Origin of the sequence: Streptomyces sp. NPDC032161, from assembly GCF_040636995.1 — a bacterium.
Lineage (GTDB): Bacteria > Actinomycetota > Actinomycetes > Streptomycetales > Streptomycetaceae > Streptomyces.
In genome coordinates this window covers 400,557-451,454 of record NZ_JBEZVN010000003.1, presented here as the reverse complement: position 1 = coordinate 451,454, position 50,898 = coordinate 400,557, and the positions used below count along the sequence as shown (strand labels likewise).

The following is a 50,898-nucleotide window of genomic DNA, read 5'->3' as shown; positions in this document are numbered from 1 at the left end:
CGCGTGGTCACTATGGCGAAGAAGAAGTCAAGCACGAGCCCGTACCAGCCATTACCAACGCAGAGGACATCACGGAGTGTCGTTGCAGTACTAAGGGGTCCCGTAATCGCTGGCGGGCGCGCGACGACAGCTACGGCACCTCGCCGCATTGTCGGAACGTCCGCATCCGTCCAGTTTGCGGGCGCCCCTCCGCCTCGCGATGCACCGCCGCCGGGAAGCCGCACGCACCGGTCTGTGGCTCGTCTACCGCGAACTGGGCACCCGGCGCCGGGAGACGGCGGAGGTCGTCCTGGAACACATCGAGGACGACAAGCCGAGGCTCACGGCCTGTCTGGCCGCGATACGAGGCAAGTAGCGTTCTCCGATCAGGACCGCGACCGTGCCGGACGAGCGTCGTCGTAGCGGCGCCGGTTCTCCCCGATCTCCGTTCGGTGGGCGGTGGCCCAGTCGCCCAGGGTCGTGGCGGCGTCCAGCAGCGTCGAGCCGAGTCCGGTCAGGGTGTACTCCACGCGGGGAGGAACACTGGCGTAGACGGTGCGGGTCAGCAGACCGTCGCGTTCGAGCTGCCGCAGCGTCAGCGTGAGCATCCGTTGCGAGATGCCGGTGACGGCACGATGAAGCTCGCCGAAGCGCAGGGTGCGGTCGCGCAGCTGTCCGACGACCAGGATGCTCCACTTGTCGCCGATCACTCCGAGGATCTGCAGCACCTGCCGGCACACGTCCTCTTCGGACTCACCACGCCCGTGTTCGTCCGTCTCGGCTGGTGGCGAGCTGTCCGGGGTGCGGGGCAACGGTTACCTCCCTGTGCGTCACCGACAGCAATGTGCCGTCTTGTCCCTCTCATCGTAGTGAAGAAACATGGGGTTACGAACAAAACATAAGTATCGGTAATCGGGCGGAAGTCGGGTCCGGTTCCCTGATCGGGGAGGAATGTCGGTGGCGAAGACACTGGTAGTTGTCGGTGCGGGTCCGGGGCTGGGAATGGGGGTGGCCCGCGCGTTCGGCCGGCACGGATTCAGGGTCGGGCTGATCGCACGGAACGGGGCGAAGCTGGAGGTCCTGGTCGACGAGCTGGCCGCGCTGGGCATCACCGCGGCCGCCTTCCCCGCCGACATCCGCGACCGCGACGGCCTCGACGCCGCTCTCACCGCGGCGAAGAACGCGCTGGGGCCGATCGACGTCCTGGAGTTCAGCCCCGGCCCGACCGAGCCGATCACGCACGCCGCGCAGACCACGGTCGCCGCGGTCACAGCACAGTTCGAACTGCACGTACTGGGGGCCGTGGCAGCCGTACAGCATGTGCTGCCGGAGATGCGCGCCCGAGGAGACGGCACACTGCTGCTGACCACGGGCATCTCCTCGACGGTCCCGACCCCCTTTCTGGCCAATGTCGGCATGGCCATGGCCGGCCTGCGGAACTGGGCACACGCTCTGCACACCGAACTGGGGCCGGAGGGGGTGCACGTCGGCACGGTGACCATCGCGTCCGGCATCGTCCCCGGTGATGCCGAGACCGACCCCGACGTCATCGGGGCCCGGTACTACGCCGTGTATCAGCAGCGGGGACGACGGCGAGGCCATGCCGAGGAGATCATCGGCGACGTGGACGCCTTCCGGGCCCTTGTCGACGGGCGAGCCCGCGCGGCGGCGGACACCGCGGGCTCCATCGGCACGGCCCCGTAGCGGAATCGGCACGGGTCCGTAGCGGAATCGGCACGGGTCCGGAGAGCGATGTCCAGGGCTCTCGGACGCACGCGCGCCCCCGCCTTGCGATGTACCGCATCCGCCGCCGTGCACTGATCCGCCACGGATTGCGGGACAGCCCTTAGGGGCGCCTAGGGGTGGGCCACCCCCGGCCACGCTGCCTAGCGTGCGGGGGACGGCCGACCGCGCCGCACCGGCGCCGAGCCCGGAGCCCTTCCCGCGGTGTCGGCGCGCCCCGCTCCCTCCCGCGTGAAGAGGACATCATGACTGCACCTGCCGAAGCGGCCGACGAGGACGCCATCCCGGAGTTTCCGATGCGGCGGGGCTGCCCCTTCAGCCCTCCCCCCGCCTACGCCGAGCTGCGCGAGACCGAGCCGGTCTCCCGGGCGCGGCTGAAGGTCGACGGCAAGCGGACCTGGCTGGTCACCCGGCACGACCTGTACAAGAGCCTGCTCGGCGACTCGCGGGTGAGCGCCAACCTGAAACTGCCGGGCTATCCGCTCCAGGTGCCGGTGCCGGAGGAGACGCTCCAGTCGGTCCCGCTCACCTTCCTCTCCATGGACCCTCCGGATCACACGGTCCAACGCCGCATGCTGGCACCGGAGTTCAGCGTCCGTCGAATGCGCGAGCTGCGCGCCCGGGTGCAGCAGATCGTGGACCAGCAGATCGACGAGATGCTCGCCAAGGGCACCGGCGGTCCGGTGGACCTCGTCACCGCCCTCGCGCTGCCGGTTCCGTCCCTGGTGATCTGCGAACTGCTCGGCGTGCCGTACGAGGACCACGCCCGGTTCGAGAAGTGGGCCTGGGCCATCATGAACCACGAGGTCAGCGACGAGGACCGGGGCCTCGCCCACTACGAGCTGGACCATTACGTCGACGGTCTGGTCACCGCGAAGGAGAGCGAGCCCGGCGACGACATGATCAGCCGGCTGATCGCGTTCAACCGGCAGACCCCGGCGGTGGAGCACTCCGACATCGTCAGCATGTCCAAGCTGATGCTGGTGACCGGTCACGAGACCACCGCCAACATGATCGCGCTGGGCGTCCTGGCCCTCCTGGAGCACCCGGAACAGCTGGCCGCCGTGCGCGGGGATCCGGAGCTGATGCCACGCGCCGTGGAGGAGCTGCTGCGCTTCTTCTCCATCTCCGACGCGGGCACGGCACGCGTGGCCATGGAGGACATCGAGCTGGGCGGAGTCACCATCCGCACAGGCGACGGCATCCTGCCGCTGAACAACGCCGCCAACCACGACGAGCGGGTCTTCCCCGACCCGGACCGGCTGGACGTCCGCCGCGAGGCGCGCAGCCACGTGGCCTTCGGCTACGGCGTCCACCAGTGCGTCGGCCAGAACCTGGCCCGGATGGAACTCGACGTCGTCTACTCCACGCTGCTGCGACGGATACCGACACTGCGGCTGGCCGCGCCGGCCGAGGAGCTGCGGTTCAAGGACGACGCCATGGTCTACGGACTGTACGAGCTGCCCGTCACCTGGTGACGGCGGCGGACCGCACCGCCACACACACCTCTCCCCCATCAACCGAACCGTCGTCCGTCAGCCCCTCGGCCCGTCGACCCGTCGGCCCCTGCGCCCGTAAGCCCGGCCGCCCGGCCACCCGGCCACCCGGCCACCCAACCGTCCCTCAGCCCAGCAGTCCGTCAGCCCGCCCGTCCGAGAGGCAGCCATGACCCAGTCCGCCGACCCGGCGCCCGAGACCGCGTCGCCGTATCCCCGTTTCCCGATGCGGCGCACCTGTCCGTTCAGCGAGCCGCCCGAGTACGCCGGACTGCGCGCGGACGAGCCGGTGTCGCGCGCCGAGCTGAAGGTGAACGGCAAGCCGACCTGGCTGGTCACCCGACATGAACACGTCCGTCAGGTACTCGGTGACCCGCGGGTGAGTTCCAACTTGAAACGGCCCGGCTACCCGCACCAGTTCCACATCTCCGAGGAGATGCTGGCGCACGTCCGGCTGATGCTGTTGTCCATGGACCCGCCGGACCACACCGCGCAACGACGCATGCTGATACCGGAGTTCACCGCGCGCCGGGTGAAGGAGATGCGTCCGCGCATCCAGGAGATCGTCGATGAACGCATCGACGCCATGCTGGCCTCCGACGGCCCGGTGGACCTGGTCACGGCCCTGGCCCTGCCGGTTCCCTCCCTGACCATCTGCGAACTGCTGGGCGTCCCCTACGAGGACCATGCCCAGTTCGAGGCGTGGTCCGCGGCGATGATGAACCACGATCTCAGCCCGGAGGAGTACGGGGCCTCCGTGCAGGCCCTGGACGCGTACCTCGACAAGCTCGTCACCCTCAAGGAGACCGAGCCCGGCGACGACCTGATCAGCCGGTTCCTGGACAAGAACCGCACCGAGCAGGTCGCCGATCACGTCGATGTGGTGACCATGGCGCGCATGATGCTGGTGGGCGGTCACGAGACGACGGCCAACATGATCGCCCTCGGTGTGCTGGCGCTGCTGGAGCACCCGGACCGCCTGGCCGAACTGCGGTCGGACCCCGCGCTGCTGCCCAACGCGGTCGAGGAGCTGCTGCGGGTGTTCTCCATCTCCGACTCCGGCACCGCGCGGGTCGCAGTCGAGGACATCGAGGTGGGCGGGGTCACCATCCGCGCCGGTGAAGGCATCCTCGCGCTGAACAACGCCGCCGACCACGACGAGGCCGTCTTCCCCGACCCCGGCACCCTCGACCTCCGCCGCCAGGAGGCGCGCAGCCACCTCGCCTTCGGATACGGGATCCACCAGTGCATGGGCGCGAACCTGGCCCGCGCGGAGCTGGAGATCGTGTACGGCACCCTGCTGCGCCGTGTCCCCGGTCTCCGGCTGGCCGTGGCTCCGGAGGAACTGCGTTTCAAGGACGACGCCATGGTCTACGGCGTCTACGAGCTGCCCGTCACCTGGTGACGGCCGATCCGATCGGATTCCCTGCCATGCGTGTGACCACCGACTACGACCGGTGCGTCGGCTCCGGCCAGTGCGCGTTGCTCAGCCCCGAGGTCTTCGACCAGGACGACGACGGCCTCGTCCTCGTCCTCCAGGAGAAGCCGGTGGCAGCGCTGCACGGCAGCGTCCGGCGCGCGGCGGACCTGTGCCCGTCGCGCTCCATCCAGATCCACGACTGACCGAGCCGCGGCCGGGGCCGGCGCCTTTCTCCGCGTCGCCGACACACGAGCGGGGTCTACGGCTCTCCGACGATGGTCCCGGCTCTCCGACGATGGTTCCGGAAGCACGGACGCGGGGCGTACCGTTCGTCACGGCCGCGGACGGGCACCGGCTTCCGTTCCGGACGGGCGGTTCGACGGCGCATGGGCCGACCACGTCCTCCAGCGCGTCGCCCAACGCGCCGGGCTGTCGGCCGCCCGCGGCCTCGCCGACATCACCGTGGAGGCCAGGACGCCGGTCGCAAGGGACTCCTCGACCGTGGACGACGTCATGGGTCTGCGAACCCGGTCGCGCGCCGCGACGGACCAGGGCTTCCTCGATCCCTCGGATGCGGATGTTTCGTGGCCCGGTACGACGAGGCCGTACGTACCGGGCGCTTCACCTGCGCCGTGTCCTTCTTCCCGATCGCCCGGCACGCTTCCGCGAGAGGACAGCGGGCCCGGACGGATCCCGCCGTCATCCGCCCGGCCGAAGCCGACGGCCGGTCACCCGCCTGGCTGGTCCCGCTCGACAGGGCGCGGTCCGGCGAGGGACTCGGCCTGTTCGAGGAAGAGCGGCAGCCACTGTTCGTACGTGGTGTTCGCCAGGTACCGCAGGGCCGTCTCCGCGTCCTTGCCGACAGGGGTGTGCAGCGGTGTGTCGTGATCGTCGACGGCCGCGAGGATCGCCTCGGCCACCTCGCCGCAGTCCCCGGCGCCCTCCTGAACACGGGTGAGGAACCGCGCGATCCATGCCTGGTCCGCGGTGTACGGGCCGGCCTCGGACGGCTCCGGCAGGGCGGCCCGGCCCACGGTGTCGCGATGGATGCGGGAGGCGAAGCCGCCGGGTTCGAGGCACACCACGCGGATGCCGAAGGGGCGTACCTCCGCCGACAGGGCCTCGCTGAGGGCGCCGAGGGCGGCCTTGCCGGCGGCGTAGAACCCGCCGTGCGGCACGGCGAACGTCCGACCCGCGAGGGAGGAGACGTTGACGATGACGCCGCCGCGGCGGGCACGCATGGCGGGCAGCACCGCGCGCACGGTGCGCAGCGGGCCCCAGAGGTTGGTCTCCATCAGCGTGCGTGCCTCGTCGAGCGGCATGGTCTCGACGGGGCCGGTGCGGTCGACGCCCGCGTTGTTGACGAGCACGTCGACAGGACCGTGCCGTTCCTGCACCGCGGTGACGGCGGCGATGACGGAGGCGTCGTCGGTGACGTCCAGCCGGGGCACGTCGAGGACGAGGTCCTCGGCCCGGGCGCGCCGGAACAGTTCGTCGGCGGTGGCCGGATCGCGTACGCAGGCGTGGACGCGGTCTCCCCTGCGGGCGAACGCCAGCGCGGTCTCCAGGCCGATGCCGCTGCTGCAACCAGTGATGAGGACGGATGTCATGGCCGTACCGACCGCTTTCCGGGGTGTAGGAGATCCGGTTGTCCCCGTGCGAGTGAGGGGAGGAAGGCGGTGGGAAGCCTACGGACGCGCCCCGGCACCTTCAGCCCCTACGGCCCCCTACCCCTCCCCGTTCCCCCGCTCGTTCCCCTACCCCTCCCCGTCTCCCGCCCACGGTCCCGCACGGTGCCCGGCCGGGCTCGCGCTCAGCCGAAGGCGGCGCGGAAGCGGTCGCGCAGGTCGGTGAGACGTTCGACGGGTTCGTTGGCGAAGACCAGCCGCAGGTGGTTCGCGCCCTGTGGGCCCCACCCCGTCATCGGGGTCGTCGCGACCTTCGCGAGCCGGAAGAGGCGGTCGGACGCCTGCGCCGGGGATAGGCCGAGGGCGGCGGTGTCGACGAGGAGGGACCAGCCGCCGTCGGGGCGGACGCAGGGGTAATCGGCCAGTTGCTGGAGGACGAGATCGCTGCGCTGCTGCCAGATCCGGGTGGCCGCGGCGACATCGGCGTCCGCGTCCGGGGAGTTCAGGGCCGCGGCGACCGCCTGCTGGGCGATGCCGACCTGGCAGACGACGTTCGTCATTCCGACCAGCTTGACGTCCGCCATGATGCGTGGCGGACCGACCACCCAGCCGACCCGCCAGCCGATGAGGCGCAGTTCCTTGGACGCCGAGCCCACGGTGATGGTGCGATCGGTCAGACCGGGGTGGCTCGCCGGGTGCTCGGGAGCCCGCCCGTCGAACCGGATGCGTTCCATCGCGGCGTCGTGGACGATCCAGCAGTCGTGCTCGGCGGTCGCGGTGGCGAGCGAGTCCCAGTGGGCGCGGTCGAGCACGGCACCGGTGGGCATGGCCGGGGACATGACGAGGACCGCGGCGGTGTTCGGCCCGACGGCCGCGGCGAGTTCGTCGGGGTCGGTGCCCCATCCGTTCGGGCCGGGCGTGCAGCGCACGTGCCGGGGGACTCCCCCGACGAGGCGGATCCGGTTGATCAGACCGGCGTAGATGGGGTCGCAGACGACGACCTCCTGTCCGGGCTCGACAACGGCCAGCAGCACGTTGAGCACCCCGTTGAGGCCCCCGGCGACACTCACGCAGTCCGTCGCCGGATCGTAGGTGCGACCGGCGCTCCGGCCGACGTGCGCGACGGCCGCGTCCCGCAGCGCGGTGTGGCCCTGGAACGGCAGATAGCTGTTCGCCGCGTCGTCGTCGATCGCGGAGCGCGTGACGTCGAGGGCGACCCGGGGCGGCCGGATGTCCGTGTCGAGGTTCTCCAGGCGCAGCAGCTCGGGATCGTGCGCGGCGTCGGCGGCGTCGCCGATCTCGTCGACTCCGATACCGGGGATGTGCCGCAGGCGCGACACGCTCATAGGGACCACCTCACAGAACTCTTCGCGCGGGAAACGAAGGGGGAAAGAAGGGACGAAGAACGAAGAACGAAGAACGAAGAACGAAGGACGAGGAAAGACGAAGGATGACGGAAGAGGACAAGAAAGGAAGGCGAGGAGGACAGGGCGCGACGCCGAAAGGCGCGGCCGACCGCAGCCGGCCGAATCGCCGCGCTCCGCAAACAGCCCGCGTTCCATAAACAGAACGTTCCGTTCATGGAACAATAACTCCTGCGGGGAGGCACGGGCAACGGGGCCTCGATCGGAAAGCGTGAACGGGGAGGCGCCATGGATCTGGCCGGACAGGTGGGCCGCCGGTTGAAGGAACTGCGCGCCGAGCGGCGGGTGTCGCTCTCCGAACTGGCGCGACGGTCGCAGGTCGGCAAGGGGACGCTCTCGGAGCTGGAGAACGGGCGGCGCAATCCCACGCTGGAGACCTTGTACGCGCTGACGACCGCGCTGGACGCCCCCCTCAGCGCGGTCCTGCCCTCCTCCGCCGCCCCACCCTCCTCCGCGGACCGGGCCGAGATCTCGGGCAGCGCCGTGAGCGCCGTGCTCATCGAACGGTTCGAGGACACCGCCGCGGTCACGGAGGTGTACCGGGCGAGGATCCGCGCCGGAGCGGTTCAGACTTCGGCCGCCCACGCACCCGGCACCAGGGAACACCTCACCGTCCTGCACGGCACCGCGCGCGTCGGCGAGGTCTCCGGTCCGCTCGTCGCGGGCCCAGGGGATCACGTCGAGTGGGCCGCCGACGTACCCCATCTGTACTGCGCCCCGTCCGGAGACGTCGAGGCGATCCTGATAGTTCGCCACCCGGCACACGACGCCGATGGGAAGCGCGGATCCGTGGCGTGACACCGTCGTTCGGCGACCGGTCCACCGGCCGTCCGACGGCGGGCCCGCTCCCACGCCCTCAGCCGAATGGGTGCCAGATCTCGTGCGACGCGTCATCGGTCCGTGATCACGCGGACCCGCCCGCCCGAGCCCGTCCGCCCACGGGCAGACTGACAGGGGCAGGAGGAGAACGGAATGTCGCGAAACCCGAGAAACGAATTCTTCGACAGTCCCGGGGGGATGTGCTTGTACATCGTGTTCTTCGGGTGGACGGCAGCCGACAGCAGCACCGCGCCCTGGCTGAGAGTTGTCACCGCCGTCCTGCTGATGGCCTCGGTGGTATTGCTGGTGAAACAGCTCTTGGGACGTGCCCGCAGCCGCGCTGCTTCAAGGCGTCCGGACGACTCGGCACCCTGACCACCACCGCACGCCCCCCGACCGCACCGCCCGGTCGTTACGCCGGAGTCCCACGCCCCGGCGGTGGTCCGTCCCTCCAGCGTTTGATCGCGTCCGGTTCGCACCGTTTGAAACCGATCCGCCAGAACTGGTGCGCCCCGCTCATGGCCGGGCCATGCCATTCATCCATGGGTCACCCTTTTCCAGGGTTTTTCAAGTCCGGGTCGTTCACGCTGCGCATAATTCACCCGCAGCGCAAAACGACAGAACGTTCCCCCATCACGGATTAGCGTGATGCCATGGAACTCATCCAGATCACTCCCTCTATTTGGCAATTGCCGCTTCCCGTTGGGCATGTTCACATTGTGCGCCTGCCGGACGGATACGCTCTGGTCGATACCAGCGTCCCGGGATCCGCCCCGACGGTCCTCGCCGCCCTCGATCAGCTCGGCGGACGTCCCCAGGACGTCCAGCAGATCGTTCTGACGCACTACCACCTGGATCACATGGGCTCGGCCGCGGATCTCGTCGCCGCCACGAGTGCCCGCGTGCTGGCCGGTGCGCTGGACGTCCCGGTCATCAGTGGCACCGTCCCCGAGCCCATGCCCGTGCACACGGCCTCGGAACGCGCGCTCCACGAGCAGCTCATGGCGGGATTCTCCGACGCGGAAGTGCCGCCCCTGAAGCATGTGGCGGTGGATGTCGACCTGCGCGAGGGCGACATCCTCGACGACTGGCCCGAGCCCGTACGCGTACTGCACATCCCGGGCCACACTCCGGGAAGCATCGCGCTCCATTTCGAGGAAAGCAGCGTGCTGTTGTCGAGCGACACCATCGCAACCGAGGACGGACGGGCGATTCTCGGACCGTTCAATCTGGACCGGCAGCAGGCCATCGCCTCGTTCCGGCGGATGGCCGCACTGGACGTGGAGAAGGTGTGCGTCCCCCATGGCCTGCCGTTGCTGGAGAACGGCGGTGCGGTGCTTCGGGCGGCCACTCCGGAGAACGACTGGGTGTGAGACGCGCGCTCACCGGTGATCGCGGAACCTCCGGGGTACCGGCCCCGGAGGTTCCGCGATCCGCTCCAGGAATCCGGCTCGCCCCCCAGCCTCCACTTCCGGGAGAGTTCCCTCCTCCGTCAACCCGGCGCGCCGGAAAAGCACGCAACAACCATGATTGACCTTTTGTCATCAGGTGACCACTTCAAGGCCTTGCGGCGAAATGCGAAGCGCCTCAATTCTGGTGCGGCATCCATCTCACTACCGAAAGGACCCCCGCCATGGCGCACCGTAAGGTCTATCTGGCGGTTGGCAGGACGAACACACGGATCCACCGCTTCGACCCGATCGACGGGGACACCCGCGTCGTCGGGGAGGTGCCGGCGTACGAGGCCGGTTACAGCGCCATGGGCGCGCAGTACCGGGGCGACGGCAAGGAACCCCTGCTCTTCGCCGTCAGCGACAACCGACTGGTCGTCATCGACGTGGAGACCGGAAAGGTCTCGGACACGGTCGTCGAGGGCTTACCCAGCGGACTGACCTGGTACGACGGGGACATGGACGGCGACGGGAAGAAGCTGCTCGTCGCGAGCGGCGCCGACATGCCCAGCTACACGATCGACGTGGCGGCCCGGACGGCGGTCCCCGGCCCCCGCCCGGGTCCGGGGCGCTGGGACGACTTCGCCCACCACCCGAAGGACGGCCGACTCATCTCGGTCGAGGGTGACAACGGCGACCTCCTGCACGTGGATCCTCGGAACGACCCCATGAAGACCGTGCTCAGGCGGAAGGTCTTCCCGCCCGCCGAGGCCAGCGGCTCCAGCGGTTCCCGGAAGTCGTACTCGGCCACGTTCTTCGACTCGGCGGGTCACTTCTACGCCGTCGACTCGGCGGGCAACGTCAACCATCTCGACCTGACCGGTGACTCCATACCCGGCCGTGCCGAGCGGATCGGGAACGGGAGGATCCCCGTCGACGGCCTGGAGGTAGTGAACGGAGCCGGGCGCATCACACCGATGCCGGTCGCTCCCAGCTACGACGAGATCGTCGTGACGAAGAAGTCCAACGGCGGTTGGCCGAGCTACGACCCGCAGGGACGTGTGTACAGCTTCGAGCTGACCATCACGGCCGTCGACAAGAACGACGGCAAGGGCAAGGAGACGTCCAGGTTCCGGATCTCGTTCGACCTGCGGTCGGCGCGCGGAGCGAAGGTCGAGGCGTCCGGCGTCGACGTCACGCATGAGGACGGCAAGGCCTACCTCAGCTCCCAGGCCGACCAGTTGCTGTCAGCGGGGAATTCCCGGCCGATCGCCGTACAGATCACCGTGCCGGGCGACCCCGCCAAGCTGCCGTCCGAGTACCCGCTCGACGGGCTGAGGGCCACGCGGCTGGCCTGACACCTGTCCGGGCCACCGCGGCCGCGCACTGTCGTGCGGTCGAGGTCGCGGTGGCCCGCCGACATCACCCGGCCCGCCTCGTCCCCACTCCCCTGCCTCCCGGCCCCGACCGGCCACCGGCTGCGGGCTGCTGAGGGCGGGGCGGGCTGCCGACCGCCGTCTGACCGGTCACGTTGTTCGAGGCGTCTGGTGCGCTGAATCCGGACGTGGCATCGGCCCATCTGCGGGACAGTGTCGCGGCCATCGGCTACCCGCAGGGCGGCGCGGCCGACGCCTGATCGCCCTCGGGAAGGACAGCGCCGAACAGCATCGGACGGTGTTGGGCGGCATTGGTCAGCGCAGAACGATGTTGCGCGACGTAGAACGATGTGGGCCGCCACACCTGACGATGCCTGCGATGCCCCTGACGCACGCGATACCGACACTCGGCCATTCATGACCGATAGTGGTTTTCCCACCACGTGTCACCCTCGGCGGTTGGTTTCATGGACCGGATGTCGGCGCCGTCGGCCGCTCGGCCGGTGGAGAGGGGGACGCGATGTCGTGGGTCATCGGGTACGGCGGTGCCCTGGGCCGCCGACGCACCGGAAGGGTGGCCGATGGGTAGCCGCCGCCCGGCCCGGTCTCGCGTACGCCAGCCCTCGGCCCGGTCTCGCGTACGACGCCGGCCGGCCCGGTTCCGTGGGCGTCGGCGTCCGCGCGCCGGTGAGATCCTGGTGCTCGCCGTCGTCGCGCTGTGGGTCCTCGATGGGCTGGTGCGCTGGCTCGCCGGACACCTCTGGGTCGTCGCCGTCGCGCTCGGACTCGCCGCCGCGGGGGCCGTCCTGTGGTGGCACCGACGGAACCAACGCGCCGGACAACGCCTGGCGGAGGCCCGCGCCTTGCGCTACTCGATGGCGCACATCGACCAACTGCACCACCGCGACTTCGAGTTCGCGATACGCGATCTGATGTACCGCGACGGCTGCACCGACGCGGTGCAGGTCGGTGGCGCCGGGGACAACGGCGCCGACGTCAAGGCCACCGACCCCTACGGGCGGCGCTGGGTCATCCAGTGCAAGCACCGCCGCGCCGGACTGGCCGGGGCCGCCGTCGGAACACCTGATCTGCAGGTTCTCAACGGCACGGGCCGGCCCGTGCACAAGGGCGATGTCATCGTTCTGGTCACCAACGGCCGCTTCTCCGGACCGGCCCTGGACTTCGCCAGATCTCAGCGCCTGCACCTGGTGGACCGGGCGACACTGGCCACGTGGGCCGACGGGCACCGCCCCCTGTGGGAACTGCTGCGCGCCGTGCCCTCTCCCCGAGCCCCCGGGCCGTCGTCCTGACGCGGGCGGAGGCGGCGCTCCGGGGTGGCCGGCCCGGCCCCGTCATGGGTGAGCGGCCGGGTGGCATCCGCGTCCGTGCCGTTTCCGGACCGGCGACGCCACCCGGCCGCGTACGTGTTCCCGACCGTCGCTCCGTTCAGCCGCTCCCCGAGCGGGTCAGAACACGAACGGTCCGGGCGACTGGGTTGACGACGCGTTGCAGGTCGCGGTGATGCCCATGACCACGACCTTGAGGGACTTGGCCTCCAGGCTGTCCCCCGAGGCGACGGTTCCGCTGAGCGGGCCCGTGGAAACGGGACTGCCCGCAGGGATGGCAGGGTTGGAGTTTCCGGTGAACGTCACCGTGCTCGTGCCCTTGTTGGTGAGCGTGAGAGTCGATTTCACCGAGTTCGCCCCGACGTTGATGGGCGCGGTGATGGCGGAGGTCGAGAGGTTGATGGTCGCGGCCGTGCCGCTCTGGGTGGCGGTCAGGGTCGCGGTGCCCGAACCGTAGATGCCGCAGTTGAAGGAGACCGTGGCGGTGGTGGGGGTGACCGCACCGGCCGTGGAAGTCAGCGCGAGCATGCCCGCGGCGAGGGCGGAACAGACAGCTGTCCGCCGTATGCCATGCCTCATGATGGTTTGGCCCTTCGTGTGGGGGGATCACCGGCGCGAGTTCGCGGTACCACGCCGGAACGTCGCACTCACCTGACAACCTGTCAGGGAGATGACTCCCCCATTGAGGCACGCCCCCCTTGAGACAACAAGGCACATCGCCATGATTTTTGACATGCTCCGACCAATTCGGGCGAAGGTCCCGGCCGGCCCGGAATGGACGAGTCGACGTGGGGTGTTGAGGGACGGTGACGGGAGCAACGGGGAAACCGCGCCGTCTCTCCCGTGCGATTCCAACCGCTTGTCATCCACCGGCCCGCCGCCCGCGCGGCGGACCGCACGCCACGGAAGGAACACCGTCCATGACGCACGACCAGCGCACGATCACCAACCCGCCCACGCTGCACGACCCGACGCCGTACGGCTACAGCCACGCCGTCTCGGCCCCCGGCGAACTCGTCTTCATCGCGGGCCAGTACGCGTCCGACGCCGACGGCTCCCCCGTGCCGGGCGGCTTCGCGGACCAGGTGGATCTGGCCCTCGACCGGCTGCGGTCGGCCCTGGAAGGGGTGGGGCTCGGCTTCGAACACGTCGTCCGGCTCGGTTCGTACATCGTGGACCACGAGCCCGCCAGGCTGGAGATCCTCGGCAAGGCGCTGCACGCGCGGTTCGGAGACCGGCTGCCGGCCCAGACGTTGAACGGCGTCGCCTCTCTGGCGATGCCGGGAATGCTGTTCGAGATCGACGCGGTGGCCGTCCGACCGGCGCCCCGGCCGGACACCGACTGAGCGGCCGCGGTCCGGGCCGCCCTCTCCGTCGACGGAAACCGGACCGCGCGGCGAAATCGAGCGGCGGCGAAATCGAGCGGCAGCAAAAGACATCGGACCTGAGGTGTGGAGGCGACAGGTCCGATGCCTTGATGGGGATACAGGAGTTACCGGAAGGAATCCCGGACCGATATCACCGAGAGGATTCAGTCCCCGGTGTTGGTGGCCCAGACCGGACGCCTGTCCTTGTTGTAGACAACGACGTTGCCGTCGTCCTGGACGGCGAGGTACGCGCCCTTGCGCCAGGTGTCGGAGGCCCACAGCGGGCGGCCACCGCGGTCGTACAGGACGAAGTTGCCGTCCTCCTGCATGACGGCGTGGTCACCATTGGGGTACGCGCCGGGCGCCTGCCACGCCGGGCGATTGTCCTTGTAGAGAACGAGGTTCCCGTCCTGCTGCAACCGCAGGATGGCCCGGCCGTTGCCCGAGGTCCAGGCCTGGTTCTTCCGCAGCGTCGCCCTCGGATGGATCAGCGTGTCGGATGCGGGGCGCGCCTCGGCGGCCCGGGCGGAGCGTGCCGCGTCCGGCGCGGACACGGAAGCCTGGGCGGCACCCGCCGACGTGCCGCCGACCGCGAGGACCGCGGTCGCGACGGCGAGGAACGAAAAGGTACGGAGTTTCATCGTCTTCCCTTCACAGATCAGAAGCCCTGATGTCCTGGGCCACGCCATGAAACTCCGCCATGTCTCGGGAAGGAAAGCGGCTCACGGAAATCCCCAATAATTCGGGATGACCGAAATCCATATCAGCACGGTATATTCCACATGCCCGCCGGGGACCAGTTCACGAAGCCGGTGGGGCGTCCCGCCCGCCCCTGTCATCACAGGCGTCCATAGGCTGTCCCGAACGGACCTTGAGCAGATTGCGAGCCGCACAGTGATACGAGACCTCTACAACGTCCGGCTGCGGCCTGCGGAGGACGACGCCACACCGCTCACCGACGAGGAGGAGCAGCGTTTCCGGGCTGTGTTGTTCAGCGAACTCGGCAACAAGATCGCCGACCAGGGCTGGGTACGTTTCCCGGCGTACACGCCAAAGGACCGCCGTCGGCTGGTCGCTGTCGCGCAGCGCCTCACCGCCCACTGGGGACAACAGGTGTTCGTCGAAGCCGAAGACCTGTGCCGCGTCAGGCTCTGCCTCGCGGGACACGAAACGCGGCCGGGGCCGTCCGAGGCGCGCCCCCGCTGACGCGGGCGCGGCCTCGGACGGCCTCAGTGCGTCGAATCTCTCGCCAGCGTCACCACGAGCCGGGCCGTGGTGTCCACTAGCTCCTCGTCGATCGGCTTGCCGAGCACCAGAACCCGGTAGTAGAGGGGGCCGAGCAGCAGATCCACGAGGCGGTCGACGGTCCGGTCGTCGACGCTCAGGCCGTGGCCGCGCGCGAGGAGTGCGCGCAGCCCGGCGACGTCCCGTTCGCGCTGTTCGCGGAGGAAACCATCGCGCAGTGAGGCGGCGGTGTCCTCGTCCAGTTGGGCATGGCCGAGAAGGGCCTGCATCACCTGGCCGGCCGGCTCCTCGAAGAAGTCGGCCACGCGCTGGAGATGGTTCTTGAGATCGCCTTGCGGGTCGTCCTCCTCCGCACGCCATTCCAGTGCCTCGCGGGCGTCGTCGCTGAGGGTGTCCAGCAGGATCTCGACCTTCGATTTCCACCAGCGGTAGATCGTCTGCTTGGCCACGCCCGCACGCTGGGCGATGCCTTCCATGGTCAAGGCGGCGAACCCGCGCTCGACCAGGAGGTCGTCCGCGGCCCGGAGCACCGCGAGCCGGACGCTCTCACTGCGTCGGGGACCGGTTCGGCTGACGACAGGACTCGGCTGACGGGCCGGCTGGGCTTTCCGCGTGGCGCTGATGGTTCCCTCAACCTCTCGAATCGTACGTTTCCGTGATTCTGGCACAGCCGAATCCGCCGGGGCGTGGATGGTGCGGACGGGTCAGGCGGTCTTCCTGGTGCCGCGGATCAAGCTGATCAGTACGCAGAGCGCGAGTGCGGCCACCACCGCGCTGAACGTCTCGCCGGCCGGGCGCAGACTGGTCTGCCGGATCAGGACCCCTACGCCGATGGCGGGCACGGCGAGCATGGAGTACAGGATGGCGAAGAAGGTGGAGACCGACGCGCCGCGGTGCTGCGGGGCACTGCGCGTGGTGATGCCGCCGATTCCGTGACCGACGGCGATTCCCGTCGCGAGTCCGTTCACCGCGGCGCCGATGAGCAGAGGCGCGAGGGTACTGGTGTCCATGGCCACCGCGATCAGGGCGGCGGCTGCGATCAGTCCGACGCATGCCACGGGCAACGCCGTGCCGGGCCGGAGGAGACGGACCAGAAGCTGACCGAAGGCGGTGCACGCGAAGGCGATGAAGACCACGAGACCGGTCAGCGTATGGCTGGACTGGTTCAGCACGGTCCCCAGGAACAGGCCCGTCACGGCGGTGAGGACGCCGAGAACGGCGAAACCGGCGCCTGCCGCCATGGCCGAGCGCAGGAAGTCCGACCGGATCTCGCTCGGAATGCGCAGGGGCTGGAACCGGAAGGAGAAGCCGGTCCGGTGGTCGGAGCTCTCGCCGCCCATCACGACCCCGAGCATGCCGATGGCGGCGAGGACGAGCATCACCACCCAGGGCGTACGGAGCGGAGACGGCGCGACGTCTGCCAGGACGCCCGCCAGCAGCGTGCCGCACGTGAGGCCGCCCATGTTCGCGAACAGTGCGAGGGTGGCCGGCTTGACGCGGCTGTGCTGTCCGAGCCGTTCGGTGAGCGAGGCGGTGGCGGCGCCGGTGACGAGCGCTGCGGAGAACCCGGAGACGACCCGTGCGACGAGCATCGCCGCGACGTTCTGGGCGAGTACGAACACGAGGGCGGCGTACACGGACAGCAAGGTCGAGGCGATCAGGACGGGGCGGCGCCCCACCTGGTCGGAGAGCCGCCCGAAGGCCAGCAGTCCGACCACGACGCCGATGGCGTAGACGGCGAAGACCACCGTGACGGTGAACGGTGTGAAGCCGAAGGCGTCTCCGTACAGCGGATAGAGAGGCGTGGGCGCCGTCGTGCCGGCCATGGTGATCCAGAAGGCGAAGGCCACGCCGAACACGGCCGGGCCACTGCCGCGGGCCCCTGTCGTCGCGCCGGTCCGATCGGCGGGGATGGTCGATTTTCCCACTGGGTGACCTCTCGGGAGTGCGGTCGTGGCTGGATCAGCAGAGCAAGAAGAGTAGACACACCGTTGCGTCTAATCCAAAGACTAGACGAGTCGTTGCGTCAACTCAACGGGGTGCTGCGTGCGTGATCCGCCGGCCGCTCGCTTCGCCGGGAGGCGCCCAGCAAGCTGATGGCCTATCAGAACAGGGCGGCCGTCACCGAAGTCGCCGAAAAACGTGGTGCCCGACGCCCCGGCGGCGGGCTAGGGTGCCGAGCATGAACTTGTTCCAGATCTACGGCTGACGCGCACGGGGCGGACCCCGCTCTCGTATCGCACCCCCATGTGCCGCTCCCGCGACGGGTCTTCTTCTCGCGGCAGTGAGCGCACGGGTTCGTGTTGCCCTTTTTCGCCATAGACCTGAAATGAGTGATCTTCCATGACCCGTCGCCGTGCCCACATCGCGATGGTCGGCATTCCCGCCGTCAGTCACGTCCTGCCCAGTCTCGAGGTCATTCGCGAGCTGGTGGCCCGGGGGCATCGGGTGACCTATGCCAACGACCCGGCGGTGGCCGACCGGATCACGGCCGTCGGCGCCGAACTGGTCCCGTGCACCTCCACGTTGCCGGTCGCCGACAACAGCTGGCCCGACGAACCCGTCGCCGTGATGGACCTCTTCCTCGGCAACGCCGTTCAGGCACTCCCCCAGCTGCGCGCCGCCTACGACCACGACCCGGCGGACCTCTACCTGTACGACATCGGCGCCTACGCCGCACGCGCCCTCGCCGAGGCGCAGGGCCGACCCCTCATGCAGCTGTCCCCGACCTACGTGGCCTGGGACGGCTACGACCAGGACGTCGCGGCACACCTGTGGCGGCTGCCGGGCGCCGACGCGTACCGGACGAGGTTCGCGCGGTGGCTCGCCGAGTGCGGGGCGTCCACCACCGACGTGGACGCCTTCTCCGGCCGCCCCGCACGGACCCTCGCGCTGATCACCCGGGCGATGCAGCCGCACTCCGACCGGGTCGACACCGGCACGGTGACCTTCGTCGGGCCCTGCTTCGACGCCCGTGAGAGCGAGGGAAGCTGGACCCGCCCGGCCGATGCGGAGAACGTGCTGCTGGTCTCCCTGGGATCGGCGTTCACCCGTCGGCCGGAGTTCTACCGCCAGTGCCTGGCGGCGTTCGGTGACCGGCCCGACTGGCACGTCGTCCTCCAGATCGGGAAGTACACCGATCCGCGAGAACTCGGCACCATCCCGTCCAACGTCGAGGTGCACTCCTGGGTCCCCCAGCGGGCGATCCTGGAGCAGGCGGACGCCTTCGTCACCCACGCCGGTATGGGCGGCTGCGGTGAAGGGCTGATGGCCGGCGTTCCGATGATCGCCGTCCCCCAGGCCGCCGATCAGTTCACCAACGCCGACCGCCTCGTGGAACTGGGCGTGGCCCGCCGCATCGACACCGAGGACGCCACCGCCGAGACCCTGCGGAACGCCCTGGACGGCCTCGTCGCCGACCCGGAGGTCGCCAGCCGCTCGGCGCAGCTGCGCGCCGACGCGCGGGCCGAGGGCGGCACCATGCGCGCCGCCGATCTCATCGAGAACCTGCTGGGCTGATCCCTGCCCCGGGGGAACGCGCCGGGCCAGGTACGGACCGGGGGTGGTGGGGCGGTTTCCGCTCCACCACCCCCGGTCCGTCGGCTACGGCGAAGGCTGGGGCGTCGCCGTAGCGGTGCCCCGCTGGGAACGCGGGGTCTTCTCGCCCGCCTTGTTGGGCTGGATGGTCCTCGGGTCGACGGCCTCGCCCGGCGCGCCCTGGCGGTAGACGCCGTCGGGGTCGGAGTCGCGGTCGTGGGGCAGGAGGAAGAACACACGACGCCGGTAGAGGCCGCTGTCCGGGTCGGCTTCGGCGGTGGCGTCGAGTTCGACGTAGCCGATCATCCGCCCGTCGCGGGCGTAGCGGGGTCTGCTGCGCCTGCGGGGGGTTTTGTCCAGGGCCTGGCGGACGTAGTCGAGGTGCTCGGTGTCTTCCAGCCACACCACGTGGGCTTCGTGGGTGAGGTCGCCGTCGGTCAGTAGCGAGCTCATGGCCACGACCTCTCCTTCGTCCGCGTGCACCGGTCCGGGTGGTGCCTGAATTGTGTACCGCTGTTCCGCTGAGGTCTCCGGGATCTCGTCCCCGGTCGGGGGACGTGCGCCCGTTGGGCCGCGTCTCCATGGTAGAGGGGGGCGCGGGGCGAGTGCATGGGTCGGCGTCGCGACCGATGTGCAGGATGGTGGTGGGTACGGATGTCGTTCACTGTTCGGCTGCCAGGGCGAGGTTTGGGTAGAACTTGCGGCCGTTGGATTTGATCATGTCGGCGGGTGAGGCGAGACCGACCTCCTGACGGACCCGGGTGGCGAAGGTTCGGGTGGTCGCGGGGCGGATGCCTTCGCTCGTGGTGCACCAGGTGCTGTAGGAGGCGTAGAGCAGACCCTGCTCCACGCGGAGTTCCGGCCGTTCGGGGTCGTGGATGCAGCACTCGGTGAGGAAACGGCCGATGTGGTCTTCGGTGTTGGCGTAGGCGGTGGTGGCGATGCGGACCCTGTCGGGGCCGGCGAGGGTGTCGCGGGTGGCGAGGTAACGGCGGGCGCCTTCGGTGAGCCAGTGCAGGATGCCGGGGCCCTCGTCGACGACGAGTTCGACGGCCAGGTTGTCGATCTTCCGTTCGTCCGGGACGATCCGCTCGAAGGGCAGCAGACGGATGCGGCGCCAGAAGGCGAAGCCGCCGGTGGACACCTCGGGCCTGTGGTTGCCGAGCAGCCACAGGTGGTGGGTCGGGGTGAACGAGAAGTAGTCCTGCCGCATGCGGCGGGCCTTGATCTTGTCGCCGCCGGTGAGGAGGCGTACGCGGGCCTCGTCGAAGCGGTCGTTCGGCTTGAGCTCGCTGCAGACGATCAGGCGGCGCCCGTGGAGCTCGGTGAGCTCGGTGGAGTGCTCGGAGAACGCACCTCGGTCCATCAGGAAGCCGGGCGGGGCGGCGTCGGCGTAGTCGCCCAGGATCTGGATCATCACGTCGAGAAGGACGGACTTGCCGTTCTTGCCCTGTCCGTGGAGGAAGGGAAGGACCTGCGCGCCGACGTCGCCGGTGATGGAGTAACCGAGCAGCAGATGCAGGAAGTCGATCATCTCCTGGCCCTCGGCGTCGTCGCCGAAGGTGTCCGCCAGGAACCGGTGCCACCGGGGGGTGGGCATGTCCCGGGGGCCGACGCTGGTGGCCCGCGAGTGGAAGTCCCGGGTGGGGTCGGGTTTGCGGAGGCGGCCGGTCTTGAGGTCGACGATGCCGTCGGGCGTGCACAGGGCGTAGGGGTCGCCGTCGAGGGTGTCGGGGTCGACGGAGAGGTCCGGGGACGCCTTGGCCTGGGTCAGCAGGGCCTTCATCCCGGTGGTCGACAGGGTGCGCTTCTTGTGGAGACGCAGTTCCCGGTCGCCGAAGATGCCCCTGGGGTCCGAGTCCGGCATGTCCTCGGCCATCTCCCCCGCTGCCCACAGGGCCGCCTTCTCGCCGCCCGAACGCTTCCAGCGGTAGCCGTCCCAGGAGTACCAACCCAGGCCCTCCACGTGCCGGAACTGGTCGCGGTAGAGGCGCGCGAACAGCTTCGCGTTGCCCCGGTCCGTCAGCGTGCCGGGCAACTGCCCCGGCGGCGGCCAGGCTGCCGGGGACGCGATTGCTCCGGGAACGGCCTGGGCAGGCAGAGCGGCCGCGGTATGCGAGGGCATCGCGGCGGCCGGCGCGGGCTCTTCCCGGGCTTCGAGGTCGAGCATCTGCTGAGCGGCGGCAGTGGCGTCGAAGCGCGTGCTCTCGGCACTGCTCATGAACGTCCTTCGGGGTGGAGCGGTCGGACGGCCCCGGCTGCGAGACCGTCGTGGATGATCTTCTCGTTTCGTGAACCCTGCCAGGGGCGGGCCCGGGTGGCGGCGGCCGTGAGCAGTTCCCGGACCTCGTCCTCCTGGAGGTGGCCCGCGGCGACCAGCCCTCCGGCGGTGAACGCGGCCCGGTTGAGCTTCTCGGTGAAGCCCGCTCCCTCCCTCGTCGCCTCGCACCGGGCGACCTCGTCGACGAGCGGGGCCAGGATCCTGTGCGCGGCCTTCGGGCGCCGGGCCCGCCGCGCGCCGGGGACGACGGGCCTCACGAGGGGCGCAGGGGGGCGCAGGGGCGTCCGGGACGGCTCGGGGGGTACGACGTGGCCGGTGCGGGCCAGTTCGGCCGCGAGCCAGGACGGCAGGGACGCGGGCATCCGGGCGGTGCCCAGGGCCTCGTAGACGCCCTGGGTGGTCCGGGTCGTCGGAGCGACGATGTACCCGCCCTCGGCCCGTACGTCGACCTGCCAGGCCAGCGCGACCTTGGGGCTGGAGCCGGCCGAGGAGCGGTACCGGATCCCCGGGTCGGGGTTCCGGTACCAGATGTGGAGCCCGCCGGAGGGGGTCCGTACGCGCAGGGTGTTCTCGTCCTCGGCCGGGGCGGGGTGTCCTCGGAAGGCGGCGAGCAACGCCAGCGTGTCGAATCCGGAGGCCAGGCCCGTGAGGTTGACGGACTCGTGGATCGGGATTCCCGGGAGCAGGCGGCTCCGGTCGGGGACCGGGGCGGAGTGGGCGTCGACGTCGATGACGATCAGGTCGGCGGGGCCGCACGCCACCCCCACTCCGGAGCGGGGGCTGTCGGTCCACCACTTCTCGATGCGCCGAAGGTCCGTGGTCCCTGCGTGGAAGCCGTGGCAGGGACGTCCTGCGGGGAGGCAGGGGCAGGTGCGGGGGTCGTGGTGCCGGCCCCTGCAGTCCGCACAGTTCCCGGCCGGGGTCTTCCGGCCGGGGGCCAGCGGGTGGACGGGCCAGCCGTGTCCGGCGCACCAGCGGGCGACGGACATCGACGACACCTGCCGGGCAGGGGAAGCTCCGGGGCTCGTCTCACCGTGGCGCCGCACGCAGTCGTCCTTGTCCGTCCGGTCGTAAAGGCTTCGGTCCCTGCCTCTGACGCCGCTGGTCACATGGCCTCTCGGCCCGCCGACAGGGACTGAAGGGACTGTCATTCGGAATGAGTGTAGGCATGTCCCCCTTGCCCATCCTGTCATCTCCCCCGCGTGCCGTTATCTGATTCTCAGTCCCTTGAGTCCCTTCGGGGACCCCCCGGCACGCCGGAACGACCGTCAAAGTCACGTTATATACCGTTTTCCCGAGCGGAGGAATGCCCCGTCAGGCGGGGGCGCATCCAGGTTCTCGCGCGCTCTGGCACGCCGATTCTTGGCAAGTAGGAAAACCGGTTGGCGGCTCGGGGACTGAAGCGAGGGACCAGGGACCGAACGGGGCGCGTTGGTCCCTGGCTTCGGTCCCTGCACATCTCCGCAGGTCAGAGGGGGTATGACCCCCCGATCAGGGACTGAAGGGACTCAAATCTCTAATTATGAGCCAGATACGTATTGAGTCATATGAGATACACGCGGGCGCGCATACACACATGCGTAGTGAGCTTATAACTAGGGATTTGAGTCCCTTCAGTCCCTGTTTCAGGGGTGCACACCGCTCTGACCTGGGCTTTTATCAGGGACTGAAGCCCAGGGACCGAACAGGGACCAGTCACTGGGGTCGGTCCCTGGACCCTCCGTCCCTGCCGGTCCCTGCGTGGGCGGGCGGACTGCTCACAGGGACTGAACCACCGTCGGCCGCCGCCGGGCCGGTTCAGTCCCTGCCGGGGGCCCGCTCCCCGCCGCAGGGACCGGGCCCCCGGCGGCTCAGCCGCGGAGGGGCTGGTTGAAGCGCAGCAGGTTCCCCGCGGGGTCGCGGAAGGCGCAGTCGCGGACGCCGTACGGCTGGTCCATGGGCTCCTGCAGCACTTCGCCGCCCGCCGCGCGGATGCGCTCGAAAGTGGCGTCGCAGTCGTCCGTCGTGAAGATGACGCCTCTCAGCAGGCCCTTGGCCATCAGCTCCGCCATGGCCCGCCGGTCGTCGGGCGAGGCGTTCGGGTCGGCGAGGGGCGGCTCCAGGACGATGCTCACGTCCGGCTGGGAGGGTGCTCCGACGGTCACCCAGCGCATCCCCTCGAACCCGACGTCGTTGCGGACCTCAAGGCCGAGCACGTCGCGGTAGAAGGAGATCGCCTTGTCGTGGTCGTCGACGGCGATGAAACATTGCGAAAGTCTGATATCCATGCCGCTCACGCTACGGCCGTGCTGCAGGGCCCGCTTCTTCGTCGCGCACCGTCTCCCCGTTCCGTACCGGCCGCGTGTGGAGCTGGGCCATGCACGCCGGAATCGCGGCGCCGTGCTCGTGGCTCCGGGCCCGGTAGGCGCTCGGGCTCTCGCCGACCAGCTCGGTGAAGCGGGAGCTGAACGACCCCAGCGACGTACAGCCGACCGAGAAGCAGACCTCGGTCACCGTGAGGTCGCCGCGTCGCAGGAGTGCCTTGGCCCGCTCGATACGACGGGTCATCAGGTAGCTGTACGGCGTCTCGCCGAAAGCGGCGCGGAAGCTGCGGGAGAAGTGGCCCGGCGACATCAGGGCACCCCGCGCCAGCGTCGGGACGTCGAGCGGCTCGGCGTAGTCGCGGTCCATCCGGTCGCGGGCCCGCCGCAACCGGACGAGATCGTCGAGGTCCTGCCGTTTCACCCGAGCAGTTTCGCACAGCACTCACTCATGGCTGGTCGGATACCGATCAGGAATGGAGAAGCGTCGGTCGAGGGGCCCTCCCTAGCCTGATCTCCATGGACATCACCCTTCACTGGACCTTCCTTCCGCACACGGACCCGGACGCCTCCCTGGCGTTCTACCGCGACCTTCTCGGCTTCGAGGTCCGCAAGGACGTCGGAGCCGGCGCGATGCGCTGGATCACGGTGGGCTCCGCCGCCCAGCCCGGCACGTCCATCGTCCTGGAGCCGCCGGCCACCACACCCGGCATCACCGACGACGAACGCCGCACCATCGCGGAGATGATGGCCAAGGGCAGCTATGCCCGCATCACCCTGGCCACCGGCGACCTCGACGGGACCTTCGAGCGTGTGCGGGCCGGTGGCGCCGAGATCGTCCAGGAGCCCACCGAGCAGCCGTACGGTCTCCGCGACTGCGCCTTCCGCGACCCCGCGGGCAACCTGGTCCGCATCAACGAGCTGGGCTGAGCCGCACAGGACGCGTACAGGCCTGCCGCCCCGGCACACCGCACACGTCCGCCGGGGCGGCGATCCCCCCGGGCCGGGCCGCCGCCCGGCGGAGAACCAGACATACTGCTCGACGCCGGTCCAGGCGACACCGACGGAGACCGTGGCAACGCGGTCCCGCCCGACAGACGGAGACATGATGAGTATGGCCAAGAGGACGGACACGCAGTCGCCTGCGCCGCACATCGCCGACAGCCACGACCTGATCCGCGTGCACGGCGCACGGGAGAACAACCTCAAGGACATCAGCATCGAGATCCCGAAGCGCCGCCTGACGGTGTTCACCGGGGTCTCCGGCTCGGGCAAGAGCTCGCTGGTGTTCGACACGATCGCCGCCGAGTCGCAGCGGCTGATCAACGAGACCTACAGCGCCTTCGTGCAGGGCTTCATGCCGACGTCGGCGCGCCCCGAGGTCGACGTGCTGGAGGGACTGACGACCGCGATCGTCGTCGACCAGCAGCGTATGGGCGCCGACCCCCGCTCCACGGTCGGCACGGCCACCGACGCCAACGCGATGCTGCGCATCCTCTTCAGCAGGCTCGGGCAGCCGCACATCGGCTCTCCCAACGCGTTCTCCTTCAACGTCCCCTCGGTCCGGGCGAGCGGCGCGATCACCGTCGAACGCGGCAACAAGAAGACCGAGAAGGTCACTTTCACGCGCACCGGCGGCATGTGCCCCGGCTGCGAGGGACGGGGTGCGGTTACCGCTCTCGACCCCGCCCAGCTCTACGACGACGCCAAGTCGCTCGGCGAGGGGGCGCTCACGATTCCCGGCTACAAGGCGGGTGGCTGGAACTACCGGCTCTACACCGAGTCGGGCCTGTTCGACCCCGACAAGCCGATCCGCGAGTACACCGCGAAGGAGCTGCACGACCTCCTCCACCACGAGCCGACCCGGATGAAGATCGCGGGCATCAACATGACCTACGAGGGTCTGATCCCGCGGGTCCAGAAGTCGATGCTCTCCAAGGACCGGGAGGCGATGCAGCCGCACATCCGGGAGTTCGTGGACCGGGCGGTCACCTTCACCACGTGCCCCGAGTGCGACGGCACCCGGCTCAGCGAGGCGGCCCGGTCGTCGAAGATCGAGGGGATCAGCATCGCCGACGCGTGCGCGATGCAGATCAGCGACCTGGCCGAATGGGTCCGCGCCCTCGACGAGCCCTCCCCCGGCTCTCCGAACACGCGATACTCCATGGTGGCCCCGCTGCTCACCGCGCTGGGACGGACGCTCGACTCGTTCGTGGAGATCGGACTGGGGTACCTCTCGCTCGACCGCCCCTCGGGCACGCTGTCCGGCGGCGAGGCGCAGCGCGTCAAGATGATCCGCCACCTCGGCTCCTCGCTCACCGACACCACGTACGTCTTCGACGAACCCACCACGGGCCTGCACCCGCACGACATCAGCCGGATGAACGACCTCCTGCTCCGGCTGCGGGACAAGGGCAACACGGTGCTCGTCGTCGAGCACAAGCCGCAGACCATCGCCATCGCCGACCACGTCGTCGATCTCGGCCCCGGCGCCGGTACGGCGGGCGGCACCGTCTGCTTCGAGGGCACCGTCGAGGGACTGCGGGCCGCCGACACCGTCACCGGACGCCATCTCGACGACCGGGCCTCCCTCAAGAAGTCCGTGCGCGAGCACACCGGTGCCCTGGAGATCCGCGGCGCGACGGAGCACAACCTGCGAGGCGTCGACGTCGACATCCCGCTCGGGGTGCTCGTCGTCGTCACCGGCGTCGCCGGTTCCGGCAAGAGCTCGCTCCTGCACGGGTCGATACCCGCCGACGCGGGAGTGGTGTCGGTGGGGCAGGACCAGATCCGGGGTTCGAGGCGGAGCAACCCGGCGACGTACACAGGGCTCCTCGACCCGATCCGCAAGGCGTTCGCGAAGGCCAACGGGGTGAAGCCCGCGCTGTTCAGCGCCAACTCCGAGGGGGCTTGCCCGAATTGCAAGGGCGCCGGTGTCGTCTACACCGACCTGGCGATGATGGCGGGCGTCGCCTCCACCTGCGAGGAGTGCGAGGGCAAGCGGTTCGAGGCGTCGGTTCTGGACCACCGCCTCGGGGGCCGCGACATCAGCGAGGTGCTCGCCATGTCGGTGACCGAGGCCGAGGAGTTCTTCGGTACGGGCGAGGCGCGCACACCGGCAGCGCACCGCGTCCTCGGCCGACTCGCCGACGTCGGCCTCGGCTACCTCAGCCTCGGACAGCCGCTCACCACGCTGTCCGGCGGGGAACGGCAACGGCTCAAGCTGGCCACCCACATGGCCGAGAAGGGCGGTGTCTACGTCCTCGACGAGCCGACCACCGGCCTGCACCTCGCCGACGTGGAGCAGCTGCTCGGCCTGCTCGACCGGCTCGTCGACTCCGGGAAGTCGGTGGTCGTCATCGAGCACCACCCGGCGGTCATGGCCCACGCCGACTGGATCATCGACCTCGGCCCCGGAGCGGGCCACGACGGCGGCCGGATCGTCTTCGAGGGCACCCCCGCCGACCTCGTCGCCGCCCGCTCCACCCTCACCGGCGAACACCTCGCGGACTACGTCGGCGTCTGACGGGGCTGCCTGACGCCCGTCAGACGCCCGTCAGGGCCGTTCCGGCCATCGGCCCCTGTTCGGGGCCCCGCTCGCCCGGAAGGGGCCCTGAGGCGGGAGCAGCGTCCGGCGGGCCGGCGGGAGGCCGACTTTGGAGGCGCGCCTGCTCCGGAGGACGTGCCCGGCCCCTGAACCGGCCGACAGCGTCCGGCTACAGCGCCACCACCCAGCCGCCGTCGACCGTCAGGGTGTGACCGGTCACGTACGCGGACGCCGCCGAGGCCAGGAAGACCACGGCACCTCCGAGATCACCGGGTTCACCGATGCGCCCGAGCGGGATGTGAGTGTCCACGAGCCGGTCCTCCTCGGCCCGGTCGGGCAGGAGGTCCGTGGTCATGGCGGTACGCATGTAGCCGGGCGCGATGGCATTGACCCTGATGCCGTACCGTCCCCATTCGTACGCCATGTTCTTGGTGACCTGGACGACGGCGGCCTTGGACGCGTCGTACACGGAGGAACGCTCACCGTCGACCACGAGACCGCCGATGGAGGCGAGGTTGATGATCCGTCCGCCCCCGCGCTCCCGCATGGCCCGCGCCGCGCGCTGCGCGGTGAAGTAGGTGCCGCGCAGGTTGACGGAGAGCGTGGTGTCGAACTCCTCGGGGGTGGCCTCCAGGGCGCTGTTGCGCAGCGAGACGCCCGCGTTGTTCACCAGGACGTCCGGACTGTCCCCGGACGCCTCCAGGGCGTCGAACGCTGCGTCGACCCCGCTCGGCCGCGTGGCGTCGAGTTCCAGCGGGGAGCAGTCGATCGCGTGCTCCCCGAGGTACGCGCACGTCTCCTCGGCGGCCTTCGGGTCGAGGTCGGAGACGATGACCCGGGCGCCCGCCGCGCCCAGTGCGAGGCACTGAGCACGGCCCAGCCCGCCCGCCGCGCCCGTGACCAGGGCGGTCTGTCCGGACAGCGAGAAGCGACCGAACGGGGCGGCGGAGACGAAAGCGGTGCGATTGGCTGGCATGGAACGGCGCTCCTCGTGTCGGGCCGGGCGAGACGCGGTGGGGGCTGCCTACAGCCCGTAGTCGGTGAGAATCCGCACGACCTTCTGGGAGTCGTGCAGTACGTGCTCGCGGATATGTGTGGCGGCGGCCTCGGTGTCCTGCCGGACTATGGCCTCGGCCAGCGGCCGGTGATCGACGGCGGTGCCGCCGGGAGACTTCACGGCCTTCGAGCAGAAGTACCACTGCCGCAGCGCGAGATTGAAGTGGATCTCGGCAGTGGCCGAAAGGTGCTCGTTGCGGGTCATGGCGTACATCGCACGGTGGAACGCGGCGTCCAGGTCGATGCACTCCTGGAGATTGGTGGTCGCCGCCTGCTGCTCGGCGAGCGCCAGCAGATGCCGCTTCTCCGCGTCCGAGCCCCGGCGGCAGGCCAGAACCGCGGCGAGCGCCTCCAGTTCGAGCCTGAGCTCGGTCACGGACCGGGAGTTCTTGAGGGCGATGTCGGTGGCGTAGGTTCCGCTGCGGGGGTACACCACCACGAGCCGCTCGAAGACGAGCCGTCTGATCGCCTCGCGCATGGGGGATGCTCCGAAGCCGAGACTGCTGCGCAACTCCGGCTCGCTGAGTCGTTCCCCGGGCATGATCTCGCAGCGCACCAGTCGCGAGCACAAGGCGTTGTAGGCCGAGGCGCTGAGCAGATTCGAAGCGGACGCCTCGCCGTCGGCCGCGGAATCGCCGACGACTTTCACAGAACGCACGGACGACCTCTCTGTGTGGGGGTGGGGGCGTCAACGGCGGGGCCATTGACGCCGCGGGCAGTTGACTGTGAGCAGGCTACGCGTTGGTCACTGGCGTGGTGCCCTGCGCCCCGGGACCCGCGAGCAGGTCGTCGATCACGGTGGATATGCCGTTCTCGACGGTGCAGGCGTAGTCGCCGACGGAGTATTCGCCGCCGAGAACGTCCACCAGCTTGAGTTCGACGCCGTTGACGGCGAGAGCGGAGGACAACTCGACCTCGGCCGGGCCGAAGGACTTGTGCTTCAGGACGAAGTCCTTGGAGGTGTCGCGCGAGATGATCTCGAACGTCTTGAAGCCCGGTCCGTTCGCCTCGGGGAGTGCGTGCACCTGGAGGTGCGGATACAGGCGCATGTCCGACCAGGCGTCGGCGGAGTACCCGTCCTGTGTCGACATCGCGATGCGGAAGATCCGGGACCCCGCGCGGGTGACCGTGCCGTGGGCACCGCTTTCGCTGTCGGTCAGCTCGATCTCGGCGTACTGCTTGGGGTAGCCCCAGACCTCGCGGCCGAAGGCCACGCTCCAGGGCTGGTCCTCGAACTCGAAGAAGTAGGTCACCGCCTTCCGGTCCTTGTACCGGACCGGGATGACGACCCCGGAGTCGTAGAAGGCGCCCGGGGTCGCGTTGCCGAAGTCCGCGATCTGGACGACGAAGCGGTCGTCGGCCGGCTCGAACGGCGTCGGATCCAGCAGAGAGGCGAGGTTCGCGGCGTCTCCTCGGCAGTAGACCGAGAGCGTCCGGAGGTCCTGCGACCAGTACGGCTGGTCGCCGCCGGGGTAGCCGAGGTACTTGAAGAAGTTCTTCGTGTCGTAGTGCTGAGTCACGTCAACTCCGTTTCGGAACAGGGTTTTTTGCGTCGATGAGGCGTTGTGATGCGGGATGCGGCGCGGACGCCTGCGGCCGGTGCCGTGACCGGCAGCGCTCGCTCGTCCGGAGGGGAACCATTGCCGTGACGGGACGGCCCTCAGTTCCGTCCCGCCTCGTGAATCCGGCGGAGGAACGTCTTCAGTTCCGGAGTGCGAGGGTCGTTGAAGATCTGCTCGGGCGGCCCCTGCTCCAGGATGATTCCTTTGTGCAGGAAGCAGAGTTGGGACGAGATCTCCCTGGCGAAGGGCAGCTCATGAGTGGTCATCATCATCGTGATGCCGTCGTCCGCCAGTTCCCGGACGAGGTTGAGCACCTCGATCACCAGCTCCGGGTCCAGAGCCGACGTGATCTCGTCCAGCAGCAGCACCTCGGGGCGCATCAGCATGGCCCGGGCGATCGCCACCCGCTGCTGCTGTCCGCCCGAGAGCTGCTCGGGATAGGCGTCCGCCTTGTCCTTGAGCCCCACGCGTTCGAGCATGACGCGTGCGTCGGCCTCCGCCTGGGCCTTCGAGGCGACCCTGGCGCGGACCGGTGTGAGGGTGCAGTTCCGCAGGACCGTCATGTGCGGGAAGAGGTTGAAGCTCTGGAACACGATGCCGACCCTGCGGCGCAGCCTGACCAGGTCGACCCCCTCGCCGGAGACGACGTCGCCGTTGAGCGAGATCCTTCCGCCCTGAATCGGTTCGAGCCCGTTGACGCAGCGCAGGAGTGTCGACTTCCCGGATCCGGACGCGCCGATGAGGGTGACGACCTCGTTCCGTTCGACAGCGAGATCGACGCGGTCCAGCACCGTGGTGGCGCCGTACTTCTTCGTGACCTGTTCCAGGGCCACATGTGCGGTTGTCGTCATGGTGTCAGACTCTCTTCAGCTTTGTGCCGGAGCGGGCCAGCAGGTAGTCGACGAAGCGGGTCTGCGGGATGGTGACGAGAACGAAGACGAAGCACACGGCGGTCACCGCGGAGAGGTTGAAGTCGTTGGCGGAGTAGATCTTCGCCTGGCTGAAGGCGTCGATGATTCCGACGACGATGACCAGCGCCGTGTCCTTCTGCAGCCCGATGAACTGGCTCAGCATGGGGGCCGCGATGTTCCGCGACATCTGCGGCAGGATGACGAATCTGAGGACGTCCGGCTGCGAGAGGCCCATGGAGAGCGCCGCCGAGGTCTGCCCCGGGTTGATGGACTCGATGCCGGCGCGGAAGAGCTCGGCGTTGTACGCGCTGTACGTGAGCGCCAGGGCAGCGATGGCGTAGACGATCGGATCGCCCTCGCTGAGCACGGGCACCTCGGTCAGGGGAAGGCCGAAGCAGACCAGATAGATCAGCACCACGGACGGAATGCCGCGGAACACGTCGATGTAGGTGATCGCCAGCACCCGGACCGGCCAGAAGCCCTTTCCCGGCAGCAGCCGCGCCACGGCGAGGACCAGCCCGAAGAGCATGGCCAGGATCTGTGCGCCGACGGCGATCTCGATGTTGATGAGGAGGGCCTTGAAGACGTCGCCCAGGCTCTCCGTCATGAACGACATGTTGAAGAAGGTCTTCTGGACCGCACCGTCATTGGTGAAGACGAGCAGGCCCGCCACCGCCACGACGGCGACGAACCCGGTCAGGCCGAACGAGGACACCGATGCGCTCCTGGACCGGGCGGCGGCGACCCGCGACTCGGTGCAGTGCCCGGCCTCCCACTCCTCGTCCGAGAGCCTGTGACGCCGGAGGGCAAGCAGGAGCGGCCCGCCGAGGACGACGACCGGCAGCACGACTCCGAACACGAGCCGGGACGTCTGGCCGGAGGTGAGGGTTCCGGCGAACTCGTAGCACAACACGACGGCCAGCAGGGCGAGGACCGCTGCCCCGCTGAGGTACCCCGAGGTGCGCAGCGGACGAGCGGGGGCGAAGCCCTCTCCGCCGGGTGCGGGTCTGTCGGTGGAGTCCTTGTCGAGCGTTCGGGCATTCATGGTCAGGCACTCCAGTCAGGAAGTGCGTGCGGGTCGCCGCCGAGGATCGGATTGAGCCACTTGTCCATGATCGACTTCAGGGTGCCGTCCTTCTCCATGTCGGCGAGGATCTGGTTCATCACCTCGACGTTCGGCGATCCCTTGGGGAGCAGTGGGGCGACATCGCCGCCGACCGGGTACCTCCCGACGACCTCGAGCTTTCCGTCCGACTTGGCGGCACGGGGCATGACGGTCGCCGTGTCGTTCAGCGCGGCGTCGATCTGGCCGGAGAGCACGGCGTTGAAGAGGTCGTCGTTGGAGCTGAACACCCGGACCCGCTTGGGCTTCAGGGTGTCGTCGGCGAACTTCAGCTGGAGCGATCCGGCCAGAACGCCGACGGTCGAGTTCTTGATGTCCGACCGCGAGAGACCGGAACCGGTCTTGGTGAGGACTCCGGTCTCGTACGTGTTGTACGGGGTGGCGAAGTCGACGGCCTTGCGCCGTTCCGGAGTGACGAGGATGTCCCACACCGCGAAGTCGAAGTTGGACGACTTGGCCGTCACCAGCGCCTCGAAGGAGGCGTTGACCAGAGTGATCTTCTTGAGCCCCGCCCGGTTGGCGATCTCCGCGTCGAGGCAGTACATGTAGCCGCCGTCGATGGTCTCCAACGTGTTGCCCCGGTATCCCGCGGGGAAGGGCAGCGAGGCCGCGACGGTCAGTTCGCCCGCCTTCTTCGTCTTCATCTCATGAATCCGGGGGTCCTTGGTGACCTCGCAGTCCCCGAACGGTTTCGCCCGATGTGCGGAGTCCGCCCCGGTCCCACCGGAACAGGCTGTGAGTGCGACGAGGGAAGTGGCCGTGACCACTATGCCGCTGATTCTCAGTGACTTCTTCATGTGCGACCTCTGGGGAGGATGACTTCGGAGTACGAGGAGCAGCCCGAGTCCACGCCATGCACTGCCGCGCGAACCTTGGAACATCACTGATATTTCAGTGATGTGGGACACAGGCTATACATGGGCGTTCGTTTTTGGCCAGACCTTGTCTCAAAGTGAGATGTGAGGCTGCGTCACGGTCGATCGGCCGGCAACGGCGGTCGCTGCCCCGCCCGTCGACCCTGCGGCCGGTCCGGCTCCGCTGGAACCCTGAAGCGAGGGCCTGGCGGCCCGTACGTGATCGAGGCGCTCGCCTGCACCGGCCGACCTGGCTCGCGGTCCACGGCCGCCCCGAGGGGCACCGATACGGGTCCCGCCCGGCGATCCGGCGCCGTGTGCGCGTCCGGGTCCCCTCCCCCGCCGATCCGCTCCGGCGACGGCGCCCCTCCAGGTCTAATAGTTGAAATATGAATGACTTCTCTGAGAGGGCTTGAGAGCGCGACGCCCAGCTGCGGACTTCTTGCCCGGAACCCGTATTCGCGGCCGTTCAGGCGGCGCCCAGCCCTCTGCGCTCCGTCCGTCACGAGGGTGTTCCGGTCCGGGACCGGACGCGTTTCACCCCCTGAACCGCCCCCGAGCGCCGACGACCGGACCTGTTGCCGGAGCGCTGTCCTGTCTCACTCCCCCGCGGCTGGAGCGGTGCTTCCCGAGAGGCTAGCCGCCAGGCGGATCGACCGATGTGGTCAAGAAGTACGGCGATGGAACCGAGACCGGGCAGTACTGGTGGTACGCCACCGGGGCGATGCCTCGGCCCCGCATCAGGAGCCGGCGCCCCGGCGGGCAAGCCCTGCTCTGCCCGCCGATCAGGGCCGGGCGCGGCTCAGTCACTTCTTCGAAGGTGCGACCGGCCGGACGCACCGCTGTCGCCAACGTCTTCCTTGCCGCGGCGGAGGCCCTTCGGCGAGATGAGTGCTCAGGCAGTGCGATCACGCGGCGTTGTCGAGCACGCTCGGTGACCCGCGTGCGGAGATCCCTGTCGGTGTGGTTGCTGGAGGACATCGATGGAATCGATCTTGTGCGGAGAAGTCCGACGGTATGAGCTGGGGCTTCGGGGCGGCATCGATCGGTGGGCGGCGAGGAGTGACTGTGGGAGTGGAGCATGGTTCTTCGTGTCCTCATGAGACACGAAGCATTGCCCACGACGAGAAGACCGTGAGTACGAATGGCCTCCCGGTCGCCTAGCTTCCGGTCGGTGCGGGAGTGGTGGGGTGACTGATGGCCCGCGTATCCGGTGCGCTCTGGTTCTGCTGGGAGACGTCGATCGAGAAACCGGCCGATGCCGGGCGGGCTTCCGGTCCATGGGGCGGAGGGATGGGTGGCTCAAGTGCTCATGGGTGGTCGATCCAAGCCACGCCTGAACAGGAGGGGATCTGCATCCGACGGTGTCCCCTTCTTTCTTACGAGTCTCTCTCGGCCCATCAGCGGGTCGTTTGGTGCGGTTCAGCGGGGTCGCGAGTCAGCGGATCACATGATGGGAGAAGGAGAAAGAAGCCCCACCGATCCGGGCTCCTGAAGGCTGGTCTGATGCTTGGCTCTCTCATGAGTGTCGATCACGCTGGTCCGGATCTCGAAGTGTTCAGTGGTCGCACACCATGCTCTCGGGCCGTGCCCACGAAGTTCCTCGTGCGTGCTTCATCCAGTTCGTATCAGGAGGGCACACTGTGGAGCTGAAGCATCGTGAAGGTACCGGGGCTCGGCAGAGCCGATTGCTTCTCTGCTGCGTTGATCGCCGACCGTGCGTGGATCGAGGGAAGAGCCGGTCTGCTGGCCAGGCTTTGCACAGCTCCTGGTGATCGAGCGGACAACAGGTTAACCGGGAGGAGATGAGTGACACCTGATGGGTGGTGAAGCCTTTTGGTACCTCCGTCCACGTAAGTGATTCACTGACGGTGCTAGGAAGGCGTGATGGCGAACAAGAAGGGTGCTTGGGATCGATTGAACTTGGTGAGCACATCGCCAGGGGGCACTCTGACTTCCTCTGAAGGTGATGCGTAGATCCGGTTCGAGCACGTAGAATGGTGGCACCTTGTTCGGTATGAAAACAGGCTCTGACCTGCGGAAACAAACATCGGCGCAAACATGGACGCAAGCTTGTACGCACACCTGGAGGCACGCTTGATCACAAGCGGTGCCAACGGTGCTTCAGCTTGCTCGGAAGTTCATGTGGGTGTCGGCGGATCCTCTCGTGTGATGAGGGACCTTGACTCTCGCGGCGATACAGGTTTTTCCACGCGCCTTTGTCGAGGTCGGGGTGATCGTGAGGTGCTGAGCTGGTTTGCGAGTCGGTTTGCGAGCCTGACGACAGGTGGCAGTGCGTGCCTGCTTATGTGCCACGTTGTCGATGGAAGTGCAGGCCCCCGGGCCTGCTGGCTGCTCGGCAGCCAGCATGGTTCACCCATGTGCGAGGTCACCCACGGAGTGCCATGCAGGGTGGTGCGCGTGACGGTGAGCCTGATGAAAGGCATCGGCGGGTACGTACGTGCTGATGACCGCGCCAGCGGGCAGCCGTGCCAGGATTCGAGCCGATCCGCATGTTCGAGTGTCGGTTACCCGAAGTGCGGGCCGATCGGCCAGATCATGCATGAGCCCATGTGTCGGCGCGTGAGCCCGTCAGCTTGCCAGTTCGCGGGTTTCGGGGTGGGTGCCTCACCCCGTAAGCAGACGGGCTTGAGTGCCGGTCGGCTCTCGCGCTGCTTTGAGAATCCGATGGTGAATCGATGTGATGACGCGCTGCCGAGCAAGTGCATGGGTTCGATGCCGGGCATGGGTGTCAGGGGGCATGCCGAGTGAGGTGTGGGTTCGTCAAGCAGTCCGACGGGCAGTGCAAGGGGAGGTGGCCCAGCAGGTCGGGTGACGGGTTGCTCGGTCGGTACGATGCTGGGTGTGATGGGAGGCGGGGCGGCGAATCGGTGAACCGTCCCGCTCGCAAAGTTGCTGGTCGGCCCGGTGGGTGATGAGTTGCCAGGTGTGTCGATGGGATTGCCGACGGGTTGGCCGGTCAAGGGGTGAGGGCATGGACCCGCGGGGGAGCGCGCCGACCCGGAGGGCGATGTGCCTGAGGGCTTGGTGAGACGCGGGCTTGGTGGTCCAGGAGGAAGCAAGAGGGGCTGCTCGATGCCTAGTCGATCGTCCGGTCCGCCCGAATCCCTGACGTGTAGTGAGTCAACCGGCGTGTTGATCGATGGAACCTGAGGGTTTCCTGATAGCGTGTGCTGTGCTTTGTTCCACAACTGGGTTGGAGGTGACTGTTCTTGTGGTTGTACCAGGAGTGGTCATCACCCATCGCTCCATCCCCAGGAACGCAGTGTGTCGGATGGGTTGAGAGGCAGATGGATCAACCTGAGGAAATGCGGTGCGGCTTATGTGGGATACAACTCTCAAAGGGCCGCTGACCTGGCGGGACGGGTCGCCAGGGGGCTTTTCGCGGACGGATCCCTGCCCTCGGGCCCTACCTCGCACCGTGATGGAGCGGTTCGGAGCGCAGAATCGTTCTGAGCGAAGTTTTGACCATGCATAACAGTTCAAATCGGGCATACAGCGCCCTCTTTCCGGGCCTGAATCCAGAGTGAGAGGACCCATGTCCAGTCCCTTCGCAGCACCTGACCTCCGCGCCCAGCTGCCGGCGATCCCCTGGGGCTCGCTGTCGCACATCTTCATGTTCGGCAACGGCAAGGGCGGCGTCGGCAAGTCCTCCGTCTCCGCCAACGCCGCCGGCAAGGCCGCGCGCAGCGGACTGCGGACGCTCATCATCGACTGCAACGCCCAGGGCAACATCGCGCGTGAACTCGGCTACAAGAAGGCCGAGTGGAACGACGGGGGAGCGGGGCTGCTCGAATCCCTTCGGACGGGTACGCCGCTGAACCCGCGTGAGAACGTGCGCGAGAACCTTGACGTGGTCATGGGCGGACCGGCGCTCGGCGACGAGTTCGGCATCTTCTTCCACACGCTTCTCGCCAAAGAGGGCCCGCACGCGTATCTGCGGCTGCTGATGTGCCTGCTGCCCATCGCACACAGGTACCAGATCATCGTTCTCGACACGCCTCCCGAGAACCCCTCCCTGCAGCGGCTCGCCCTGTCGGCCGCGCGATGGCTCGTCATCCCGGTCAAGAGCGACGGCGGTGCCGAGGACGGGCTTGCCCAGATCGGCCTCGAATTCTCGTACGTCAAGTTCGTCAGTCAGATCAACCCGCACATCGCGCTGCTCGGCGTGCTGCTGTTCGACACGGGACGCACGTACACAGGGATCCACGCCGACGTACGGCGGCAGGTCCAGAAGGTGCTCGGGCAGGAAGCCCATATGTTCAAGCACCTCATCGGTCACACCGAGTCGGTGGCACGGCTCGTGCGCAAGCGCGGCATGCTCGTGTCGGAGCTGGCCGAACGGCGGGCGGGCGGCGACCGGAGCATTCCGGAGACCGTCGCGGGCCTGGCCGCCGACTATGAAGGCTTCACCGAAGAAATGTTCGCTCGGGCTCTTGAGCTGAGGAAGGAAACTGCGGCATGACACCGCCGAAGGGCAAGAAGCGCGTGGACGAGGACGATGAGCAGAACATGTCCGACGAAGGCGTCGGCAATCTGTTCAGCGGGGGAGGGGCGCCCTCCAGCGCGCTGGCGGGCTGGGCGAGCGCACCGGCGGTGCAGCCGACCGTCGCCCCTGTCCAGCCCACACCGATCGTGGAGCCGGCGCGTCCGGTGTCGGTGATTCCGCAGCCCTCGCGAGAGGTTGTCGAGGAGCCCGCCGAGGTCGACGACGCGGACACGGCCAAGCCGGTCGGCTTCTACGTCTCCACGAATGTTGCGAACCGGTTCCGCAAGCACCGCAAGCAGACCGACCTCACCCACACACAGATCGTTCTCCTCGCCGTCGAGGCGGCCGTGGAGAAGGGCGTCGCGCAGGTGGTCGAGGACGCGCGCCGGGCGCCCAAGTTCCAGTCGAAGCTGTTCGCGGTGAAGCCCGACGACGCGGATCTGCGTGGCCTCGGCCCCGTTCAGCTGCAGTACAAGCCGACCAAGGCACAGCGCGGCATCATCAACGGGCTCGTCGGGGAGTCAGGTCTCCCGGACCACACGAAGTTCCTCGCGATCGTCCTCGACCAGTACCTGCCGGGACGCCGGGACGTGTGAGGCTCGGCGCGGGCCGGGCCGGTTGACGTTCGGCGGAGGCCGGGGCGTGTGGGGTTCGGTGAAGAAGGGGGAGCCACCGACGCCCTGAACGCCGGCCTCGCCGCAGCGAGGCGCAGTGGTGTCGTACCCGGATCCGACGAGTGGAACACCCTCGCGGAACGGCACCGTGCGCTGATCTCGACGTACTTCGACTGCAAGCACTTCATGCAGGGTGCCTGGGGCGGATGTGCGTCGAGGAAGCCGGATTCGCCGCCTACTACGACGGGTTGGCGCCCGGGCTGGCGGGTTGGCTGCGCGATGTGATCTCCGCGAACGCCCGGACCCACGGCATCGAGCCGGAATCGGCGGCATGGGCCTGATCGACGCCTTGGTTCCACCGGGTCGCGGCCCAGCGGGTTGTTCCCCGTGGGCCGACCCCGGCGGGACCGGTCCTGGTCGTTCGGCCTTGACGGCTTGCTCCTGACGCAACCGGAGGCCCTGCGTTTCCGTGCCATGAAGATCATCGTTCATGACACGGCGTCCGCCATGCTCGATCTCCTGCGGCGACCGTTGAAGGAGCGCCCCGACGCTCTGCGAGACATGCTCAGCCCGCTCCAGAACGTGACGGGTGATGCCATCGACCTGGTCGGGATGCGCGAGACCTGGACGGCTGTTCCGGATCGACCGGGACGACCCGAGGTATCTGCCCGCTCTGCGCCGGATGCCGACGACTACCGTCGGCTCGGCTCCTTCGAAGCCGCCGCCGCGCACATCGACGCGGCCAGAACGTACGCCCCCGGTCTTCCCCAGGACCCCTACGGCGAACTTCTTCGTGGCGCCGTCCAAGAGGTAGCCGAGGCCATCGCCGGGCGGGACCGGACCCGGCGAGCATCCGTGCCTGGCTCCCTCGGGTGATGGACGGCAAGGAGTCATGGCTTCCTACGACGAGACCTTCGCGCCGGGCTGCCGTCGCGGCAGTTCGGCATGCCGTACCGCGGCGGAGGACAGGGCGACGGCCACGCCCAGGCAGGCGAAGGCGCCGCAGCCGACGAACACCGGGCCGGGGCCCCAGGTGCCGATGGCGGCGCCGACCACCGGATAGCTGAGAGGCGCGAGCCCGACCATGGTGAGCATGAAGACGGAGGTGACCCGGCCGAGGTAGACCGGGTCTGCAGCGGTCTGCATGAGGGTGCTGCCCAGACTCCCGAAGACACCCGCGTTCAACCCGCTCAGCACGGCCAGCGCCACCGCGACCCACAGGGTGGGCACGAGCGCGATGCCGGCCGATCCCACGCAGCCGACGAACAGTGTTCCGGCGAGCATGAGACCCGCCCGAGGCAGCCAGCCGACGATGGCGAACAGCGCGGCGCTGGCCGCCGCCCCCGCACCGAATCCGCTGACGATCCAGCCGTAGCCGGAAGGACCCCAGCCACGCTCGGCGTTGAGGAGGAGCAGGCCGACGTTGAGTGTGCCGGTGAGGCCGAGTTCGTAGATGGCGCCGGCCGCGACGAGCGGGCCGATGAGGCGGTGGCGGCGAATGTAGCGCAGGCCGTCGAGCAGGTCCTCGAGTGCGGTGGTGGCTTCCGGCCGGGCCGCAACGCGTGCGGTGGTGGGTTCGGACGCATTGGTATCGCGCGCGGTGGTCGGTTCCGGCTGTTCCGGGCCGGGTGCGTCGCGAAGCGGCCGTATACGTATCGTCAACAGGAGCGGCAGGGACAGGGCGAAGAGGAGCCCGGCGACGGTGAACGCGGCCGCCGCACCTCCGAGCCCCATGGCCAGACCGCCGATCGGCGGACCCGCGATCTGGCTGAGGCGCAACGACAGCGAGCGCATGCCGGTGACACGGGCCAGTTGGTCGGGGTCGGTGATCCGCGGCGGAAGGGCCCCGATCGCGGGTACGAACAGCGCGTCGACGGCGCCGAAGACGAGCGCCACCGCGACCAGGACCCACAGGGCCGGCGCGGTCAGCGCGATGCCGGCGGCCACCGCCAGGGTGAGGAGACAGCGCAGCGCGTCGCTGCCGAGAATGACCCGGCGGGGGTCGAAGCGGTCGGCCACCACGCCCCCGGCGAGCATGAGCAGAGCCCGTGGCAGCGCCCCGGCGGTCATGACGAGACCGACTTCGGCGGGCCCGGCGGTCTTCTGGGCGGACCAGCCGAGGGCGACGAAGTACACGCTGTCGCCGATGAGGGAGAAGGTGTACGCGGTGAGCCAGCGCAGCACGTTCCAGTCGCGGTAGGCCGGAGTGCTGACGTGTTCGGGCACGGCTGTCCCAGGGGCGGTCATGGTGGGCTCCAGTGGGTCGGGGACGCGGATTCGTCAGGGCCGGAACGGGAAGCCGTAGAGGTGTACGGACACGTGCTCGCGGCCCTGGTCGTCGCCGTCCGCCCCGGCGGCCTTGCCGCGCTCGCGCCAGCGTCGTGCCAGAGCATCGAACTCCTCGCCCATCTCGGTGAGTTCGGCCGGAGTCAGCCTGAGCAGCCACTCGGAGTTGAAGGCCGCGTCGGTCCACTCCTTGCCCCAGGCGGACTTCTGGTCCAGATACGCGCGGTACTGGGCGACGCGGGTGTCGACGATGCCGCGAGTCACCGCACCGACGGCGGCGGCGCCCTCGGGCGTGTCCAGGAAGTCCGAGTCGCGGTAGCCCCAGCCTTCCTCGGACGTCACCCGCCACCACCGCTCACGACCGTCGGACCCTTCGCCTGCGGCCTCGGTCACGAAGCCGTGTTCGGCCAGCTTGCGCAGGTGATAGCTGACCAGCGACGGAGTCTGGTCGACATGCTCGGCGAGCTGGGAGGCGGTCGCGGTGCTCGCGGCGTACAGCACCCGGTAGAGCTGCATCCGCAGGGGGTTCATGAACGCCCTCAACCGCGACAGTTCGGTGATCTGCTCAGGCTTGTGCTTCGGTGACATGCCCTCACCGTAGATATGAAGCAAGAACTTCGCAATAATTCCTTCAGAGTTGCTTGTCCGAGGGCACAGCAGGACTGGAGGTTCCGGTGAGGCTCGCTCGTCGGGGGCGGGCGGAGCCCGGGAAGGAGACGTGGTCAGCCGCGCCAGACCGTGCCGGAGGCGGCCTCTTCGTCCAGCGACCTCAACAGCGCCTCGTCGATGGCGTCGAGCGAGTCGACGATGTGGCGCGTGCCGGCCTCCCGCATCAGCTGCCGCTGGAAGCTGTGCTCGAAGGAGCTGGGGTGACCGATGAACGGCATGTCCAGCGACTTCGCGGTCTCGGCGACCCGGGCCACGTCGTCGACGACGAGCACCTGATCGTGCCTGAGGCCGAAGAACTCGGTGGCGATCTCGTGGATGCCCGGGCGGAAGGCATTGGTGCAGATGTAGCCGGGGTCGTCGAACAGGTCGGCGAACTCGCCGAGGAACCTGTCGAAGTGCTCCTTCTCCAGTCCGCCGTAGCACACCGTCTTCATCCCCAAGACCCTTGCCCGGTGCACCATTTCGATGGCACCCGGCAGGATCCGGACAGGGTGTGCGACCAGGAACGCGGCACGCTCCTCGAAGTACGCGGCCAGGACGTCGTCGGGGCTGGAGCCGGGTCCCAGGGCGGAACCGGGGCCGGCACCGGGGCCAGCACCGGAACCGGCGTCAGGACCGGGATCCAGACCGAGAACCGCCGCGATCTCGCGTGCTGCGATGTGCCGGGGCTGGGAGAAGATGCGGCGCTCGACATCGGCCGTGTAGGTGGCGCCCCTGCGGGTGAGAAAGCCGTGGATCACCGGACTGAAGGTGTCGTTGAGCAGAACACCGTCGATGTTCAGGGCAGCCAGGCGGATCTGCCGGATTCTCGTGACCATGACGGCTCCCGTGGGGACGGTGGATGGCGGACGGAGGGGGAAGTGCCGTGCCGGGGCGGTGGTGGGCGCGCGACGGCCCGCGCGCCCACCGGCCCGATTCAGTTCTGCGGGGAGAGAAGCTGCTTCAGGCGGTCCGTGCTCACCTGGGTCTGCGTGATGGCGGCGGGGACGGCGATGCCCGGCAGCAGCAGGTGCCACATGCGCGCGACCCGGTCCGCGAGGTCCTCGCGTCCGCTGACCACTGTGGCGACCGTCTGCATGCCCGTACACGACTCGACGACGAACTCGGCGACCGCGTGCGCTTCGACGCCGGGCCGGAGTTCGCCCTTCTCGGCCGCCACCGCGAGGCAGTCGGCCATGATCTCCGTCCAGCTCCGGTAAGGGCTGGAGTCCTGTATGCCGAAGGTCGCCTGCTCTCCGGTCAGCCGTACACCGGCGCGCAGGACCGGGTCCACCCGGAGCTGGTGCGACCAGATCAGGGTGAGGTCGATCAGACGCTGGAGGCCGGTCGACTCCATCCACGGGACGATGGTCCCGGGCTGGGCGTTCATCAGCGTGCGGGCCAGCGCTTCTTTCGACTCGAAGTGGTGGTACATGGCACCCGAGGTGACTCCTGCGCGCGTCAGGATCCGGTTGATGCTCGCGCCGGCGAAGCCGAACTCGTCGAACACTTCCGCAGCCGCTCGCAGGATCGACTCACGGGTCTGTACAGCCCGTTCCTGCTTCGGCGTGCTCATATCCACCTCCGTAAAAAAGAGAACGGTTTTGATCGTATAGGCCGCCTCTCGGGCCTGGAAGGGAATCAGGAAGCCCCCGATCCTCTGTCGCCGCCGCGCTGCCACACATATCCCGACCGTCTATGAAATGCCGTTGACCTGCGGGTATGCAGTAGATGTGGTGCTGGTCGCAGAGCGGCGGAGGTACCGGTACGCGTGAATCGCGAGGCGCCGGATGTGGCTTCTTTTCGCATGTGTCTGCGGTTGCCACGAGGAGGAATTTCGTCGGGATACGGCGGAATCGAGTTGAAATCAGGCCGCGAATTGAGCGGGGTGCGGGCCGTCGGAAGTGGGTATTCAGGCGTGCTGTCCGGCCTGGTCGGCGCGCTGGGAGCACCATCGACGCCGACCGCCCCTTGTTGCGGCCCTCCGGCTGCCGTGGCCTTGGGGGCGGTCGTGGTTTCAGTCGGTCATGACCGGAGCTCCATCCGCTCCGAGGACACCTCCCCGGCCCGCTTCACGGTGCGCAATTCGTGGACGATACGGGCCAGATCGTCCGACGCGGCCGCGAGGCGGACCGGCGTGCCCGCGTCGTCGAGTTCGGCGACGTGCCAGCTCCTGGGGATGACGTCGCCGTCAGCGCCCCGGGCCCGCCGCACGTTCTCGACGGTGAGCCGCTCCACCGGTATCCGTATCGCCGCGAACCGGCCCGGGCCGGGATGGGGCGTCACCGCGGGTGAGCCGCCGCCCAGGACGATGTGGGTGCCGAAACCATGCGGGTTGTAGTCGGTGTGTTCCAGGAAGCGGGCGGCCAGGAAGACCTCTTCCTCGCCCTCCCCGGACTCTCGGGGCGCCTCGGAAGCCGTGGCAGCTTCGCGCCCCGTGGCCGCGGGAGCCGCGTACGCCTCCGGAGACGCGGTCTCCTCGGGCGTACGGAGCCGGGAGGCACGCCAGGCCCAGGCGAAGAGGCCAAGGGTGGTGAGGGAACCCGCGACCGCCCAGGCGATCGCCGGGGGAGAGGAGGGCAGGTCCGTTGCGTGGACGTAGCAGAACGGCAGCAGCCACAGCGCGGTGACGACGAGCGCGAGCCCGAACGGAAGGGCGGACGGGAGGACTTCGTCGTCGGGCAGCCGCCGCCCGCGCACGTGCATCAGCACCCGTGCACCGGCGTACCCGGCGGCGAGGACGCACGCTGCCGAGACGACAGCCAGGTCCCCGGGGGCGGACATGTGTTCCTGCCATATGTGATGCTCTCCGGCGACCGTCCGTACCGCGCCGCGCCAGATGGTCAGCTCGACCTCGTCACCGGGCCGGAACGCCTGGGCGGCCTCCCGTGAGACCGCGAGTCGTGTGAGCGGCCGGGCGTCGTCGAAGTACACCCAGCTGGGCTTCTTGGGCGCGTCGGGGTCGGTCCGCTCGATCACCGCCGACATGGTGGTCAGGCACTCGGTGCGCTTCGTGGCGGGCGTCGTCGCCGTGCAGGGAACGGCCGACTTCCACGCCCGCTCGTCCGACGAGGTTCCCGGCAGGGCCCACGCGGCCGCGCCCGCGCCCGCGAGCAACAGCAGGCACAGGGCCAGCGACCCGGCCCAGCCGCCGCCCGCGGTGCGGTAGGAGACGACGGGCACGCGGGCCGACTCCGTCGCCCCGTACCGGCGGTGCAACGCGAGAAGCGCGTCCAGCGTCGCGTCGAAGTCCGGGGCGTCGGCCGAGTAGGCGTGCGGCAGTGGCAGGAGCCACCGGCGTCCGTCACGCAGCACCACACCGATGCGACGGACCTCCCGGATCCGGTGGTGGTTCGCGTACTTCCGGTGGACGTGCAGAGCGGCGACGTCGCGCCACGGTATGCGACGGCGGCGCAGCAGCGTTCCGAAGCGCAGGCCGTGCGCGTCGGCGTCCACCTTGGCAGTGGCCAGGCGAAGTGTCCCGATGCCCAGCGGCGTCGAGAGCAATCCGACGCCGAGCCACAGGTCGGGACCCTGGTACACCGCGTGCAGAGCGGTGAGGACCGTGCCGATCGCCCCGAGCCCGAACAGGAGCCACAGGGCACGCTTTTGAGAGGGACGGCAGGTTACGTCCCGGGTATCTCCCATGGGCCGGATCCTGCCGCTCGCCGGGTACGGTCGCTTGTGCGGAGTCCGGCAGCTTTGTGCCCGGTGACACTGCCGACTTGGTACGGCGGACGGAGCGGAGGCGGACCGGAGACGGTGGGTGGGGGAGGAAGTCCGGAGACGGCATCGGGGCCGGAGACGGCATCGGGTCCAGAGAGGGCTTCGGTTTCGGAGGCTGTCTTCGGTTCCTGAGAGGGCTTCGGGGTCTCGCGCCGCTTCCGGATGGCCGCGGACTCGGCGGCACGCACGGTGCCGAGGCCCATGCTCATCCACCGCAGCCAGGTCTCCGGCGGGACGTCCTCGGCGTCGGCGGCCGGGCCTCGCCAAGCGGTTCTACAACGCCTCGTTGCCCCTGGAGGAGTCGACGCAGCCGAAGTCCCTGCGGGAAGTGGTGGAGTTGCGGGTCGGCCAGATCAACGGTTGCGGCTTCTGCGTCGACATACACACCAAGGAGGCCGCCGCCGGTGAAACCGCGCTCCGGCTCAACCTGGTCGCCGTCTGGCGCCACAGCACCGTGTTCACCGATGTCGAGCGGGCCGCGCTGGCGCTCGCCGAGGAGGGCACTCGGCTCGGCGACCACGGTGTGTCCGACGAGACCTGGGCCGAGGTGCGCAAGCACTTCGACGACGACCGAGTCGGTGCGCTGGTCTGCCTGGTCGCCCTGATCAACGCGGCCACCCGGATGAACGTGATCGTGGACCTCGGGCCCGAACGCCGCCCATGGGCCGAGGCCATGGAGTCAGCCCATGGGCTCGGGCAACGAGCCCGGAATCGGGATCGGAATCGGGCTCGGATTCAGCGATGAGCTTTCCCGGCACGGAGAGTCTCATCACCGTCATCAGTGAACAGGAGGAACACAACTGTGGCTCAGCTGCTGAGAGTCCAGAACTTCAACGTCTCGACTGACGGGATCGGTGCCGGTGAGGACCAGAGCCTGGAGCGTCCGTTCGGCCACGTCGAACCGGAGCGACTGTTCGCCTGGGCCGGTGCCACGGCGAGCTGGCCGATGCGTACCGACCCTGGAGGGAGCCGGGGCCTCGACGACCACCTCACGCGGGACTACGCGCGCAACATCGGCGCCGAGATCATGGGCCGCAACAAGTTCGGGCCCCAGCGCGGGCCCTGGCAGGACCATGAGTGGTGCGGCTGGTGGGGTGACGAACCTCCGTTCCGTACGCCGGTGTTCGTCATGACGCACCACAAGCGTCCCTCGTTCACGCTCTCCGACACCACGTTCCACTTCGTCGAAGGCGATCCGGCCACGGTCCTCGAACAGGCTCGGGAGGCGGCGCAGGGCAAGGACGTTCGCCTCGGCGGCGGTGTCACCACCATCCGGCAGTTCCTCGACGCCGACCTCGTCGACACCATGCATGTGGCGGTCTCGCCGGTGAAGCTCGGGTCCGGAGTACGGCTCTGGGAGTCACCCGATGAACTGCTCGACCGGTTCCACCTCGATGTCGTGCCCAGCCCGAGCGGCGTGACGCACCACCTGTTCTGGCGAAAGTGACGCAAGTGGGGCCGGGGGCGCAAGGGGTCCGGGGCACGAGGGCCCCGAGACCCGAGGGACCTGGGAGACCTGAGACCCAAGGGACCTGAGGGACCTGAGGGACCTGAGGGGCCCGAGGGGCCTGAGGGGCCTGAGGGGCCTGAGGGGCCTGAGGGGCCTGAGGGGCCCGAGGGGCCCGAGACATCCGAGATCCGAGCCCCGAGACCCGGAAGACCCCTCGGTGACGCCGTGACGGGCGTCCGGGCACTGATCACAGGGGGTGTTACGCCGGGAAAACCCCGCCCGCACCGAACGGATTTCGTGCGCGAGCGGGGTTCCCGGCGGAGCTGGACCGCCGACGGGCTGCCAGCCCCGGGCCACAGACCCTGGGCTGCCGGCCCCGGAGCCATCGCCCTGGACGGGGCTCCCGGGGCGTCAGGCCCGCTTGGAACGGCGGCGGGCCGCCACGACCAGGCCGGTGCCTGCGGCGAGCACCACGACGGTGCCGATGACCAGCGGGACCGTGCCGCTGCTGCCGGTCGAGGCCAGGTCGCCACCGCCGGTGACGGGCGTCGTGCTCTGCGACGGGGCCGGGGTGCCCGGCGCGGCGGGCTCGGACGCCCCACCGGTCGGGGTGGCGCTCGTCGGAGGCGTGGTCTCGGGGGTCGACGGGGTGGTCGACGGCGACGGAGTGTTCTCCGGGGTGCTGCTCGGCGTCGGCTCGGTCGGCGGGGTCGTGCCGGGCTCCGGCAGGCAGCCGGTGAACGGGAAGTGGTGCGTCTCCGCGCCGCCCGAGCCGTGCAGCGAGGCGACCCACACCGAGCCGTTGATCGGCGCGGCGGTGCCCAGCTCCAGGTGCGCCTTGGGGGCCAGCACGCTGCCGGGCCAGGCAGCCTTGCTGCTCTTGGTGATCGCGGTGGCCTCGGGGAAGTTCCAGAGCAGCTTGGAGCGCACCTTGCCGTCGGAGGCGCTCTGGAGCTTGTCGTCCAGGACGAAGTCCTGGCCGCCGGAGAGGAAGAAGCCGGTGGTGCCGGCCTTCGCCATGTCGTACGTTCCACCGCTGACGTTGACGATCGTGGTCGAGCCGGCCGGGACCTTGAGGTAGATGTCCTTGGCCTGTTCGAGCTGCGCGGCCGTCACGTTGAAGACGTTACGCGTGGTGTCGGTGCCCTCCAGGGTGAGCTTGCCGCCGCTCGGCGTCACCGTGGCGCCGGCCGTCGTCGGCTCGTCGGCCAGCGCGGAGGAGTAGGACCGCAGCTTGGCGAACTCGGCGTCGAAGTCGATCAGATCGGCCTTCTGGCTGAACGCGCCGGAGTGCAGGCTGACGGGGGTGTCGCTGACCTTGCCGCCGACGATCGCGTTGCCCTTCATCACCACGGTGGCCGACGAGTCGTTGAGCAGGTCGCCACGGACGACGAGAGAGGTCCGGCCGGGCAGGGCGTCGACCTCCGCCGCCGTCAGTTCGTTGGCGACGCTGAAGCCGCCGCGGAAGTCGGCGTTGCCGCCGACGGCCACCGCACCCTCCGCGTCGGGGGAGTGGACGTCGTCGCCGAGGACGAACTCGCCGTACTTTCCGGCGATACCGAAGGCATCGGTGGTGCACGCGGCCGAATCGGTGGGTGCGGCCAGCGCGGCCGGGGCGGCCGTGAGGCCGAGGACGAGGGCTCCACCGAGCACGGCTGCTGCGGCGGTTGCGGATATGCGCATGGGGCTAGGTTCTCCCGCAGAGTGATTGAGAAGATTTTGTGGCGGCTTTGGCCATAGTTTGCACAGAATGACACATTGGTCAAGACCAATGCTTGACGAGCTGACGGAGCGCCAGAAAATGGAAGGTTGTTTGATATTTGGCGTGCGTGTGGCTCGATGAGCGCCGCGCGGCACGCATGCCCGTGGTGGGGGGAGGGGCGGCTGCGGCAGCCCGACAACGGTTCTGGTCTGCGCGTTTTCGGATCTCAAGGCTCGGCGCTTGGATCTCGGGTCCCGGTTCTGAACGCGCATTCCTCGCCGCGCAGGAGGGGGCGGGGGGCGGAGACGGAGCGAAGCCCGCACACGAACGCCGAACGCGGCCCGGTCCTTCTGCGTGATGCGTCTCACTGCCAAGGACGATCTCGTGACGGTGTGGCTCGTGCTGCACGCGCGATGGGCGTGAGCGGGGCGGAGCGGGTGTCGACCGGCGTGCCGGACGATCCTGCCCCCCGGTACCCAACCGAGGGTGATGCATCCGCGGCCAGACACTTCTTGATCCTGAACACCTGCGCCGACACGGGCGATCCCCAGCCGTTCGGACCCTTACGGTCGGGAGAGCGACGGGAGCGCCCCGCCACGTGGGCCCCGGATCCTGGACGGCCGACGAGCGCGGCACTCGGAGGCCAGTGTGAGGACGTGGTGCGGTGGCAGACAGGGGTGGCGACGGGGCGGATGACCGTCCGCCGTGGCCTTCGCCGTCGTCCTCAGGCTGCCCTTGCTGTCCGTCGTGACGGTCTTGAGGCCCAGGCAGTTCCAGCCCGGCCTCCACCATCTTCTCCAGCGCGATGTTGATCAGATCGGCCGGGCGGTTCTTCGCCGTAGCGTCCTTGCGGATCGCCTTCTCGGTGACCCGCCGGGCCTCCGCCTGGTCGTACGTCACGCCGACCCGCTCATCGCCTTTTGACGCGTATCTGGGTCACACCCCAACAAGGGCGGCCGACGCCCCGCCATCCCGGCCGCGAAGACCGACGCCGTGCGCACCGCCTACCTGAGCGGCCGGTCCACCGCCGTCCGGCCCTCGTGAGCTGCCCGTCGAACTTTCAGGATCCGACCCTTCGCGCCCCGTCGCCCGAGGAACTCCTGCGGGTCACTCGTCAGCTCGGCGAGGAACCGCCCGTCGTGGTCGCCCTTGAGGCGGACGCAGGCGGGCCGGAGCCGGTCCCGTGCCTCATTGCCGCCGAGCGGCTCGAGATCGTCCACGAGACCGTCCTGAGGTACTGGCGGGAGGACGCGGCGGCTGGTCAGCGCTTCGCTCCCCGGGTGCGGCCGCCGCACCGGTAAGGACACTCGCGTACGCCGATGAGCGGCGGTGCGCCGGTCTTCGCACATTCAGGGCCTCGAAGGCTCCGGGCCCGCTTCCTGGACTACCCGTCCGCCCGCATCAGCAAGTGGCCTCGGCGGAACCGTTCGTCCTCGCGGGGTTCGCGCAGCATCCGGCCGACTTCGACGAACCCGGCCTTGTCCGCGAGCTCCGCGAGGTCGTCGATCGGCCACCGGTAGGCCGGCGCCGCCTTGTGGTCGAAGAGTGTGACCGGCTCGCCCTCCGACTCGAAGAAGGCGAGCAGGAGGTGGCCGCCGGGTACGAGTACGCGTCGGAACTCGTCGAAGTACGCGGGCAGGTCCCGCGGCGGAGTGTGGATCACCGAGTACCAGGACACGATGCCGCACAGTTCACCGTCGGGCAGATCCAGGGCATCCATGGAGCCGACCTCGAACCGCAGGTCCGGGTGGGCCTCGCGGGCCAGATCGATCATCACCGGCGACAGGTCGACACCGAAGACGTCGAGCCCCAGGTCCCGCAGGTGCGCGGTCAAGTAACCCGGGCCGCACCCCAGCTCGGCCACGGACCCGGAACCAGCGGCGGAACGTGAACCGTCGGCCGCGGTACGTGCGAGTTCGGCGAACGCGGCCAGCAGCGCGCGGTCCAGCGGAAGGACATCGAGCGAGTCACGGGCGAGCTCGGCATAGCGGACGGCGACGGCGTCGTAGGCACGCGCTGTCGCCACCAGGTGCGAGGACGAGGACGGGGAGGCGGGCACGGCGGACGAGAGCGAGGACGGAGAGGAGGACGACGAGGACGGAGACGAAGAAGGCAGGAAGGAAGGCTCAGTCATAGGCGAGGACACTAGAGCACTCTCCGGCGTGCCTGCGAGTGAACCATCGCTCAGAGCAACCTACTTGGGGGGCTCCGGACTCCGGGGGCTCGAGGCTCCGGGTCCGCGGCGCCTTCGGGGCCTTTCGGAGCCTTTGAGGAAACAGGCATTGGTCACCCGTTCGAGCGGAATTACGGGCGGCGTGGTGACGGTTGAGCTCCGAGATCCGAGTGGCGAGCTTCGAGATCCGAGTGGCGAGCTTCGAGAGCCGAGTCCCGAGCCCCGAGATTCGAGCGCCTTCTTTTGAAAATAGGTAGGTAAAAGAGGGTGGTTGGAGAAACCCCCCACCCTCCCTGACCCGTAACGAGCAGCAAGTATGACTAATCAGTGCGACTTGTGGCGCGTCGGGGCGGTTGCTTACGTTGCCCGAAAAAGTAATGACCCCGGCGTGTGTTCACAGCACCAACCGGGGTCTTACCTCCAAGACCGACAAGGAGCGATCTCGTGGCTACTCAGAACCGTACCCCTGCCCAGGGCGGTTATGCACGCTCTTCCGCGCGTACGATGGCGAGTCCCGGCTACGGAAAGCGCTCTGTTCGAGATCAGTGTCCCCGCAAGGGTGATGAATTCGTACTGCTGCCCGAAAGGGAGCGCTACGTCGCGGGGTACATCGATCGCCTTCCCGACGGTGCCGCGATGAGCATCAAGGACCTGGCCAAGCAACTTCCGCTCTACGGGCAACAGGCCGTCGGCAAGGCCCTGGCCGCATTGGGAATCGCCGGTCATCTCCGTCGCGTGCTTTGCCCGGTCGGCGACGACGGTACGGTTCGCTGGGTTTACCGCACCTTCTGGTCCCGCACCGCGCATGACAACGAATGGTGGGTCACCTACCTCGCCTCGATGGAAGGCCAGGACGATTCCAGCCATCCGACGTCACCGGAATTCACCGCCCCGGTACCTCGGCCCCTGAAGCCCGCAGTCCAGGCGCCTGCCGCCCAGGACCCCGCCGTCCCGCAATCCGTCGCCCTGGAATCCGCGTCCCAGGAACCCGCTGCTCAAGGGCCTGCCGTTCTTGAGCCCATCGCCCAGGAATTCACGGGACCGGCATCCACCGGCCCGGAATGCGTCGTCCCGGCATCCTCCGCCCCGGAATGCATCATCCCGGAGCCCCGGTCGGCGGAAGGCGCCTCGGCGGCATTCGCCCCGGCGCCCGAGCCCGCCGCACCCACCTTCCGCGCTGTCCCCGCCGCGCTTGGTGCTTCCGTTGAGCCGACCGCTTTCGCCGCGTCCGTCGTACCCGCCGCGCCTGTCCCCGCTGCCACCGCCGCGCCGGCCCTTGCTGTACCCGCCCCGACCGCCGCCGAACCCGTCCAGCCCACCCCGGATACTCCGCACACCGCCCACACTCCGTCCGCCGTGCCTGCCGTACCCGCCGTGCCCGTTC

At 68.9% G+C, this 50,898-nt stretch carries 47 protein-coding genes and 1 pseudogene (1 of these 48 cut by a window edge); 22 read left to right on the top strand and 26 right to left on the bottom strand.

What is annotated here, in order from left to right; genetic code table 11:
- Nucleotides 1-175: 175 nt before the first annotated feature.
- Nucleotides 176-355, top strand: a complete 180-nt coding sequence (locus AB0E67_RS12410) for a hypothetical protein (RefSeq protein WP_362024616.1) — start codon at nucleotides 176-178, stop codon at nucleotides 353-355.
- A 10-nt stretch (nucleotides 356-365) separates the two neighbouring features.
- Here AB0E67_RS12410 and AB0E67_RS12405 read toward each other — a convergent pair whose 3' ends face one another.
- Nucleotides 366-791: a helix-turn-helix domain-containing protein gene (locus AB0E67_RS12405; RefSeq protein WP_362024613.1), complete on the bottom strand. Its 426-nt coding sequence runs from the start codon at nucleotides 789-791 to the stop codon at nucleotides 366-368.
- Between the two features lie 145 nt (nucleotides 792-936).
- Between AB0E67_RS12405 and AB0E67_RS12400 the strand changes: the two genes are divergently transcribed.
- From AB0E67_RS12400 to AB0E67_RS12385, 4 genes are all read left to right on the top strand, one after another.
- Entirely contained in the window at nucleotides 937-1,683 is a 747-nt protein-coding gene (locus AB0E67_RS12400) for an SDR family NAD(P)-dependent oxidoreductase (RefSeq protein ID WP_362024610.1), read from the top strand.
- A gap of 284 nt (nucleotides 1,684-1,967) precedes the next feature.
- The gene (locus AB0E67_RS12395; protein WP_362024607.1) at nucleotides 1,968-3,200 is read left to right on the top strand and encodes a cytochrome P450; all 1,233 of its coding nucleotides are present in this window, start codon (nucleotides 1,968-1,970) and stop codon (nucleotides 3,198-3,200) included.
- 187 nt (nucleotides 3,201-3,387) lie between these two features.
- Nucleotides 3,388-4,623 carry a cytochrome P450 gene (locus AB0E67_RS12390; RefSeq protein ID WP_351522953.1) on the top strand — a complete coding sequence of 412 codons (1,236 nt, stop codon included), beginning with the start codon at nucleotides 3,388-3,390 and terminating at the stop codon, nucleotides 4,621-4,623.
- Between the two features lie 26 nt (nucleotides 4,624-4,649).
- Nucleotides 4,650-4,841: a ferredoxin gene (locus AB0E67_RS12385; protein ID WP_351634736.1), complete on the top strand. Its 192-nt coding sequence runs from the start codon at nucleotides 4,650-4,652 to the stop codon at nucleotides 4,839-4,841.
- Between the two features lie 525 nt (nucleotides 4,842-5,366).
- On the opposite strand, the gene AB0E67_RS12380 is transcribed toward AB0E67_RS12385, so the two are convergent.
- Together AB0E67_RS12380 and AB0E67_RS12375 are read right to left on the bottom strand one after the other, a co-directional pair.
- Nucleotides 5,367-6,248 carry an SDR family oxidoreductase gene (locus tag AB0E67_RS12380; protein ID WP_362024603.1) on the bottom strand — a complete coding sequence of 294 codons (882 nt, stop codon included), beginning with the start codon at nucleotides 6,246-6,248 and terminating at the stop codon, nucleotides 5,367-5,369.
- A 203-nt stretch (nucleotides 6,249-6,451) separates the two neighbouring features.
- Nucleotides 6,452-7,612 (bottom strand): pyridoxal phosphate-dependent aminotransferase, encoded by a 1,161-nt coding sequence (locus AB0E67_RS12375; protein WP_362024601.1) that lies wholly within the window; start codon nucleotides 7,610-7,612, stop codon nucleotides 6,452-6,454.
- Between the two features lie 306 nt (nucleotides 7,613-7,918).
- On the opposite strand from AB0E67_RS12375, the gene AB0E67_RS12370 reads away from it, so the two are divergent.
- The 4 genes from AB0E67_RS12370 (at nucleotide 7,919) to AB0E67_RS12355 (ending at nucleotide 12,586) form a co-directional block, all read left to right on the top strand.
- A complete protein-coding gene (locus AB0E67_RS12370; protein ID WP_362024598.1) occupies nucleotides 7,919-8,488 on the top strand; it encodes an XRE family transcriptional regulator in 570 nt (189 codons plus the stop codon).
- A gap of 674 nt (nucleotides 8,489-9,162) precedes the next feature.
- Nucleotides 9,163-9,882 carry an MBL fold metallo-hydrolase gene (locus tag AB0E67_RS12365; protein ID WP_362024595.1) on the top strand — a complete coding sequence of 240 codons (720 nt, stop codon included), beginning with the start codon at nucleotides 9,163-9,165 and terminating at the stop codon, nucleotides 9,880-9,882.
- A gap of 260 nt (nucleotides 9,883-10,142) precedes the next feature.
- Nucleotides 10,143-11,258: a hypothetical protein gene (locus AB0E67_RS12360; RefSeq protein ID WP_362024593.1), complete on the top strand. Its 1,116-nt coding sequence runs from the start codon at nucleotides 10,143-10,145 to the stop codon at nucleotides 11,256-11,258.
- 599 nt (nucleotides 11,259-11,857) lie between these two features.
- Entirely contained in the window at nucleotides 11,858-12,586 is a 729-nt protein-coding gene (locus AB0E67_RS12355) for a restriction endonuclease (protein ID WP_362024590.1), read from the top strand.
- Between the two features lie 156 nt (nucleotides 12,587-12,742).
- On the opposite strand, the gene AB0E67_RS12350 is transcribed toward AB0E67_RS12355, so the two are convergent.
- A complete protein-coding gene (locus AB0E67_RS12350) occupies nucleotides 12,743-13,201 on the bottom strand; it encodes a hypothetical protein (RefSeq protein ID WP_362024587.1) in 459 nt (152 codons plus the stop codon).
- A 341-nt stretch (nucleotides 13,202-13,542) separates the two neighbouring features.
- Between AB0E67_RS12350 and AB0E67_RS12345 the strand changes: the two genes are divergently transcribed.
- A complete protein-coding gene (locus AB0E67_RS12345; protein ID WP_362024585.1) occupies nucleotides 13,543-13,968 on the top strand; it encodes a Rid family hydrolase in 426 nt (141 codons plus the stop codon).
- A gap of 185 nt (nucleotides 13,969-14,153) precedes the next feature.
- On the opposite strand, the gene AB0E67_RS12340 is transcribed toward AB0E67_RS12345, so the two are convergent.
- Nucleotides 14,154-14,630 carry a hypothetical protein gene (locus AB0E67_RS12340; RefSeq protein WP_362024582.1) on the bottom strand — a complete coding sequence of 159 codons (477 nt, stop codon included), beginning with the start codon at nucleotides 14,628-14,630 and terminating at the stop codon, nucleotides 14,154-14,156.
- A gap of 253 nt (nucleotides 14,631-14,883) precedes the next feature.
- Between AB0E67_RS12340 and AB0E67_RS12335 the strand changes: the two genes are divergently transcribed.
- Nucleotides 14,884-15,195: a hypothetical protein gene (locus tag AB0E67_RS12335; RefSeq protein ID WP_362024579.1), complete on the top strand. Its 312-nt coding sequence runs from the start codon at nucleotides 14,884-14,886 to the stop codon at nucleotides 15,193-15,195.
- Between the two features lie 23 nt (nucleotides 15,196-15,218).
- Here AB0E67_RS12335 and AB0E67_RS12330 read toward each other — a convergent pair whose 3' ends face one another.
- Nucleotides 15,219-15,764 carry a TetR/AcrR family transcriptional regulator gene (locus AB0E67_RS12330; protein ID WP_362024576.1) on the bottom strand — a complete coding sequence of 182 codons (546 nt, stop codon included), beginning with the start codon at nucleotides 15,762-15,764 and terminating at the stop codon, nucleotides 15,219-15,221.
- A 174-nt stretch (nucleotides 15,765-15,938) separates the two neighbouring features.
- Nucleotides 15,939-17,162 (bottom strand): MFS transporter, encoded by a 1,224-nt coding sequence (locus AB0E67_RS12325; protein ID WP_362024573.1) that lies wholly within the window; start codon nucleotides 17,160-17,162, stop codon nucleotides 15,939-15,941.
- 415 nt (nucleotides 17,163-17,577) lie between these two features.
- On the opposite strand from AB0E67_RS12325, the gene AB0E67_RS12320 reads away from it, so the two are divergent.
- Nucleotides 17,578-18,753, top strand: a complete 1,176-nt coding sequence (locus AB0E67_RS12320) for a macrolide family glycosyltransferase (protein WP_362024570.1) — start codon at nucleotides 17,578-17,580, stop codon at nucleotides 18,751-18,753.
- Between the two features lie 84 nt (nucleotides 18,754-18,837).
- Here AB0E67_RS12320 and AB0E67_RS12315 read toward each other — a convergent pair whose 3' ends face one another.
- From AB0E67_RS12315 to AB0E67_RS12295, 5 genes are all read right to left on the bottom strand, one after another.
- Complete coding sequence (locus AB0E67_RS12315; protein ID WP_362024567.1) at nucleotides 18,838-19,224, bottom strand: DUF6009 family protein; 387 nt, start codon at nucleotides 19,222-19,224, stop codon at nucleotides 18,838-18,840.
- Nucleotides 19,225-19,432: 208 nt separating this feature from the next.
- Nucleotides 19,433-20,992: a phage/plasmid primase, P4 family gene (locus AB0E67_RS12310; RefSeq protein WP_362024565.1), complete on the bottom strand. Its 1,560-nt coding sequence runs from the start codon at nucleotides 20,990-20,992 to the stop codon at nucleotides 19,433-19,435.
- A complete protein-coding gene (locus tag AB0E67_RS12305; RefSeq protein ID WP_362024562.1) occupies nucleotides 20,989-22,041 on the bottom strand; it encodes a bifunctional DNA primase/polymerase in 1,053 nt (350 codons plus the stop codon). The genes AB0E67_RS12310 and AB0E67_RS12305 overlap by 4 nt, the downstream gene beginning before the upstream one ends.
- Before the next feature lie 861 nt (nucleotides 22,042-22,902).
- Nucleotides 22,903-23,319, bottom strand: a complete 417-nt coding sequence (locus AB0E67_RS12300; protein WP_362024559.1) for a VOC family protein — start codon at nucleotides 23,317-23,319, stop codon at nucleotides 22,903-22,905.
- Nucleotides 23,320-23,329: 10 nt separating this feature from the next.
- Nucleotides 23,330-23,776, bottom strand: a complete 447-nt coding sequence (locus AB0E67_RS12295; RefSeq protein ID WP_362024556.1) for a helix-turn-helix transcriptional regulator — start codon at nucleotides 23,774-23,776, stop codon at nucleotides 23,330-23,332.
- A 95-nt stretch (nucleotides 23,777-23,871) separates the two neighbouring features.
- Here AB0E67_RS12295 and AB0E67_RS12290 point away from each other — a divergent pair, with 95 nt between their 5' ends.
- Nucleotides 23,872-24,282, top strand: a complete 411-nt coding sequence (locus AB0E67_RS12290; RefSeq protein ID WP_362024553.1) for a VOC family protein — start codon at nucleotides 23,872-23,874, stop codon at nucleotides 24,280-24,282.
- Nucleotides 24,283-24,460: 178 nt separating this feature from the next.
- Complete coding sequence (locus tag AB0E67_RS12285; protein ID WP_362024551.1) at nucleotides 24,461-26,878, top strand: excinuclease ABC subunit UvrA; 2,418 nt, start codon at nucleotides 24,461-24,463, stop codon at nucleotides 26,876-26,878.
- Between the two features lie 190 nt (nucleotides 26,879-27,068).
- Here AB0E67_RS12285 and AB0E67_RS12280 read toward each other — a convergent pair whose 3' ends face one another.
- The 6 genes from AB0E67_RS12280 to AB0E67_RS12255 form a co-directional block, all read right to left on the bottom strand.
- On the bottom strand, nucleotides 27,069-27,875 hold the full coding sequence (locus AB0E67_RS12280) for a glucose 1-dehydrogenase (protein ID WP_362024548.1): 807 nt from the start codon (nucleotides 27,873-27,875) through the stop codon (nucleotides 27,069-27,071).
- Nucleotides 27,876-27,923: 48 nt separating this feature from the next.
- A complete protein-coding gene (locus AB0E67_RS12275; RefSeq protein ID WP_362024545.1) occupies nucleotides 27,924-28,613 on the bottom strand; it encodes a GntR family transcriptional regulator in 690 nt (229 codons plus the stop codon).
- A gap of 76 nt (nucleotides 28,614-28,689) precedes the next feature.
- Nucleotides 28,690-29,475 (bottom strand): acetoacetate decarboxylase family protein, encoded by a 786-nt coding sequence (locus AB0E67_RS12270; RefSeq protein ID WP_362024543.1) that lies wholly within the window; start codon nucleotides 29,473-29,475, stop codon nucleotides 28,690-28,692.
- Nucleotides 29,476-29,615: 140 nt separating this feature from the next.
- On the bottom strand, nucleotides 29,616-30,368 hold the full coding sequence (locus AB0E67_RS12265; RefSeq protein WP_362024540.1) for an amino acid ABC transporter ATP-binding protein: 753 nt from the start codon (nucleotides 30,366-30,368) through the stop codon (nucleotides 29,616-29,618).
- 4 nt (nucleotides 30,369-30,372) lie between these two features.
- Entirely contained in the window at nucleotides 30,373-31,473 is a 1,101-nt protein-coding gene (locus AB0E67_RS12260) for an amino acid ABC transporter permease (RefSeq protein WP_362024538.1), read from the bottom strand.
- Nucleotides 31,474-31,475: 2 nt separating this feature from the next.
- Nucleotides 31,476-32,195 (bottom strand): ABC transporter substrate-binding protein, encoded by a 720-nt coding sequence (locus tag AB0E67_RS12255; protein WP_362024536.1) that lies wholly within the window; start codon nucleotides 32,193-32,195, stop codon nucleotides 31,476-31,478.
- A 3,769-nt stretch (nucleotides 32,196-35,964) separates the two neighbouring features.
- Here AB0E67_RS12255 and AB0E67_RS12250 point away from each other — a divergent pair.
- The 5 genes and pseudogenes from AB0E67_RS12250 (at nucleotide 35,965) to AB0E67_RS12230 (ending at nucleotide 38,405) form a co-directional block, all read left to right on the top strand.
- Entirely contained in the window at nucleotides 35,965-36,891 is a 927-nt protein-coding gene (locus AB0E67_RS12250) for a ParA family protein (protein WP_362024533.1), read from the top strand.
- Nucleotides 36,888-37,511, top strand: coding sequence for a hypothetical protein (locus AB0E67_RS12245; RefSeq protein ID WP_362024530.1), 624 nt, complete (start codon nucleotides 36,888-36,890; stop codon nucleotides 37,509-37,511). The genes AB0E67_RS12250 and AB0E67_RS12245 overlap by 4 nt, the downstream gene beginning before the upstream one ends.
- A 48-nt stretch (nucleotides 37,512-37,559) precedes the next feature.
- A pseudogene (locus tag AB0E67_RS12240) lies at nucleotides 37,560-37,655 on the top strand (hypothetical protein); the annotation flags it as partial.
- Nucleotides 37,656-37,735: 80 nt separating this feature from the next.
- Nucleotides 37,736-37,870: a hypothetical protein gene (locus AB0E67_RS12235; protein ID WP_362024528.1), complete on the top strand. Its 135-nt coding sequence runs from the start codon at nucleotides 37,736-37,738 to the stop codon at nucleotides 37,868-37,870.
- Nucleotides 37,871-38,003: 133 nt separating this feature from the next.
- The gene (locus tag AB0E67_RS12230) at nucleotides 38,004-38,405 is read left to right on the top strand and encodes a hypothetical protein (RefSeq protein WP_362024526.1); all 402 of its coding nucleotides are present in this window, start codon (nucleotides 38,004-38,006) and stop codon (nucleotides 38,403-38,405) included.
- 24 nt (nucleotides 38,406-38,429) lie between these two features.
- Here the strand turns inward: AB0E67_RS12230 and AB0E67_RS12225 are convergent, their stop codons facing one another.
- From AB0E67_RS12225 to AB0E67_RS12205, 5 genes are all read right to left on the bottom strand, one after another.
- On the bottom strand, nucleotides 38,430-39,776 hold the full coding sequence (locus AB0E67_RS12225) for an MFS transporter (protein WP_362024523.1): 1,347 nt from the start codon (nucleotides 39,774-39,776) through the stop codon (nucleotides 38,430-38,432).
- 33 nt (nucleotides 39,777-39,809) lie between these two features.
- Entirely contained in the window at nucleotides 39,810-40,403 is a 594-nt protein-coding gene (locus AB0E67_RS12220; RefSeq protein WP_362024520.1) for a helix-turn-helix domain-containing protein, read from the bottom strand.
- A gap of 134 nt (nucleotides 40,404-40,537) precedes the next feature.
- The gene (locus AB0E67_RS12215) at nucleotides 40,538-41,302 is read right to left on the bottom strand and encodes an HAD family phosphatase (RefSeq protein WP_362024518.1); all 765 of its coding nucleotides are present in this window, start codon (nucleotides 41,300-41,302) and stop codon (nucleotides 40,538-40,540) included.
- A gap of 98 nt (nucleotides 41,303-41,400) precedes the next feature.
- Nucleotides 41,401-42,039, bottom strand: coding sequence for a ScbR family autoregulator-binding transcription factor (locus tag AB0E67_RS12210; RefSeq protein WP_362024516.1), 639 nt, complete (start codon nucleotides 42,037-42,039; stop codon nucleotides 41,401-41,403).
- Nucleotides 42,040-42,488: 449 nt separating this feature from the next.
- The gene (locus AB0E67_RS12205) at nucleotides 42,489-44,111 is read right to left on the bottom strand and encodes a PH domain-containing protein (RefSeq protein ID WP_362024514.1); all 1,623 of its coding nucleotides are present in this window, start codon (nucleotides 44,109-44,111) and stop codon (nucleotides 42,489-42,491) included.
- A 364-nt stretch (nucleotides 44,112-44,475) separates the two neighbouring features.
- On the opposite strand from AB0E67_RS12205, the gene AB0E67_RS12200 reads away from it, so the two are divergent.
- The gene (locus AB0E67_RS12200; RefSeq protein WP_362024511.1) at nucleotides 44,476-44,934 is read left to right on the top strand and encodes a carboxymuconolactone decarboxylase family protein; all 459 of its coding nucleotides are present in this window, start codon (nucleotides 44,476-44,478) and stop codon (nucleotides 44,932-44,934) included.
- Nucleotides 44,935-44,991: 57 nt separating this feature from the next.
- Nucleotides 44,992-45,636 carry a dihydrofolate reductase family protein gene (locus AB0E67_RS12195; RefSeq protein ID WP_362024508.1) on the top strand — a complete coding sequence of 215 codons (645 nt, stop codon included), beginning with the start codon at nucleotides 44,992-44,994 and terminating at the stop codon, nucleotides 45,634-45,636.
- Nucleotides 45,637-46,050: 414 nt separating this feature from the next.
- Here the strand turns inward: AB0E67_RS12195 and AB0E67_RS12190 are convergent, their stop codons facing one another.
- The 3 genes from AB0E67_RS12190 to AB0E67_RS12180 form a co-directional block, all read right to left on the bottom strand.
- Nucleotides 46,051-47,322 carry a choice-of-anchor A family protein gene (locus AB0E67_RS12190; RefSeq protein WP_362024506.1) on the bottom strand — a complete coding sequence of 424 codons (1,272 nt, stop codon included), beginning with the start codon at nucleotides 47,320-47,322 and terminating at the stop codon, nucleotides 46,051-46,053.
- Nucleotides 47,323-48,345: 1,023 nt separating this feature from the next.
- Nucleotides 48,346-48,561 carry a hypothetical protein gene (locus tag AB0E67_RS12185; RefSeq protein WP_362024503.1) on the bottom strand — a complete coding sequence of 72 codons (216 nt, stop codon included), beginning with the start codon at nucleotides 48,559-48,561 and terminating at the stop codon, nucleotides 48,346-48,348.
- 164 nt (nucleotides 48,562-48,725) lie between these two features.
- Nucleotides 48,726-49,475, bottom strand: a complete 750-nt coding sequence (locus AB0E67_RS12180) for a class I SAM-dependent methyltransferase (RefSeq protein WP_362024500.1) — start codon at nucleotides 49,473-49,475, stop codon at nucleotides 48,726-48,728.
- A 675-nt stretch (nucleotides 49,476-50,150) separates the two neighbouring features.
- Between AB0E67_RS12180 and AB0E67_RS12175 the strand changes: the two genes are divergently transcribed.
- Nucleotides 50,151-50,898: the 5' portion of a hypothetical protein gene (locus AB0E67_RS12175; protein WP_362024497.1), read on the top strand. The gene runs 536 nt beyond the window's last position; only the first 748 of its 1,284 coding nucleotides appear in the window; its start codon is at nucleotides 50,151-50,153; its stop codon lies off the right edge, out of view.

Bases quoted from the DNA above. Each gene is read 5' to 3' on its own strand.
- AB0E67_RS12395 (WP_362024607.1), top strand. From the start codon at position 1,968: ATGACTGCACCTGCCGAAGCGGCCGACGAGGACGCCATCCCGGAGTTT.
- AB0E67_RS12390 (WP_351522953.1), top strand. From the start codon at position 3,388: ATGACCCAGTCCGCCGACCCGGCGCCCGAGACCGCGTCGCCGTATCCC.
- AB0E67_RS12385 (WP_351634736.1), top strand. From the start codon at position 4,650: ATGCGTGTGACCACCGACTACGACCGGTGCGTCGGCTCCGGCCAGTGC.
- AB0E67_RS12380 (WP_362024603.1), bottom strand. From the start codon at position 6,248: ATGACATCCGTCCTCATCACTGGTTGCAGCAGCGGCATCGGCCTGGAG.
- AB0E67_RS12375 (WP_362024601.1), bottom strand. From the start codon at position 7,612: ATGAGCGTGTCGCGCCTGCGGCACATCCCCGGTATCGGAGTCGACGAG.
- AB0E67_RS12370 (WP_362024598.1), top strand. From the start codon at position 7,919: ATGGATCTGGCCGGACAGGTGGGCCGCCGGTTGAAGGAACTGCGCGCC.
- AB0E67_RS12365 (WP_362024595.1), top strand. From the start codon at position 9,163: ATGGAACTCATCCAGATCACTCCCTCTATTTGGCAATTGCCGCTTCCC.
- AB0E67_RS12360 (WP_362024593.1), top strand. From the start codon at position 10,143: ATGGCGCACCGTAAGGTCTATCTGGCGGTTGGCAGGACGAACACACGG.
- AB0E67_RS12355 (WP_362024590.1), top strand. From the start codon at position 11,858: ATGGGTAGCCGCCGCCCGGCCCGGTCTCGCGTACGCCAGCCCTCGGCC.
- AB0E67_RS12350 (WP_362024587.1), bottom strand. From the start codon at position 13,201: ATGAGGCATGGCATACGGCGGACAGCTGTCTGTTCCGCCCTCGCCGCG.
- AB0E67_RS12345 (WP_362024585.1), top strand. From the start codon at position 13,543: ATGACGCACGACCAGCGCACGATCACCAACCCGCCCACGCTGCACGAC.
- AB0E67_RS12340 (WP_362024582.1), bottom strand. From the start codon at position 14,630: ATGAAACTCCGTACCTTTTCGTTCCTCGCCGTCGCGACCGCGGTCCTC.
- AB0E67_RS12320 (WP_362024570.1), top strand. From the start codon at position 17,578: ATGACCCGTCGCCGTGCCCACATCGCGATGGTCGGCATTCCCGCCGTC.
- AB0E67_RS12315 (WP_362024567.1), bottom strand. From the start codon at position 19,224: ATGAGCTCGCTACTGACCGACGGCGACCTCACCCACGAAGCCCACGTG.
- AB0E67_RS12310 (WP_362024565.1), bottom strand. From the start codon at position 20,992: ATGAGCAGTGCCGAGAGCACGCGCTTCGACGCCACTGCCGCCGCTCAG.
- AB0E67_RS12305 (WP_362024562.1), bottom strand. From the start codon at position 22,041: ATGTCCGTCGCCCGCTGGTGCGCCGGACACGGCTGGCCCGTCCACCCG.
- AB0E67_RS12300 (WP_362024559.1), bottom strand. From the start codon at position 23,319: ATGGATATCAGACTTTCGCAATGTTTCATCGCCGTCGACGACCACGAC.
- AB0E67_RS12290 (WP_362024553.1), top strand. From the start codon at position 23,872: ATGGACATCACCCTTCACTGGACCTTCCTTCCGCACACGGACCCGGAC.
- AB0E67_RS12285 (WP_362024551.1), top strand. From the start codon at position 24,461: ATGAGTATGGCCAAGAGGACGGACACGCAGTCGCCTGCGCCGCACATC.
- AB0E67_RS12280 (WP_362024548.1), bottom strand. From the start codon at position 27,875: ATGCCAGCCAATCGCACCGCTTTCGTCTCCGCCGCCCCGTTCGGTCGC.
- AB0E67_RS12265 (WP_362024540.1), bottom strand. From the start codon at position 30,368: ATGACGACAACCGCACATGTGGCCCTGGAACAGGTCACGAAGAAGTAC.
- AB0E67_RS12260 (WP_362024538.1), bottom strand. From the start codon at position 31,473: ATGAATGCCCGAACGCTCGACAAGGACTCCACCGACAGACCCGCACCC.
- AB0E67_RS12255 (WP_362024536.1), bottom strand. From the start codon at position 32,195: ATGAAGACGAAGAAGGCGGGCGAACTGACCGTCGCGGCCTCGCTGCCC.
- AB0E67_RS12250 (WP_362024533.1), top strand. From the start codon at position 35,965: ATGTCCAGTCCCTTCGCAGCACCTGACCTCCGCGCCCAGCTGCCGGCG.
- AB0E67_RS12245 (WP_362024530.1), top strand. From the start codon at position 36,888: ATGACACCGCCGAAGGGCAAGAAGCGCGTGGACGAGGACGATGAGCAG.
- AB0E67_RS12235 (WP_362024528.1), top strand. From the start codon at position 37,736: ATGTGCGTCGAGGAAGCCGGATTCGCCGCCTACTACGACGGGTTGGCG.
- AB0E67_RS12230 (WP_362024526.1), top strand. From the start codon at position 38,004: ATGAAGATCATCGTTCATGACACGGCGTCCGCCATGCTCGATCTCCTG.
- AB0E67_RS12225 (WP_362024523.1), bottom strand. From the start codon at position 39,776: ATGACCGCCCCTGGGACAGCCGTGCCCGAACACGTCAGCACTCCGGCC.
- AB0E67_RS12220 (WP_362024520.1), bottom strand. From the start codon at position 40,403: ATGTCACCGAAGCACAAGCCTGAGCAGATCACCGAACTGTCGCGGTTG.
- AB0E67_RS12215 (WP_362024518.1), bottom strand. From the start codon at position 41,302: ATGGTCACGAGAATCCGGCAGATCCGCCTGGCTGCCCTGAACATCGAC.
- AB0E67_RS12210 (WP_362024516.1), bottom strand. From the start codon at position 42,039: ATGAGCACGCCGAAGCAGGAACGGGCTGTACAGACCCGTGAGTCGATC.
- AB0E67_RS12205 (WP_362024514.1), bottom strand. From the start codon at position 44,111: ATGGGAGATACCCGGGACGTAACCTGCCGTCCCTCTCAAAAGCGTGCC.
- AB0E67_RS12190 (WP_362024506.1), bottom strand. From the start codon at position 47,322: ATGCGCATATCCGCAACCGCCGCAGCAGCCGTGCTCGGTGGAGCCCTC.
- AB0E67_RS12180 (WP_362024500.1), bottom strand. From the start codon at position 49,475: ATGACTGAGCCTTCCTTCCTGCCTTCTTCGTCTCCGTCCTCGTCGTCC.